Source organism: Haloplanus natans DSM 17983, from assembly GCF_000427685.1.
Taxonomy (GTDB): domain Archaea; phylum Halobacteriota; class Halobacteria; order Halobacteriales; family Haloferacaceae; genus Haloplanus; species Haloplanus natans.
Genome location: NZ_ATYM01000003.1, coordinates 345828 through 403498 on the forward strand (window position 1 = coordinate 345828; position 57671 = coordinate 403498).

Here is a 57671-nt window from a genome sequence, read left to right on the forward strand (position 1 = left end):
GAACGTCATAGCCCAGCGCACACAGCGCCTTCCGGCGCCGGTCGACGATGTCTTGATGATCCTCGATGGGGACGATCAGCTCGGCGTCGGTCCGGGCGGCTAGCTCGTCCAGCGAACGTTCGGCCGTCTGTTCGAGCGCATCCGTATCGAGCCCGTGAACCGACTCGATAGCGGTGACGTCGACGGCGCCGTCGGCTTCAACGAACTCGTTGGTCGCCCAGAGTTCCCCGGAACTGGCTCGTGGCAGCACCGCGATGGCCTGCTCAAGTGCCGTCACGCTGTCGTCTCCACACCAGGCTTCCGGTGAACGCTCGTCGTTTCCGGGAACTGCCTCCGCATCGCCGTCGGTGAGTCCGGCGAACCGGAGTGTGTATTCTTCGGCGATGAGCGCCGGCACGTGGGCGTGGTCGGCTGCTGGAGTGCCGTCGTTCGTCGAGTCGGTGCTCCGTTCGCGTCGCTGCGTGTGCTGGTCAGTAGCCATGTTTGAGTGTGGGCGAAGAGCGTTCGGCACCGCAGGCGACAGCCGGGATGACCACTCGACTGCTCTCGAACGCTTCATGCTCCTGTCGAAGAGAAATTCGAAGGATGGTTGCTCGGCCAACCACCTCTGGATGAGGTCATATCGGTTCTCTCGGTCTGTGTCTCCTGATGGACGACCTTCCGAAGTCGGATCTGCTCCGATTTGTGAACCCACCGTCAAATTGGCTCGCCAGACGGTGGATCGACACACCTCGAAATTTACCTTCATCAACGAGGCCGGACTCGAAATCCTCGGCTATGAGAAGGCGACACTGCTTGGTGAACACATTTCGATCATCATGGACGAGGCAGCCGTCAAGCCGGGCCAGCAGCTGATTGCGTCGCTGCTTGAGAGCAGGGAGACACGGGCGACGTTCGAGATGGAGGTCCAAACCCATGGAGGAGGTCGGATTCTTTGTGAGAACCATCTTGGCTTACTTCCCGAGGACTGCGAGTATAGCGGGACGGCCGGGATCCTTCGTGAGATCACCCCCCGCAGCGAGCGTGAACAGGAACTGGAACGCCAGAATGCACGCTTAGAAGAGTTCACCAGCGTCGTCCCGCATGATCTCCGGAACCCACTGTCGGTCGCACAAGGGCGACTCCACGCCGCACGAGATGACTGTGACAGCCCTCATCTCGATCACGTCGCGGCCGCGCATGATCGGATGGATGCATTGATCGATGACTTGCTGACGTTGGCCCGCGAAGGCGAATCAGTGACTGATATCGAACCCGTCAGCTTAGAGACCGTCGCCACGAATTGTTGTCATGGCTTCGAAGGGGCTGAGGCGACACTCCAGGTACCCACCTCGCGGACGATTCGAGCCGATCGCAGCCGCCTTCAGCAACTCCTAGAGAATCTGTTTGTGAATGCTATCGAACATGGGGGCGAGGGGGTGACCGTGACTGTTGGTGAATTCGAGGATGGCTTTTTTGTTGCGGACGATGGGTTAGGGATCCCCGAATCAGATCGTGAGCAGGTCTTGGAGCCTGGCTACAGCACGTCTGAGGATGGGACCGGCTTCGGGCTGGGAATCGTCAACCAAATCGCCGAAGCGCATGGGTGGACGATAACGGTAACCGAGAGTGACGATGGTGGGGCCCGCATCGAGATTACCGGCGTTGAAGTGATATGAGTGCAATGAGGTTGGACTCCTGTGGAGCGACTCTCTTGGCTATACCGAAACCCTCAATCAGTGATGTGTTTCGGCGGTCTTGCTGAATACAGGGCAATGTGGCACGTAGTACGGGACGTTCCATCTGAAAATAATGGCTTAGCGCAGGCGAACGATCAAACATCAAAGGCTAATTCTCCGGCTGGAAAGTACAACCCGTTCAAAGAGTCTACATCGGAGTGCTTACAACGTTCGTCTATGCAGGAGTACGGTGTTGAGATGACAGACAAAGAGATCGCCGAGTTCCTAACGCGACAGGGGCACGGCGTTCTGTCATTTGGTGGGGACGAACCATACGGTTTGCCGATCTCTTTCGGCTACGACGTGCTAGACAACAGGTGTATCTTCCAGTTAGTATCGGACGCCGACAGCAAGAAAGAGGCGGCACTAACACGGTCAAGTAGCGTGAATCTGGTCGCTTACGAGTGGAACGATGTTGATAATTGGCGAAGCGTCATCATCACGGGACAACTACACCCGATTCCAGAGAATTCACAAGACGCAATCGACGCGGCTGGTATCTTTGCCGAATATGCGTCAGTGGCCAGCCTGACTGTCTTCGATAAGCCACTCTCCGAACTCACAGCTGTCTGGCACAAACTCGACATCGAAGATATGTCCGGCCGCCAAGCCCCAACAATCACCGAACACTGAACCAAGAATATCGATCCAAAACCCGCCTCAGGAAGGTCAGTAAACACCTAAATAGGGAACTCACCACCTTCGGTGAAACAAACGAAGTTGCCGTGCTACACTCAACCTCTGTATTTCACACGCCGAACCTATCAGTTTCTAAGGATTTAAACAGAGCCAGTCCTCAAAGAATGATTAAAAATCGTCCCTAAAGAGATTAGCAACTGTCCCAAGATCGGTTATTCGAAAAGAGCCGCTAATGGTTACTCCGAGGCTTTCTAACGCGGAAAACCGGTCTGTAAGTGCGTTGGATGGAACTATAGCACCCACCATACGCCCCCAAGAATCTTTTTAGGATACTGAGTAGCGTGACACATGTATCGGCGTAATTTCCTCTCTACATTTCAGTCGGGAGTAGCCGTAGGGATCAGTGGCGTGCTCGCAGGCTGCTCGAGTACCGATAACAAAGGTAGCGACCAGACCGGCCCACCGGAAGACCAACAGTTCAGATACTTCTTCGAGGACAAGCCTGGAACACTCGGCGCTGTTGCCGAGCATAACCAACCACCAGCGGACGCCGCAGACTGGCAGGTGATTGAGAACACGCTTACACAGGATGATTGGGAAGAGCTTCGATTGAACGACATCGAATATGCCGAGGCCTACATGGCCGGTGAGACGGTGCAACCAACGGACGGGACCTCCGGAACACCAGAAAAAATCATCAGACGAGTTCAAGAACTGTATGAGAACGCCGAGGCACGTGGCCCAGTCGCATTCACGGAAGCATTGATCGCAGCCGAAGACGAAATCTCAGGGGCTGATTTCCCGGAACAGCTTGTCCCGAACATTGCAAAATATGCCATAGAGGAACTCGGCTACGAGCTTCCCGGATACAGTCTCTCCCCAATTCAGGCGGTACACCCGGTTCCAGGCGACTACGATGGCTTGAAGCCAGAAACTATCCGGGAAACAGGAGTTAGCGCACCAATCGCACCAGAACGGGTCGGGACGTTCGGCGAGATGCGGACAACGCTGTACCTACTGATGTTCGAAACCGACGATGGGGCCCAAGTACGATACGTCAATAGGCCACCGTTCAACCCGTGGTATCTACGCGATACGCTTCGGGAACCAACCGAGAGCGTCTACCGGGAACCGCTGTCCAAGGATTTCTACACAATTGGAGGCACACAAGGACGACCAGTAAAACAGTATCCTGAGCATTTTGTCACATCCCTTGATTACCGGAAAGCAGCGAAAATGCGGGACCAAGATTTACTCAACGATGGAGAACTCCGAAAGGGACTAATCGGCTCCGCGTTATCGGTAGTTGAAAACGGAGAGCAAGACAAAAGCATACCAGCAGGAGCCAGCCTCGGTTGTCACAACAATCGTGGCTACCAGATCGAAAGTGTCGCCCCCGAGTTCGGTGCGTCAGTCGACGACTTCGTCACAAATCCAGCCACCGACCAGAGGAAACAATTCATTGAATTCGGACGGGCGATTTACCTGATATTCGAAACACAGTTCGGTGAAGATTACAAAGGCGATCCAGTATTTGGCTACGAGGAATCACTGGAAGTGCGTAGGACACTAGCTGCCCCCGAACTGTACCATCTCCCGAAGGAGTGCTAGGAGAGCGCTGAGAGGCAGATCCCCGAGTTATCTATGTCCGTCCAATTTTTGTTAGATTGAGAAACGAATTCCAATTATAAATTGAGTCACGTGTAAGAAAATCAACTACACTACGTCTGGAGTAGTGAATAGTATTCGAGACGTTGACGATGTGGAGGCCCATGTGATTGCCCACTTAGACGCCGCTAATTTCACGATTGACTGTATTCGAGATGATATCAAACCGCGGTACTCCGATACGGACCTCGATGAGGCTTACCGATTGATAATGGCGAATCAGGTCTCAAGTGATGACTTCAAAATCCGAGTCGCGCTAGGTTTGGCTTGCTTGAAATTAGGGGACACGATAGAGACTCCCGATGCTCCCACAACTTACCCGTATGGCGACGCAACCGCTCAGTATGCCTCCAGTAGATGCTACTCGGCCGGCTCCTGACGACATCCAAGGTCATCCACCCATCCAGTGTGAGGACTGTGAGTCCGCTCTTCACAGCCACGACGATGACAGTGTCTCATTCCTGCTTTTGGACCAGCTTACCATCCCTATCATCGGTTGTGGCGACCACGTCGACCAGTTCGTTTCTATCTGCGAACTCACGACGACTGGTAGAGCAGACACCATCAAGCATCGACCGGCTGGAGGTATCCGCTGTCCCAGCTGCCAGCTCGCACACTACAATTTACACCAACCAGTAATTCCGATCCAAAGCGGAGCAGTCGCCCTCATGGCCTGCCCACAGCACCAAACAGAAGTCCTCAACCGTTTCCAATCAGGGCTGGAAACGCAGCAACAGCTGACATCCTCCATCGATCGGCACCAATAGATCTCTAGAATAGTCCCCCACAGAGATAGTATGTACAGACACCAGCGGCGGGCCCTATCGCTGCCCGTTCGAGGTTCTCAACTGGCCGAGTCACTCGGTTTCGTCGCGGGTTGTCGTGTCCGTTGGATGGTCTATCCCTTCGGTGACTGAGACCGTGTTTCCGTCCTTGTCGAGAATCACAATTGATTCACCACGGCCCGCCACGGTCGTTGGCGCCTCTTCAAGCGAGTCAATTTCGGCGACCTTGATTGCAAAATCGTCATCTGACGGTGCTTTCTACTCATCCATGCGGACGACGCTGTATTGCTTTTCTTCTGGATGGACATCCTCGTGATCGCTCCAACCGGCTATACAGTGTGATACTAGGAACACGATGCATAAATCATACGCCCGTTAGCTCTTGATGTTCCAGATGAACACCCCAATCTATCGCGTCTGAACTTCATCGCTTGGCCGCCCCCCACGAAGTCTCTGCTTCGAATGCAGCTATCTGCTGGCGATATCACGTTCAACTGGCAAGCCATCAGAATCGTCGTTGGTTTGTCGACTGTTACCCCACAAAATAGAACAGTAGATCCGTACGTGGGGTAACAGCATTCCCGAAGATGATCTGCTGCGCTCCGACAGTGGGTCTGTCGTTGTCGAACCACGGTGTGGCACGACCTGGACGTCCTCCAGCGGGATTGCCTCGTGGCAGTCGCGACGCTCGCGATCGAGCGTGATTTAGCCGCGAAGACCGGGATCGACGGCCGTTCGAAGAGTCCGTGGCTGGTTCAAGAGCATATTGTGGTCAAACCTCTGATTTATACTGAACTTACTGTGACTCCCATCTGATCGGCCCTCGGGAAACGCTACTTCACAATCTTCTCTTCAGAATGGGTTCCTCAAGCCCCTACAGCAATAGTCTGTGCTAGAGCGGACTATATGGGAACTCAAGAGTAGATCCAATTGTCGAACGTATCTGCTACAACCAAGGCGCTGACGAGGGATCAATATCCTCTTCGTCGGGGACGGGCCGCTCGTGGAGTTCGAGCGCGTCGGCTAGATTCGCAAGCGCCTCCGGGTGTGTTTCGCCTTGGCTCGTGATACCCGTCTCTTCATCCCGAGCGACGTACCACCCATCCTCAATGGTGAGCGTCACGTTGTCGACATCATCAGGGTTACGGGTCCAAGTCATAGTTGCATGTCTCCGAAAGTGAGCTGCGTCCTTGCTCTGAGAGGCGATATCGGTGGGGACTATTGCTTGCTTCAAACACTCTCATTAGATAGCCTTGATCGTATAGATGCCACAATCGCCACCCAAGTCTCGCATCGGGATTGACTCCGTTGAAGTCCTCATTTGTGAATTTCTCGTTGACATCTTGGTACATGATACCCTCAATATCGCACTCAAACGGCTCCTTTTCAGTCTGTCCTCTCGCGACAGCTTTCAGTATCCGTCGATCTATGTTGTCCAAGTTCATGGTTGATTTCTCTGTTGGGAGGTGTACGACGACTCATGTCGAAGGATCCACTGAGCGTTAGCATCGACCGTAATCTGATCGTCAGTCTCAACGACAGAACGAATCTGAGGGCAGTTGATGATGGCTGGGATCTCCAACTGTCGTGCATACGTCGGTCCACGACCCGTTAGTCGCTCTTCATCATAGACGACAAATCCGTCGGCATCATCGACTAATCCACACATAGCTGGCAGTAGATCTGGCATTACGACAATATCGCCCGTCTCGACATCTTCGACACCGCTGAAATGATTAATCCGGAGTTGCTCTCCTTGGGGTCGGTCAACCTCAATGCATCGTGCGGACCCCGTTGCCCGGCCGGGACTACCAGCTTCCCCCAAAACGATAGAGGCCCCAGTGTGGTGTATCCCTTTGAGTGTCACCACTGGTACTCTACCTCCTCAACGTCCTCTTCATCAAGGTATATAATCTCCTCTGCCGTTGGGAACAGCCGTTGGGGCGCAGTCAGGTTTCCTGTATCAGATGCAGGGATAGCGACTCGTACCGTGACAAGATCGCCGTTAGCTGTGATATCTCGAACATCGTACCGGACGTGCCGTTGGTTGAGGTCCGCCCGGAGCATCGCTCGCGCAGCTTCCTCAGGGTCTTGAGATGGAGACCCGTTCCAGCGATAGCTCACGCGATAACCGTAGATAGTCGAAAACGAGGGTGGCGTTAGTTCATCCGGATCTACGGGATGGCATGTCTTCAGCCGTGCTCCCGAAAGCAATGGATGAGGACCGTCATTATTGAGTAGTGCGATGTGGACTTGTCGAGTGTTCTTTTCGACGCTCGAAGAACGACCGCCACGCCTCGTCGTTCACGCGCCGTACCGTCTGGACCGTCGCGGCACCGAGGCCGCTCTTATACCGGTCCCCACAGTCCGACCCCTCCCAGACGGGATCACCCGCGAAGAGCCGTTGGCGGCGGTCGTACGTCAACTCGTTCCAGAAGCTCGCTGACGCATCCAGCAACCGTCGGAGACACTCCTCGTCGTCGAGGTCTGGTGCGATCACGAACGTATTCGTGCGTCTCACGATTCAGTCACCTGCACCCTCTTGGATTCGATAAATCGGCGGAACGTCCCTCCGAACGGCGTGTTCACCCCCGTCCCCCGATGTAGAGGCCACTGGTTGGCTCATTCTGAGTCACAGTCGTGATAGACGATACGCTCGGGAAGCCCGACTCGGCCACAGACGGGACACTCGACCAACGGGGTCGGTGGCAGATTCTCCCACTCGCAGAGTGCGGCCCGGATGTGCTCTCGAACGTCGGGTGAATCTGCCCGGGTAAGCGCCTGTGCGAGGTGCATTCGGAGCCGTTCACGGGCCGTCATTCACCCTCCGGACGGCCGTGCTAAGCCGTGATCTGTACGCTTCTGGAAATCGATGGCCCCGTATCGACACTAGATCGGCCTGCTGTGGGACGTCTCGGTACATCGCAGGGCGGTCTGAAGCGACATCGTATTTAAGTGTAGAGTCGGATGCGCCGACTACTGACCAGCATTCATCGCTAAGCATCCGAGAGTCGTCGACGGCGACTTCGAGCCCGAACGTCGGAGCGAGCAGGGCGATTGCCAGCTGGCAGGCGCGGTCGTCATCGGCATCCGGTCCCCAGTCGAATCCGCCCGGCGAGACCGGGTGGACGAACAGGTGTTTATCGAGGATATCGTCGCCGGCGTAGACGAGACAGCCGCCGACGGTTCGCTCGCCGCGATACCTCCGGGCACGATGCGTGGATCGTCGATAGTTGGTTGACATCGTTGTGGGTGTGGTGTCGATCGGGTACGGGCCCCGTCTTGGTTCGAGGCAGTCAGGTCTCAATCCGCGGCGCGAGCATCCGGGTGATGGCACCATCGCCGTCGGCGAGTTCGTAGGAGAGGATCAGTGGGAAGTCCTCGCCGAGGTCGAGCGTTACTGGCGTCCCCGCCGGGATCGTCCGGACGAGCTTCTTACAGTAGTCCAGAGTAAACTACCTCACCCTACTCCCTCGGCGCTCCGCGCCTCGGTTCGTTGAGGGTGGGGCTTTGATGTGGACTCCCGGCAATCAGTCGCCAGCAATAGGCTGGTGACTCTCGCCGCTCAACGTCCCACCATTCAAACGCACGTCTACTCGTGCGTCTCCACTCCCCGACGTAGGCGAGGAACGGAGTCTATGAATCTGCTTTCGAGCGTACCGCACACCGATGTTCTTCGCAGCATTGTAGTCCGCGTTCACTTCGTACCCGCACTTCTGGCACTCGAAGTGTTCTCCGTCGCGGTTGTCTTCGTGCGTGAACCCACAATTCATTCGAGAACAGCGTTGACTCGTGTAGTTCGGCTCAACCTGCTCCACGAAGACACCCTGCTCAGGCGCTTTGTACTCGACGTACTCGAACAAGCGCCGAAACGCCCAGATGTGGTGCCACGTCGCGTGCGGAAGCCGCTCTCGAATATCGGTCAAGTCCTCGAACACGATTACGTCGCAGCCGTAGTCGATGGCCTCCGAGACAAGCTCGTTAGCGACGGTGTGGATGTACTGTTTCCGCCATGCTGCTTCACGCTTACCGAGTCGAAGCAAGGCGTTGTGCCCGGCTTGAGTGGCGCGCTTTTGCATCTCACCACGTCGCTTCTTGAATTCACGACACCAGTGGTCATAGTCGTCTCCTTTCCAGAACGTTCCCGTAGAGGAGACGGCCAACGAATTGACGCCAAGGTCGATACCGAGGACTGTTTGGTCTGAGTGCCCGGTATCTGTCGAAGCCTCTGCGTCTTCGTCGTTTACTCGCCGAGTCGAAACGTGGAGGTAGAACTCGTCGGTGGTCGCGTCGTACCGAAGCGTGCTCTCACGGAACTCGTAGTCCTCAGAAAGGACGTACCGCTCGTAAGGCGTCGGACTGTCTGCCGGGAGGATGAACGAGGGTTCGACTCGGCCTTCGACGGTTGCGAGCGACACGTTGGTACGGTAGAAGGTCGCGCTTCGCGCATCGTAGTCCATCGTCTCAGCGGTGAACGTCGGACAGGAGACGCGCTGTTTCTTCTTCCAGCGCTCGACAACGCTTTTGACGGCTTCAACGGCGCGACGAATCGCGGCTTGGACGAGTTGTGCTGGTAATTCTGTCTCCGCTCGGAGTTCGGCGTAGAGTGCGTCCCGCACTTCTCGCTTGTTGGTTTTGCACTCGGTGTAGGACGTGTTGGACCAGCAATATTCGCTAGTTCGGTTCGCGCAGTACAGGAATTGGTCGCTGGTTCGGTGGAGTGCGTCGCGTGGCTCGTCGGAAATAATGAGTTTTACGACGGCTGTTCGACGCACGTCCATAGTTCAGAGAGGGGGCGACGGTACTTGCAGGTTCGGGAGTCGGTCGGCCGGTGTACGTGGGTTGTGTCGTGTCAGGTTCCTCCCCGACCTACTCACTCGCTTCGCTCGTCCGTGGAGGTCGGGGCTCCACCTCGCATTTGCTGAATCAGTGCTCATAGCAGGTGTGGGGACCAGCCGAACGAGTCCTGACTGACCGAGTTCAGGCGTTCGTTCGATGATCCCTCGCTCATTTGCATTCGCTAAATAGCAATCTCGAAGCTCTCCGCGACCGCGCCACCGCCACCCAGGACTCACTCTCGACGGACGGGCGGGAGCCAGTCGCAGTTCGGACAGAACGCCTCGTACACCCCCAGTATCTCTTCGAGTTCCCAGCTCCCGCTGTCGCGGAACAGGACGCCGGCACGGACGATCGTGTGAACGTTTCCGTGACCGCACGCCGGGCAGGGCGCTCCCGGTCTCCAGCCGGCCCGCTCGAGATCGATAACCTGTTCGGAGCCACCAGCTGTGTCTTCCGCACCCGCTGATGGAGTCACGCGTTCCCCCGCCGAGGCTGGTCGTCTCCACCGTTGAGGATGGTCTGGAGTTCGTTCCACCGCGCACGAACCGTCATCGGGGTGACCTCGGCAGCGTCGGCGAGCGCTGCTTGGGTGACCCGTTCGTCCTGTTCTCGGGCTGCCTGATACACACAGCCAGCCGCGACACCCGCGGGATTGTATCCGTTCGCGACACCGGTGCGCACTGCCTGTTTCGCGAGCGCCGCTGCTCGCTGGCGGGTCCCCGTCGAGAGGTCGAGTGCTGAGGTGACTCTCGGGACGTACTCGAGAGGCTCCATCGGTACCGTCGGAAGTTCGAGCTCCCGGTTGAGCACGCTGTATGCGTTCTGAACGCGCTCGTGGGAGACTGCCGAGGTCACGCTGACTTCCTGGAGCGTTCGGGGCAGCCCGGCACACCGACACGCGGCGTAGACGCTGGCGGCAGCCATCGCCTCGATCGACCGGCCACGGATGAGGTCCTCGCCGGCAGCAGTTCGGTAGAGGCGACAGGCCTGGTCGCGGAGGCTCCGTGGGAGATCGAGTGCGCCGACGATCCGTCGAACCTCTGCGAGGCCATGGGCGAGGTTCTGCTCGGCCTTACTTGACCAGCGGCCGCGCCGATGCTCGCGCCGAAGACGGCCGATCTGACTCCGCTTTCGGCCCGACAGCGTCGTACCGTTGGCGTCGGTCTGGTCGAAGCCAATCTCGCTCGACAGCCCCCGGTCGTGGCGGGTCGGGGTCAGCGCCGGACCGGTCCGCGCGCGTTCGATGCGCTCTGTGTCGTCGAAGGCACACCACTCCGGGCCATGGTCGATTGGACGATCCTCAAGGACGAGCCCGCAGTCGTCACAGACGGTCTCGATGCTGTTCGTGTGGACGAGACCGCCGCACTCGGGACAGCCGCTGCTGGACCGCTCGGCGGCGGGGACGTCCTCGTCGAATGTCCGCTCGTAGACGTTTCTCAGTGACATGGTTTAGACAGGGACCGACACTGTCGGTTGACTCCCCGCATCCCGTTGCAGGTGATAAATCAGCTCGCCGCTGGATCGTACCGGGTCCGCGATGACCTCGGTACGGAACCCTCACGCCACTCTCAGCTTCGTTGCGTATCGATTACTCGTCGGGGTCCGTCCGGTGACCGTCGCGAGCTTCGAAGAATGCGATCGGGTCGTTGTCGCCGCGCCGGGCCATCTCGTTGGCTGTCTCGAGTTGGGAGTCGATCAGCGTGTTTTGCTGGCGCGACCACTCCTCGTCGTCGTGAGTGCGGACATACTCGGCCCAGCGCTTGATGAACGCCCGCCGCTCCTCGGCGTTCTGCCGCTGAGATCGTTCGAACTCGTCAGAGCTCAGTCGTGACCACCCAGTTTACCGACTGGTGGAGGGCAACTCACTTAATCCGATGCGCCGAATATACGAGCAGCGACCGACTGATCGCGGCAAGACCTGGCCGTGAACGCGCGAGAACACAGAGGACAGGATCTGATATGAGCATGGATACCGGCGACCCGACGGCGACCGACATTAGCCTCACGTACGACGATGAGGCCGACCAGTGGCGCGCTCGCGACGAAACCCGCGGCGTCACCGTCCGGGCCAACACCCGGGAGGCAGCGCTCGACGCGCTCGACGAGGCCGTCGCGGACGATGGTGAGACCGATCCCGATGTCGAGGTCGACGCCGACGACCCGTTCTTTACAGCATCGACGTTTTCGAGTGGTCGGTCAGATGTCTCGCGGAACGTCGACGAGTACCTCGCTGAGGACACCTATCGGGACAAACTCGGCTCTGACGAGGGCTCCTGAGTGGCGATGAGTGGAATCGAGCCGACGCCACTGTTCGTCGATACCGGGCCGTTCTACGCCCGCTTCGACCGGGACGATGGTCTCCACGACCGAGCGGTCGAACTCTTCGAGCGGATTCGGACTGCCGACTTGCTCTACCGACCAGTGTACACGTCCCGGTATGTCCTCGCTGAGACGACACGGTTGCTGGTCCAGCGCGTGAGCCACGAGGCAGCGAGCACGGCCCTGTCTGCGATCCGCAACGGAGAGTTGTTCACTATCCTGACCGTCGACGAGGACCGTTTTGAGGCTGCCTGCGAGCGGTTCGGACAGTACGACGACCAGACGATCACGCTCGTCGATCACCTGAGTGGCGTGCTGGCTGAGGCACACGACGCGACGCATATTCTCACGTTCGACCCCGATGACTTCCAGACGCTCGGCCTCACAGCCGTTCCTGACGATACAGGCGACGGGTAAGTATACGGGCTCAAAATCGAGTCCTCGACAATCGCTCGAACACCCGATACGATTGTCACTGTGACCCCGCTGAAAATAGTTACCCCACACGAGCCACAGCTGCTCACTGTGGGGTAACTATACGATCCTCATGACATCAGCGATGAATATGAATGATAGCACCAACTCCGGTGACTTCTGCCCCGTACCTACCGATCATCGGTCCGTACGGGGCTTCCTGTTTCGACGACGCGCTTTGCAGGAACGAGAGTTTCCACAGGGAGCGCAGTCTCCGCAGGCGTTGATTCGGGACAGCCCATCCCTATTCGGGTGAGAGCGCGGTTCAGTATGTTCCGTGCCGCGTTCGCGTCCCGATCGGTTTCGAATCCACAGGCTGGACACGCGTGCTCACGCACCCAGAGGGGCTTGTCGGTCTTTACCCCACACTTCGAGCACTCCGTGGTGGTATCCACCGGGGATACCTCGATGAAGTGTGTTCCCTCCCGCTCGCACTTTTGTTCGAGCATTCGCAGGAAGGTCCCCCACGCCGCGTCCGTTCGGGCGCGACTGGTGGAGGGCAACTCGATGAGACTTCTCGTGTCCAGATCCTCAACCGCCACGAGGTCGTACTCCCGAGCGTAATAGGCCGACAACTTGTGGAGGAAATCGCGGCGCTTTCGCTTCAGGTCGGCCTGTCGGCGAGCCATCGTCGTTCGCTGGGACTCCCAGTTGTTCGACCCGTATTCCTTGCGAGACAGCCTGTGGTGTGCGTGACGCAGTCGCGCTCGCTCGTCGGAGAGATCGAGTGATTCCACGGCTCGACCATCGGTGTCGTGGACGTACTTGAGGATCCCCACGTCGATTCCGACCACCCGAACCGGGCGCTCGGGCTTCGACGGTGGATTATGGGGGGTCTCGATACTGAGGCACGCGTACCAGTTCCCGGTCGGTTCGCGCTTAACCGTGATTTCCTTGATTTCGGTGCTTTCGGGGAGATCTCGGTGGAGGACAATGGGAACGTTACCGATCTTCGAGAGCCACAGTCTTGACCGACCACTCGTGTTCTTGAGTTTGAAGCCGGACTGGCTGTACGTGAATGACCGGTAGTCCCGCGGACTCCTCCATTTGAGCCGGCCAACGCGGTGGCCGTTCTGCTTGAGGCCGTTCAGCCGCGAGAGATTGTGATACAACCGTTGAACGACCCGCTGTAGCACCTTTGAGTGAACTTTCTTCCACTCGGGCCAACACGCTTTCAGGGCCGGCAGGTGAGTGATTTCCGAGTACGCCGAGGTATTACTGGTTCGGTTGAGCCGGTGGAGAAAGTGGTTGTACACCTGCCGGCAGGTATCGAGCGTCCAGGCCAATCGCTTCGCGACATCGTCGGACGGGTTTAATCGATACCTGTAGTTGTATTTCATCGGGTCCCACCAGCTGCGACTGGCTCACTCATCTGCACACCTCTGATGAGTGATAAAGTTCTGTACCCCTGCTCACGGAGTGACCTGTCTCGGCACGGTTTTCGCTCAGCGGATGTGGGGATGGTGTGGGAGATAGCTCGAAATCTGTCGAGTAGAGGCCTGTATCGACGATACACCTAAGCGTCGCTGGTCAGTGTAGAATGTGAGGCTGGATAGAGCCTCACGAACGGAATTGGTAGAATTCCAATGAACAGTAGCAACCAACCTGATAAGAAGTTATCGGGAACTCAAAACGAGACGACAGAACCGAACACGACAGATGCGACCGCTCTCACGCGGCCGACCGACACGCCATCCCCAGCCTTCCGGGCCGACCGGGAGCACAGCGAGCGTGCCGACTCCGTTGACGACCGCTCCGCATTGGTGCGGGCACTCTCGGGATTGCTGCACGCGCTCGTCCAAGACGACACCGAGTCGTCGACGAGCACCGCGACCGACGGGACGGCACCCGATTCGACGGGATACACCGAACGGACCGCCTCGAAAGGCGAGTACGGCTCCCGGACGGAACCCGTCGACGGCGTCTACGGTCACACAGCCGACGGCGACCCGGTGGTTGCCCCGACTGGGCGACTCGCCGCGAGCCGCATCGACGCCAACTGGACGCCCGGCGACACGCTCTACAACCCTGACAGGGCTGGAGATATCGCCGCAGCGACTGGCACGAACGCCAGCTTCCTGTTCGCCGAACAGTCCGGTGAGCAATGCGCAACGTTCGCGATTGAGTACGACCACACGGCGGGCCCGACGCTCGTCGACCCGAGTGGTGAGCGCATGATTGGCGTTGCGAGTGGCCTCGAGCCGACGATGCCCCGAACGGCATCCGCGACGACGCAGGGGCCTGCCCGGAGCCGACTCGCCTCGGTGCTGCCCGCTCGCGCTCGGTCACTGGACAGAGACAGCGGTATCGATCACGAGCTGCTGGAGACGTTGCCGGCCGCCGAACAGGCACGCCTGCGCCGACTCCGCGCACTCGACATCCCGACTGACCCGACGCCCGAAGATGCGACCGAGGGAGTCCCGACGGCCGAGTTGGAGGTGCAGACGCCCGATGGGCGACTCACGCCACTCGGTGAGCTGTTCGCAGAGCCCGAGCAGTTCGCGCGGAGTTCACTCGAATCGATCGAGTATTCCCTTGCCGTCGCCGCCGAGAGACGCCGCGTCACTGACGGAATCCTGACTGCCCGGACCGATCCGGAAATGGAAGCAGGTGACGTCGAACTCGTGGGACACGCGAAGTGGCTGGCCAATCGGTACGACGAGTACGCGGCAGCCAGGCCAGCCAGCGCCGAACTCGCAGCCACGCGAGCAACGCGCCAAGCCGAGCGCTATCGCACGCGGGTTCGACCGCTCACCGAACTCACCGCCGAGCAGCACGACCAGGTCTCCCGAATGGTAGACCGACTGCTGAGCGACGAGTTCGACCGAGTAGTCGAGATACGCAAATCACGGTTGACGCTGGCGATCGCGCTTGCGAACCGCCTCCGTGATGGCGCCGAGCCGACCCAGGCGCTGCTCCGCCAGGCCGATGCCGAAGCAACCGACCCACGGAACGTCCTGACGGTCGGCAACGTCCGGTACACGCCAGTCGACGCAACCCGTGGGCGATTCTCGACCCAGGGGACGATCCTCCGATTGTTCGAGAACACCCATCCTGCGATCAAGCAGGCTGGTCTGCTTCAGGACCACACTGGCGTGATGAAGTTTGCAATCTGGCGAAAGAGCGAGTGGGATGAAACCCGGCCAACGCCCGACCCAACCGATGACGGACGGACGTTGATCAAAGCTCACCGCCACCCAGAGCTGCACGAAGGCGATGTCGTTCGATGTGAGGATGTGATCAAACGCTGGTACAACGGTGATCCGACGTTCGAGACCCGTCGAGACAGTACCCTGACGATCATCGAGCGAGTGAGCGATGCTTCGAACGAGCGTAGAAGTGGTGTTCGGTGAGGTGATGATGACAGAGTTGAAGATCCGTAGCGAACCGTAGTACAGCGAGTCCGTCAGGACTCAGAACTCTAATTTCTTTTCGAATCAGGTCCGAGGGCGGTCTAAGACACCATAGCTCTTAGCACATTCACAGAAAGAATAAGAAATAGACACTTAATTCGATCATCTTGATGAAATGAAGTTTGCGATCTTTGACTCCCACTGCGTTAGAGAGATGCAGATCCCAACGATGAGACGGCCCCACGCCGGCGACTTACGGAAGTGCGAGGAGAAAGCCCCGTGCTTTAGCGCGGGGATGAATCCGACAACCCCGACACCAACCACCGTTCGATGGCACGGCAGGATATTCCACGCTCCAATCCACGCCTTCAAGTAACTATACCTACATAGGTTATGTATGGCGGAACAGGTCGTCACTCGCACCTACACTGCTTCCATCCGGAACCAGCCACAGGTACAAGACGACCTCGACGCCCTCGGGTTCTCAGCGTCAAAACTCTGGAACGTCGGACGGTGGGTCTGTGACCGAGTGTGGTCTGAGATCGGCCACATGCCCGGACACAACGAACTCACCTCGTACCTCAAGTCGCACGAACGCTACGATGACCTGCATTCTCAGTCAAGTCAGCGAGTCCTTCAAGAACTCGCTGAGGCGTTCAACGGCTGGTACGGCAAACGACGCAACAGAGATACACGAGCGAACCCGCCGAAGTACCGCAAACACGGCGACGACCACCCACGAAGTACGGTGACGTTCAAAGCCGCTGGCTTCAAACTCGACACCGAGTACGAGAGAGTCCGACTCTCAAAAGGCTCGAACCTCAAAGACAACCGGTCGGACTTCATCCTCTGCGAGTACCAGACTCGGCCCGACGTTGACCTCTCCACCGTGGAGAGCGTCCAGCAGGCGCGGGCAGTTTGGACGGGAAGCGAGTGGGAACTGCACTTCGTGTGCAAAGTCGAAATCGAAGTGTCAGAGGCACCCGGTCAGAAGACGGTTGGTGTTGATCTCGGCATCAACAACTTCGCTGCCCTCGCCTACGAAGACGGCCACGGTGAGCTGTACCCGCTGAACTGTCTGAAGCAAGACGACTACTTCTTCAGCAAGCGGATTGCTCGCTGTGACAACTCCGATTCCGAGCAAGCCACGCGGTTAAATCAGAAGAAGTCTCGACGGCGCACCCACTACTTCCACACGCTCTCCAAGCACATCGTCCAGCGATGTGTTGAGGAGGGTGTTGGAACGATTGTGGTTGGCGACCTCTCTGGCATCCGTGATGAGGAAGAGAACGGCGAGTCGAAGAACTGGGGCAAGCATGGCAATCTTGACCTGCACTCGTGGGCGTTCGACCGCTTCACCGACCTGCTCGAATACAAGGCCGAGATGGAAAGAATCGCGGTCAATGACGTGTCTGAGTGCGATACATCGAAGTCGTGTTGGTGTTGTGGTCAGAAGCGAAAGGCGAACCGTGTTGAGCGCGGGTTGTACGTCTGTGACGAGTGTGGGACGGTGGCGAACGCAGATGTGAACGGTGCTGAGAACATTCGACAGAAAGTATCTCCGAGTCTTCGTTCAGAGGATAGGAGTAACGGCTGGTTGGCACAGCCATCGACGTTTCTGTTTGACAAGGAAACTGGTGCGTTCGCACCTCAAGAACAGGTCACGTCGTAAACCACAATATCCCAACGCGGGAATCCTCGCCCTTCAGGGCGGGGAGGATGTCAAGCCGTGGCGTCTGTGGTTGAACGCCAGCGATGATTGTCCCACTGGAACCGCACGGGCCGGGCCATCGGCCGTGGTAGCTTCCCTATTTCTCGACTCAGTAGCGTCCGAGCGGCGGTCAGGTCTGCGTGACCCTCATACCCACACCGACACCTGAGACGGTCGCGGTCACGGGTCGTCCCCTCGACTGTTCCACAGTCCGGACACTCCTGTGAGGAGTCGAACTCCTGGACGGTCACCAACTCGATTCCGTGTTCGTCACACAGGTGCCCGAGACGGTCGGTAAAGCGACGATTCGCCCAGAACTCCGTGAGCTTTCGATTTGTACTCTTCCACGGTGTTCGGCGAACAACCCCAGTAAGATCACCGACATAGATCGTTTGGATCCCGTCGTCGATGACTCGCTCGACGAGATCTCGAAGGAGAGCGTCGACACAGTGGTCACGACGGCTACTCCGCCGGCGATAGAGCCGATTGATCCGTTTGCTGGTGTGCTCGCCTTCGGGGAGCTTCGATTGTGCTTGGGCGATCGCGTTGGAGGTTGCCTCGAACTGCTCCCACGGCCGGGTTCCGTCATACAGGAACTGAACGCCTTTGGTCGTTGCACAGGCGACGAGATTGACCGCCCCGACATCTAGCGCGGCTGCCTCGCCACCGTTCGAGCTACGTTCCAGCTTGGGATCGACGGTCACGGACTGGTAGGCTCGGAACCCGTTTGTCAGGTCGTCGTAGACGATCTGGAGCTCGCCCTGTGTTCCCTTCCACTTCGGGTTGCCGTGGATGGGGACACGTGGGCGCTCGTTAGGGGTCAGGCCGTACTCAGGTTTGATCTCTCTCCCGACGGTGAACTCGATTCGGGAGTACTGACCCCACTGGAGCGAATACGCTCGATTTCGGAGAAAGAGTCGGAGGTCCCGACCGTCCTCTTCGTTTCCCCAGTAACCGGGGGGTTGAGCGGACGAATCACGTCCGCGCCTGGAAAAGAATGCACGCCATGCTCGGTCGTTGACACGAGCCATCGTTTCTGCCGTTGCCGACCCGAGTAGCCCTTTGTACTCGTCGTAGAATCGATCTGCTGCCCAGATATCCTCGCCGTCGAAGAACTGCTGTCGGCGGGCGAACGTAAGTTGATTCCAGAGGCTTGCAGCCCCGTCCAGCAGCCGATACAGGAGTTCTCGATCTTGATCGGTCTCCGGCATGACAACGAACTCGTTGGTTCGGATCATCGGCACCGTCGTTTCCACCTGTCTTGGTATTTCAATTCGAACATCCCGCACTCTCTTGAGAGTGATAAAATCGGGCTGTAGCGGAACTCGTAGGGCCGGTCACAGATTAGCCTTCATCACGAGTTTCTGAACAGTAGTGTTCGTGGATCCGTTCAGGAAGCCCGACGCGACCACAGAGGGGACACTCAAACAGTGGCGTCGGCGGGAGCTGGCGACACTCCACCAGTGCTGCTTCTAGATGACGCCGAACGTCGGGGGACTGGGCACGGGTGATCGCCTGTGCGAGGTGCATTTCGAGGCGTTCGCGGGTCGTCGGTCCGTCGGGGGGTGGCTGATCGGACATAGACTGCACCCTATTGGGTCTGATAAACTGCTATTGAGTCTCGGGACAGGATGTCATGAAGCGATGGTACGACGGCAACCCGACGTTCGAGACACGCCGAGACAGTACGCTCACGATTATTGAGCGACCGACCGGTGGCCAGAGCAATCGTATGGACGGTGTTCGGTGATGGTGTCATCGACCCACGACTGAAGTCGTGGGCTTGTCCGTGGACTCCCGGTCTGCCGACGTAGCGTCGTAGGCAGTGTACTCGCCGTTCCCATTCAACGTCCCGGACTTGAGGGCGAGATGACCGTCGCCCAACCCAGAGGGACGTCTGCCCTCTGGTAAAGTTAGCAACTTGAACCCGATGTTCTTGGAAGCGTTGTAGTCGCCATCAACTGAGTAACCACAATTGGTACACTCGAACCATCGGTCCGAGTTACGACTCGTGCTGGACTGATGCCCGCACTTTGAGCAGGTTTGAGAAGTAAACGCAGGCGGAATCTGTTCGACACAAATCCCATATTCGCTTGCCTTGTACGTGAGCATCTCCTGCAACTCGCGGAACGCCCAATTGTGCATTTGACGCTTCACCTGGTCGTTCCTATTGTCCATCCGCTCACGGATGTGAGTCAAGCGTTCGACGGCGATGTACGAACAGTCGTGGGCGTCGGCTTCCTCAACGATGCGTCGAGAAATGGTGTGCAGGCGGTTCAGCACGAAGCGGGTTTCTCGCCCCGACAGTCGCCGGAGTACCTGCTTGGCGGAGCGAGTGCCTTTGTGCTGAAGGCTTCGACGCCCGCGGAAGTAGTGATTCTGACCCCACAACAGTTCGCCACCGTCATAGAACGACCCTGTGCTGGTCACGGCGACGTTCTTCAAGTTCAGGTCCACGCCCAGAACCTTGTCACCGTCGTGTTCTTCGACCTCTCTCTTGATGACGATATGGAGATAGAACGCATCTTCGTTCTCGCGGTAGTGGAGTGTCCCCATCCGCTTTTCGTAGTCGTCATCATCGAGGTAGGACTTCTGGTAGTCCCCGAGAACGTATTCAACGGCGACTCGTCCGTCGATAGTCGAAAGAGTGGCTGACCTATCCTTAATCGTCAATGTCCGCTTGTCGTACACGGCGGACGGTTTGTTGAATTGCGGGAGTGGTCGGCTGTTACCCTTCTTCCAGTCTGTAACGGTGGATCTCATCGCTTCGACGGCTTTGGAGTATGCACGAACACAGAGGTTAGCGGGCAGGCAGGTCTCATCTCGCAAGCCGTGGTACACTTTGTCGTGTATGGTTGACTTGTTGAGGATGAGGTAGCCGTCGTCGTTCTTGCCGTGTTCAACGGTGTAGTTACAGGCGTGGTTGAACTGGTCGATTGTCTGATGGAGGTCGTCCTCTCGGTCGTCTGGAACCGAGAGTTTGACTGGAATAGTGCGTTTGACCTCCATCTGTAATCTCACGTACGACTCGTTGTCTTATAAACTTCACAACTGGCGTTGGAGAGTCGGGGGCCTTCGCTCATGGGTGGTGGAGTGGGTTGTCTGATTCCTCCCACGGCTGAAGCCGTGGGCTTCCTCCTCGCATCTCTGTGACGATGAAGCCGACGACTGGTAGCGACCCGTAGCACGGCGAGTCTCTCTCTGAGACTCAGAACTCTAGACCCCCTTTTCATGACGTGGATCACTCGTCTTGGATGAAACTGATCTGGTAGGGCTGTATTCTAGCCCGTCGACAACCTCAGAAATCCCTCCAGTAAGGAAATCGGATACGGCAGATCCGAAAAATGGCCGTCTCGACTCTAAGGATGACGTTGATACAGCCGCTAATATCTCGTTTCTCTGCGTCGGCACTGTCTGATTTTGTGCAACTACTTATAACTGTCTGACTGGGTAACTGCTATCGAGAAGAGGTGTGGTGTGATTGCTCGAGGGGTTTCAGCAACTTCGTCGGTCGGAGCAACTAGAGGATCGTGTGGGGTAACCCCCCTCGGGTAGAACGCTCGTCTGGATGTGTGAGAGGCAGTTTGGATCTTTTCTCGATCCTCGTTGAAGCACGGATGAACGTCGACCTGCGTGACCGAGCAGTGAGGATCTTGGAGAACTGATTGAAAGAGCGGATTCAGTACGAACGGTACGACGATTCGGAGCATCTCTGGTTGACTTGGTACTGGAATCGATACGGAAGCAAGTCGTTGAATCGCCGGTTTCGAAAGCTACTGGACGATGCCGGAATCGACCGATCGAACCGGAACCTGTCGTGGTACTCGATCCGTCACTGCGTCGGTCGAGAAATGGGTATTGGTGGTGCCACCGCACAGCTTCGCCACAAATCTATGCGGAGCACGCTTCGTTTCGTTCGCCCATCAGCCGAGGAACGGAAGGACGCACTGGACAAAATGGGGTTGCGTCACTACCGTGTTGGCGATTCAAGGAAATATATTATTAAATTGTTATTTGAAAATGATTTGGTCAAGATTCTAATCGTGGACTCAATCTGCAGGCCGAGACAAATCCACTACCGGGGGACATATTCTGCGTGAGAAAAAATACGCCGTCTATATTTTTCTCTCGAAAAATTCGAACCGTTTTTATTCCGCCCTACACAATCCGTCTATCCGTGAGTCCTCTATGGATCCCGAGACTATCGTCGAACGACGCGGGGGCGCAGATACTCCCCCGTCCCGACAACAGATCCTCTATCCGATCTTCGACACCTACAGCGACCAGACGTTCGAGATTGCGCTCGATCTCGCCGACGGGTCGGACGCCGAACTGATACTCCTCGACCTCGTCGATGACGTGAGTGCGGTTCTCGACGAGTCTCAAGCTATCGGATCGGAACTCCTCGACATACATCTCGATCCTGCTCATGACGTCGAGGCAACAGTCCTGCTCGAAGAAAACGAAGCGCCCATTCAGACGGTGACGACGTTCGCCAGATCGCACGACATCGATCTGCTGGTCGTCGACGAGCACGCACCGACCTCCTTCATGGACCTATTCCGAGGCGACGTGTCCGACCGTATTGGAGGCCAGGTCTCCTGTGACTCCGTGACCGTCTCGCACCGTCAAGACGAGCATCGAATCGGATCGATCCTAGTGCCCCTCTCCGAGGGGCCGCATTCCGAATTGGCAGTCGTGATCGCTGGCGCTCTCGCCCGTGGCGCAGATGCCGTCGTGGAACTCTTTCACGTCTCGGAGCAGGTTGACACGGAGACCAAAGCACACGCCGAACGACTGTTTCAGGAGGCTCGAAACCGCCTCCCGGAGGATATCGACGTCGATACCTGGCACTTGGAAGGGTCCGGCGTCGCTACGGCGATCGTCGAGCAGACCCGTTACTACGACGTGACCGTATTGGGGAAGCCCCAGACAGGTCGCCTTCAGAAACTGATCACCGAATCGATTCCCGACGAAGTGAGCGACGATGCTGAGAACATCGTCCTTACCGCCCGCAAGAGCGACAGCCTCGGATTCCAGGTATGACGGCCGATCCAGAGCGACTACTCGGGCACGCGGTCCGATTCGGAGAGGCAGGAACTGTAATCTCGGGGGCCACGCTCGCCGGATACGTGACTATTGGGGCGGCACTGCTCATCAGCGGATACACGATACAGGCGTACCCAGTACTGAGCCTCGCTCACGATCCGATACTGAACGAACGGCTGGCAGCCATCGGGTTCTCGATCACCGTTATGAGTGGCGGCCTCTTCTTCCTCGCCCAACTGACGAGGGGCGACGAGATGGATCGCTCGCTCGTCATTCTGTTCAGTGCGCTTGGTGTCGGGTTCGGTGGTTCGGTAGTTCGGTACACGCTGCCGGTGACGATCAAGTATGTTACGAACTAATGAGATCAGGAGGAGCGGAGTGGTGTATCGCACGGTGGCTACGCACAGTCACGACGACGGAGACATTCACCAGCAACGGAGCATCCGGCGATGAGTGAGCCGTCGAGCGAGAACGGCGGTGGCAGCGGTACAGGCGAGGTCGAAACCGAACTGTCCCGCGACATGAGCCTCTTTGACATCACGTTCATCGGTGTCGGGGCGATGATCGGCGCGGGCGTCTTCGCGCTGACCGGCTTCGCGGCCGGACTGGCCGGCCCGGCCCTCACCATCGCGTTCATACTCAACGGCTTCGTCGCGCTGTTCACCGCGGTGTCCTACGCGGAACTCGGCGCGGCGTTTCCGGAGGCCGGGGGCGGCTATCTCTGGGTCAAGGAAGCGCTCGTCGATCCGAACGGCTTCTACGCCGGCTGGATGAGCTGGTCCGCTCACGCCGTCGCCTGCTCGCTGTACGCAGTGACGTTCGGCGTCTTCCTGACCGAATTCGTCGTCTTCGGAACGAGTCTCACACGCGAATTCGTGTTCTTCGGCTTCCTCGACCGTCTCCTCACCGAGAAGATTCTGGCGACGCTGATGGTGGCGCTGTTCGCCTACATCAACTACCGCGGTGCCGAAGAGACCGGTAAGGCCGGTGTCGTCGTGACCTTCATCAAGGTGGTCATTCTGGGCGTCTTCGTCGCTTTCGGCATCCTCGCGACGCTCAACACCCCGAACTGGCCCTCGAAATTCCTCAATAGCCCGAGTTTCGCACCGAACGGAATCATCGGCGTCGTCGGCGCGGTGGGCTTCACCTACATCGCGTTCGAGGGCTACGAGATCATCGTCCAGTCCGGCGAGGAGGTCGTCAATCCGGGGGAGAACGTCCCGAAGGCCGTCTTCTACTCGCTGGCTATCGTCGTCCCCATCTACGTGCTGGTGGCGTTCGCTGCCCTCGGCGGGATCAGTCCGACGGCCGAACTCATCGAACAGGCCAGTGGCGTCACGGGCACCCCGGCGACGGTGCCGACGTGGGCGTTGCTCGGCGGACTCGGCGAACTCGGCATCATCGAGGCCGCCGGCCAGTTCGTTCCCTACGGGGTTCCTCTACTCCTGATCGCTGGGCTGACGGCGACGATGAGCGCGCTGAACGCGACCGTTTACTCCTCGTCGCGCGTCTCGTTCGCGATGGGTCGCGACCGGGCGCTCCCCGAACTGTTCTCGGCGGTGCACGAGGAGAAACGGACGCCCCACTGGGCGATTCTGCTGTCGGCCGTCATCATCGCCGGCATGGCGGTGACTCTCCCCATCGAATCGGTCGCTGCGTCGGCGGACATCATGTTCATCCTCCTGTTCGTCCAGGTCAACTGGACGGTCATCAAGATGCGCAAGACCCACCCCGACCTGCCCCGCACCTTCGAGGTTCCCTACATGCCGTGGCCGCCGCTGATCGGTATCGTGCTCCAGTTCCTGTTGACGCCGTTCCTGCTGAGCGCCCTCGGGATGGAGGTCGGACTCGGTCCGGATTCGCACGGATTCATCGCGCTCGTGACGACGGCAATCTGGATGGGGCTGGGAATCCTCGTCTACTACGGCTACTCCAAACCCAAGGAAAAGGAGAAACTCGAAGAGGAGACGCCGACGGTCGCAACCGAGGAAACACCTCCCTCCGACCGCGAGCAACGGATCTTGGTGCCGATCGCCAATCCCGAAAGTGTCGAGCAGTTGATGCGTACTGCGTTCGACCTCGCCGAAGATCGGAACGCGGAGATCGAGGTCATGAGCGTCGTGACAGTCCCCCAGCAGACGCCACTCGACGAAGGTCGGAAGTTCGTCTCCGAGGAGCGAGAAGTGTTAGATCGCGCTATCGAATTCTCCGAGAAAGAGCGTCCAGACGTTCCGGTCAGCGGGAAGATTCGCATCGGCCACGACGTCGCCAAGGCGATACTGAACACCATCGAACAGGACGAGGCCGACCTCGTGTTGATGGGCTGGCGCGGTCGTGGTCGTCGACGCGACTACGTTCTCGGGAGCAACGTCGATACGGTCGTGACCGACGCTCACTGCGACGTACTCGTCGAACGAATCGGGGCCGACGGCGAGGTCGGTTCGATCCTCGTCCCGACCGCAGGCGGCCCACACGCCGAATTCGCCGCCGAGACGGCGCGGGCAATCGCCCGCGTGAACGACGCGCACGTGCGAGTCGTCTACGTGGCCGACCCCGCCGAGACGGATTCGACAGACGCCCAGTCGATGCTGGACTCGACGACCGAGCTACTGGAGGGCGTCGACACGTCGACGGACATCATCGAAGACGAACGCGTGGCAGAGGCCATCGTCGACTACACCGACGACTACGACCTCACGGTGATCGGTGCATCGCGGGAAGGACTGCTCCAGCAACTCGTCTTCGGCGCGATCCCCGAAACCGTCGGCCAGCGTGCGTCGGGAACGGTCATCATGGCGAAACGCTACCTGGGGATCACCTCCCGCATAACGCACTGGTTCAGAAATCAGCGGACGTAACGCTGAGAATCGTCGATAACGGATCCGCAGCCGCTGTTACGCGACGGGCTCTTTCGATCCCGAAAACGCGTCCAGGACTGCTGCCGACGCTTCCTCCGGTAAAAAGAGCGTAACGATGTCGCCGGGCAGGATTTCGGTGTCGCCTTTCGGCGTCAGCACTTCGTCGTCGCGTTCGATGCCCACGACGAGACTTTCGCTCGGCAACGTCCCGTCGTCGTCGGCCTCCGAAAGCGTCTTTCCCGCGATAGCCGCGTGTCCGGCGACGGAGACTTCGATCACTTCTGCGCCGCCAGTGAGACTCACGAAATCGGCAATCGACGACCCTGCACTCCCGTTCTCGGGGCCGAACGGTTCGTAGGGCTGGGTCGCTTCCCACTGGAGGATGCTCTCCTCTTCGATTTCGAGGCCGAGATCCGAAATGTCACTCGCAATCCGCGACAGTGACTGCGTGTCGGTGCCCACACCGGTCACGTGCAGGTTCCGCCGACCGGCCATAAGTTGTCGCACGTTCACGACGCCAGTGATGGTCAAGACCTGTTTGGCCAACCGTCCCCGGTCGGCAACCGGTGCGGTACAGATGTAGAGATTCACCAGTCGATCCTCAACACGTTCGTACTCGACGTTGGCGTGGTACCCCGTAATCAGTCCGTGTTCCTCTAACTGGTTGATCCGGTTTCGGATCGTCCCGGCCGTCACGTCCATCTCCTCGGCGATCATGGGTGCCGAGGTGTCCCGTGCGTCTGCGGTGAGGTAGTAGAGAATCCGCTTGTCGATCTCGTCGACGCGGTAGGGCATACTCGTACTAACCGCTCTACTCCTATAATCCGTCCGGAACCTCTTACTCAGTGTATCCGTATACAGCGAACTCAGAGGGTGTGAATGTGACGCCGAGTTAGCCGCGATGGACGATGGCCACGTCGCAGTCGATGTCGTCGAGTTCCTGAAACGTCGGCGGATCGATGAACCGGGAAACTCTGGTTCGTTCGGAACTCGACCCCACGACTGTGAGGTCGTAGTTGGCCGCGTTCGAGGAGAGAAACTCCGTGATCGGGACTTTCGTTACGCGGGTTTCGAACGCTCCTTCGAACGTCTCCGCCAGGTTCGCGACCATCTCCTCGGCGTCGCGCCGCTCCCGTTCACTGTCGATACAGTGACAAACAGCAACACGGCCATCGTCGCTAGCGAGTCGGTCAGCAAAGTCGAGTATCGCGTGAGCGACGTCACCGGGATACTTGACAGGGGCTAAGATGCGCCGCCACTTGTTTCTGCTACCATCGGTGCGAACGGCGACCACGTCCAGCCTCGACGCGAACAGCTCCCGAACGAACCGTGAGAGCCTGCCGCTGTTCGACTCGTAGGGAGCGACGATCAGATCACAGTGCATATCGTGGGCGGTCTGTATGGCCAGTTGGGCGTCGTTCGGCTCGCCCGTGACCACGATTTCACACGGAACATCGAAGCGCTCGGAGAGCTCTCCGGCCCGAGACTGGAGTCGGTCGACCGTCTCCTGTACCGATGCAGGAAGTTCCTCGGGACTCGCCGTCGTCGGTTCCTCTAACCGGACGTTGTTTCCATCTTCTGCCGCCACGACGGTCTCTCCGTCGAGTTCGGTCGCCACCACATCGAGAAGGACGATTTTCCCCGTCTCGTGAGCGGATGCGAGTCGAGCGCCGAACGCGGCGACCGCCTCCGCCGTCTCGCCACGCATCGGTACGAGGACGTTATCGTCGCCGCGGGTGGTCTGATAGAGATAATCGGCCCGTCGCTCGTAGGCCGTGCGCCGCCAGAGCGTGAATACGCCCGCGACGAGCGTCGAGGAAACGAACACGCTCACGACGTAGACCACCTGAGTCACGCCCGGGACGAGTACGAGTAACGCCGTCGAGAACGCCTGTGATTCTTCGAGATCGGCGAGCCACGTCACGGCACTCGTGAGGAGGACGCCGAACGCAGCAGCGCCCGGATGCACGTGGAACGTTTCGGGGGGAACGTGATACCAGTATCTGGCGGCAACTTCGAGCGCGATCCACCCACAGACCGCTCCCGCAGTCATCCCACCGACGAACCGCCGAGGGGACGCGTACTTCGATTCCGGATGGGCGAACAGAGTGTGGGTTCCCGACGCCAACGGTGGGAACAGCAAGAACGGAAGTAGGTCGACGGTGTTCGAAATGTAGGTGACGAGGCCGATCAACAGCGGGATGAACAGAAAGAGCGAGACGTGAATGAAGTTCTGAGTCTCCTCCAGCCATCGGTGAAAGTCCGACACCTCCCGTTGTAAACCTCGATACACACGACCGAGAGTCACGCGTAGCTGCGACGGTATCGACGCCATAGTAATGTGGTATCCAATCAGTGGCTGGTATTACTTTCGACGATTCGTGCGGTCAAGGATATCACATAGATGAGACTGGTCGCTTCGAATGCGTATTCTACCTTCTGGGGACTAATCAAATAACTGATATTATATGGTTGACGCGGCTCGAAGGTTTAGTTCGCGAGTTTTTATAAAGACCGACTAGAATTATGCGAATGCAAGATTACACCCGTTACTTCGGAGGATCACGGGAGAGAAAAGCCAGGATGGCCGGCCACATTTCAGTTCAGGGTCACGAGCTTGGAATAATTTCCTGCGACGGCAATTATCATATCTTTGGAAGTTGTCGCCTCCAAGTTCAGGGTCCGGGTTCAAATCCTGGTCGGCGCAGCCCTCAATCCTTCTATCGGTCGGTTTCTTTGAAATCAGCGAAACAGGGAAAAGACCGATAAAATAGACGGAGAACGTGAATGAGGTCACTAATGGATTCGTCCATCCGTTGTGCCTGTGTACCGCTCGCGTCGAGGACAGAGGCGGAGACTACGTTGTCACGATTCCAAAACAGGAAGTCAAACTCGGAACACTCGATGCCGGTGAAACTTATCGCGTGGGATTGTATCCCTGCCCGGCGACAGTCCCCGGAACTACGCCCGCAGGAACTCCGAAGACGGCGGAGCAAAAGCCCGATCTCGAACGGTCTACGCACAGCGCGCTCGACTCGGAGACATCGCAGTCGGCCGATCCAACGTCGTCGGGAAGTACCGATCCGTCGGTTTCGCCCGAAGAGCGTCCTGATCAACCGCCAGTGGCAGAGGGCGAGGAGCGCCGTCTCCAGATTGAGGATGTCGGAGACAAGGGTGACGGAATCGCCAGAGTCGGCCCCGGTTACGTCGTGTTTGTCTCCGATACCGAGATCAGTCAGCAACCATTGGTTCGAATCACGACGGTTCGCGAGAACTTCGCGTTTGCTGAAGTTCTCAAGCAACAGCGCGCCTGTCCACCGTCGTCGGTCATCGCGGCGTCTGAACGAGTCGGAGGGGAGTATCTGGAAGGAGCGGGCCGAGTTCGCGTTGCCCCACGAGCCCGCTTTTCTCTGGAGAACGTGACTGCACTTCGACGGTGAGGAGCAGACCGACGAGAGCTTCCCCCGAGACGACCGTTGCAACGTCCATCTCGTTCCCACACGCGTTGCAGGGAACGGACTGCATCGAGATATCGGCGTGCCGAATCGGACCATCAACCTCGGCGACGCGCTTGCCGAGTTCGGCGACGGCGATGTTAATTGCGTCTTGTGCAGTAGCAGCCCCGTGAACGATCCACGGGACCGAGAAGGACACTTCGTACCAATCCGTGTTCGATGTGGGAGTCATTGGTGGTATGGGGGGTGAGCGGCTACGCGTCGGCACTGTTCGGAGGATCGACAGAGTGCTATCGTGGGAGCCAAGCGATCTGAATCCCTTGAAGGAGCTCCATAGATCCCTGAACCTACTGGTCGACGACCGTCCCCACGCGACGAGCGAATATGTACTCATCTACGAGGGCAACGAGACACTACCAGTTGCGAAGGTTCTTTCCGAGCGTGACGTACCTGCGTTCCCCCGCTCGTTTGTAACCGCGAAATTAAATGGTGGCCTTCAGACTCTACTGAGGGCCTTAACGAGCCGAACACGAAAGATGCGTTAGACCAATTCCTCTATCGCATTAAGGAATGCTTGGAAATCTTCGGCACCAGCCTGCTCGGCGATACTTTTCAACGTCCCCGTCGCGAGTTCGTCGTGCAGCGGAACCGATACCGTCCGCTTCTCGTTCGTATTCGGATCTTGATAGCGGAGTTTGACGTGGCTCCCGGTTTGATCGACTTTTCGGAAACGCCACTTCCCGAGCGCTTTCACGATCTCCTGTCCGGAGTAGGTTCGCCGCGCCACTGATAGTAAGATTCGGGAGCGGCTGTAAAAATACCCGCTGTTCGGCGCACTAAACAGCTACAACCAAGGCGCAGTCGACGGTTCATCGACATCTTCGTCCTCGGAGACTGGCCGTTCGTGAAGTTCGAGTGCCTCGGCGAGGTTTGCGAGGGCTTCGGCCCGCGTTTTCCCCTGGCTCGCGACGCCCGTTTCCTCGTCGCGAGCGACGTACCACTCGCCCTCAAGGGTGAGAGAAACCGCGCCAGCATCGTCGGGGTTACGGGCCTGGCTCATACTAACTACATTGTGGCTATTGGTGATATGCCTTCGGGATGGTGCCGATGAACCACGCCTCTGCCCGCAGTACGAGACCATCACTCAGACACGATGAGACAATTTGGGAGACGCGGAGGTAACAGCGTTTTCGGTCTACCGGTCCGGTATCCCGAACGCCCACTAGCGCGGGCTACGGGCTCTCAGCATCCATCCCCAGCTCCGTCATCGCATCGGTGAGGGCGTGCTCAATCTGGCCGAGATCATCGCCGTAGTACTCGGTTGCCGCTGCCGCCTGTGCCGCTCCCCGCTCGAACGCCGCCATCCGCGCCGTCGTGTGTTCGACCGCCTCAGCCAACCACGCCTTGCGGGTCGTTTCGTCGACGGTTGCAATCGTTTCGGGTTCGATGGCCACGTTCACGCGGTCACCCGCCTCGTAGGATCGAAGCTTTCCGACCACGGCAACGTACGACGGCGTGACCGCCTGCTGGAGGAACTCCATCGCTTCCGGCTGGTATTGCCCCGCGTAGACGAAGACCGACTCAGAGCCGGCGAACACGCGTCCTCGCCAATACTCGGTACTCGACCCGACATCCTTCGTCTCGGTGAGCGCCCCGACGATCAGCACTCGGTTCACCGCGACGCCAGTCGGTGACAGGCTGAGCACCGGCGCTTGCTCCTCGTCGGATTCCTGAAACATGTGCGTTGAACCGTTGATCTCCTGGGCGAGCATCCGTCGAGCGGGCTGGCGGGCCGTCACCGCGGGGTCAAGCGCCTCGTCACTGAGGTCCTCATCGGTGGATCCTTGGGCCACGTCGTCGACGAGGAAGTACTCGCCCACGACCGGTCCAGTGAGCCGGTAGGGCCGACCGAGCATCCGCTCGACGAGTTCGTTGACGACGACGCTGGTATCGAGTGCATCCATCGCCATCGCTTGGGCGTCTGCCATCGACAGCCCCGAAACCGCGGTCGTCGCCTCGGCGTCGAAGACCGCGTTGATCGACCGGCTGCCGTCGTCGACGATGGCCTTGATTCGGAGATCGAATTCACCCTCAACGTCGCCATGCTCGGCACACCGCTCCCCCGAGAGTACCCGGGTACAGTCGGAGTCGGGACAGCGCTTGATCAGCCCCGAGCCCCCCTGGATAGCTACGATGGTACCACCGATGATGACACCCTCTGCAGCCGTGTTGACTGTCTCCTCGGATGGTTCGACGGCGCTCGCCGAATTGAGGCTCACCGAGTAGCGGCCCTGATACTCGTCGGTGACGGCGTTCTGGAATTGGTACGTCTCCCCCTCGACCAGCTCGGGTAGATTCGCACTCTCCCACTTGACGAACTTGAGCCGGCCGGACTCGTCACCGAGTAGCCCGACCTGTGCGATCTTCTCACTCCGGGGCTCCCAGAGCTCAACGACTTCGGCGACGAGGTCGATCCACTGGTCAGCTTCCGTAACATCTCCGAGCATCGTGCGCTCGAACTGCGAGCCTACCGAGTACCCGGCCAGCGTGGCGAGTTCGGCCGGGAGATCCGATCGCTCGAGTCCGGCGTCGCGCATGACTCCCCGGACAACCGTCCGAACGGCCTCATCCACGGGAACCTGATGGGCGACCAGTTCGTCGAGGTGCTGCTCGATTGCCTGTCGGGTGACCTCTCCCTGGAGTGCCGACCCGTCGCTCGGCGACATCGTAATCGCGTCGAAGTGGGTGGTGATTGTTTCCGCACGGTCCTGTAGCTCGGTCGTGGTAGTTTTCGACATCTCGAAACAGTCCTGAGGACGCTCAGAGCACCGCTCGCGATTCCGACACTGCGTCAGGACCTCGCGCCGTGCTCGGCCTCCTCGCTCTCTTGATACTGATAAAGTTGGGCGGTCGGTGGTACCGAAGAACGTGCCTGCGGCTCTGGGGAGAGCATGTACCACACTCTAATTCGGATCACTCGGACTGCGGCGCCAGCGACGGTCGATCATCCTCCCAAGAGAGCCTACTGAGAACACTCGGCAACTGTTGGAGCCGCTGTTCGAGGGCAGCGAGAGGGTGCGCGTCGAGAAACGCAACCGACTGGCGACTGACCGTCGCCCCGTCGAAGTCAAGTTGGAGGTGACAGCGTCCCAACTCGGGGTGGTCTGCGTCCTGATGAAAGCCGAGCATCAGGTCCCGTTTCGGCTCGACCCAGTTGCACCGATAGTACGTATAGTCGACGCCCTCAGGATACCAGAACCGGACTTCCAGCCGTGCGGTTTCGATATCGTACTGCTCACCCAGAAACGCCGTCGGCTCAACGGCCGCGACGACCGTGCGTGGGCGACGAGACGACGGCTCGTATCGAACAGCGGTACACCCGGCCTGTTTCGACAGTCGATCATGGATCTCTCGGAGTAGTGTACGTTGCGTATAGCGGTCACGACCAGCGAGGAAGAGCATCGATGAATTAACTAGTCGCGCGGTCGGCGGCATCGAGCATCCGCTCGCGAGTGGCTTCGATATCTGAATACAACTCGAGGGCGTGTCTGATCAGACGCCGGTCTTCCTCGGTGGCCTGCCAGTCCTGGACGACATCACGTCGCTCTCGGATATCCGAACTCGACAGGGTGTCATCCGCGAGGGACTGTTCGAGTTCCTCCCAAGTTTCGACATCATAGGCCTCCTGCCAGTCCTCAATCTCCTCAGCGATAGTTGTCAGCTCAGCCTGTAACTCCTCGCGGGTGTGCTCCTCGACAAGCCGTCGAAGCTCGTCAAATAACAGCCGGGTGTAATCAGGCTGGTATAGTGTCGACTCCCCCGCGTCGACCTGACGCAACTGTCCCCGATCGACGAGATCGTCGAGTTCTTGATTCGTGGTACTCCAGGCCGTCTCGGCCTGCTCGCTGATCCAGTTGGTCGATCGGGGTTCACTGAGCGTGAGCGCGACCGAGCGAATCCGCTCTCGAGCGCTCATTGTCTCGGTCCATGACTGGACGCCGCCGATGTGATCGTCTGCCATCAGACTCACCTCGTATCCCACCGTTTGCTCTTACCTCTCATATATGTTTGTGTTATCTTGTATAATCGAGATAAATCGTTCCCTTAGGCAGGTGAGCGACTTCGATGTCGCGGGCGGTGGGCGGGTCGCGCAAGCGGTCGAACGTCTCGGCGCGGGCGGTCACCGCGAGACGGAGCACACGCTCGCCCTCGGCTCATAGCCACCGTCGCCGGAGCCAGTCCCTCAGTCGTGACCTGCCATCGTCCTCGGGTGGCAAGATTTCCGCCTCGTGCTCCGGTGCGGATGACCCGGGCTGTTTCGTGGGCTCGATTACGTCCCGATTATCGCTTCGCTGCTCTTCGATATCGAGATCCCCTTCAGGCGATGGAGCAGGCTCACCTCGTGGATCGATATCGTACGTAGCGCTCTCGTCCTTAGGTGGATCGTCGGAAAGAGACGTATCGCTCGACTGGAGATCGAGCGCAATGCGGTACCATCGAAGGCGTGTTTCGAGGTCTGCGATCTGCTCTTTGTAGGCATCAAGTTGCTCCTGTTGTCGCCTAACCTTGGTTGCTAACCGCTGGGCGTCCTCGACCGCGTCCATATCGAGTGGTGGCACTGTACCGTCAGTCGGCCCCTCAGTGGAACGGTGCGAACCTGCTCCCGGAGTCGACGGGGAGGGAGTGGTTCGTCCAGTCGACCTCTCTGATGTCTTCTGCAGGTCGACCCCATCATCCGCTTCCGAGTCGCTCGCCGACGGGCTGTAGTAGTCGTCGAGTTTGAGGAGGGTTCGAGCGATGCAGACCTCGCCGTACGTGGCCCCGTTCCCGTAGTGACGCCGGTCCCATTTTTCGCGCATCAATCCTGACTCCCGGAACAACCGATCCATCCGCTCGGGGTCGCCAGCGGTCCAGAAGGCTAGATAGAAACACAACCCCATGTCTGCCTCCGACTGCGACGGATAGCGGCTGTCCCGTCCACGCCAAAGCGAATGATCGCCGTCGAGGAGCGCCTGGATAGTATCACCGCTCTTCGAGGCCGTCGCGCGGTTGAGCAGTTCCGCGTCCGGGAGATCCACTCCTGGGCCCGCAACCTCGTCGATGGTTCGGGGCACGGGGTCGGGTATTTCGGCCGGCGACAGGCCGTGCAGTGCCGCTTCGAGGGCCGGGTCGTCCACCGCTGGCGGGTCCCGGCCGAACTTCCGGCGCAGTCCCGAGTGCGGGCCCACCGGGTGAGCCGACGCCCCGTCTTCACTCGCACCCTGTAGGGTACCATTCGAGGCCGCGTGGTCCGTCGCCTCGGTCAGCGTGATCGCCTCGTCGTCACCGGCGGTTTGGACGAACTCGTGATGCACCGCAAGCAGGGCGTCCTGCCGGCGGGCGACCACATCGGGCGTCTCGGGGAGGTGCGCACCAGTCACGGTGAAAAAACGATCCCGGTCGTACATCTCGACGTCGCCCCGGCGGTTCCGTCCCGGCGGGAGTTCCCCCTCGACGAGAACGTGGACACCCGTCCCCGAGGGCGAAACCTCAGTGTAGGAATCGAGGCGGTCGACGATGGCGGCAGCCCACGGCGCCAGTTCCTCGGTGTTTGCGTCGCGACAGTGATCCAAGTCGACGCCGACGATCCGCTCCCCGGGGTCGAATACGAAACCCACGCCGTCGGTCCGGGTGGACGACTCGCAATGATACGTCACCGCCGTCTCGAAGCCTCGCCACGTCCCCGGATCGGTGGCACTTGCGAACACCGTCCCGCTCGTCGGGTAGGGTTTGATCGGGACCTTCGTCGGCTTGCCGTCGCGATCGTCTTCACGCCAGCAAATCCACTGCTCGAGGTCGGCCAACTGCGCAGGGATCGAATCGGTGTCGAGAGTCGGTGTCATAGGAATTCTGAACGTGGTGGCGATCGGTATCGGATGTGTGAGAGATTCGGATCACTGGCTTGCTCGATACGCCGTTCACCCGGTTGATGTCTCAGAAATGTGTCCGGTGCGTACGAGCCCGTCCGACGACCGACGAGCACTCCCCACGACCGACTCTGTCCAGACGGGATCAGACGCGACGTGCGAGCGACTTGTCGGGGTGAGCGAGGTGCGTCGTCTCCACTTCGAGTTGCAGGTCTCCAAACCGTTCGACTGCGCTCCCTTGTGGGTCTCCCGGTGAGCAACGGACCCCACCCTACTAAGCTATGTATTTGCCGAAGACCTGCATGGACAGGCGAGCATCGCGGAGAGATGCTCCTGTGCGATCTGAGGGCGCTAGGAGACCTGCAACACATCACTCGCTCTCCTCGTCCGAGAATGCCTCCACGGCATCGATGAGGTTGGTCGCGCCGAGGATACGCCACTCGGTCAGGTCACCAAACGTCTCTTCGGAGATAGTCTCGTAATTGTGACACTTTTGTATGGGACATCACTCACGCGTCCCGCCTCGTGAAGGGTTCTGACAAGTTCGTGGGCGGTGTCGTAGTTGGGGACGACCCACACCCGCAGAAGACCCTCGGTCCGAGCCATGTCGTCGTAGTGCTTGACGATCCACTCGGGGCGAAGATTCGTGACCACCTCGCCGACGCATCGGAGGCGCTGAGTACCGTCTGGGCGATCGATAAATGCGGCGACGTCATAGATCATCCCGCCACCCATCGGCTCATAGTAAGTCTCGACGACGAAGTCCTGGCGCTCGATGTAGCGTTTGAGGTACTCGACGTACACTTTGTGCTGAACCTTCTCGTGCGGGTCGCCGGTGTTACGACCGCGGTACAGCGTCCGGTCGACGCTCGATCTCGTGAACTTCGAGAACGTCCGCGACGGGGGTGTCGTCGAAACACCGGCCGCGTACGCGATGCTGGTCGAAATCGAGCCGCGGGAGTGGCTCACGCTCTCCGAGGAGCGCCGCTCGGGCGTCTATGTCTCGTTCCTGACGTTCCTCCGTGGGCTCCAGTTCCCGGTACAATTCCTCACGATAACTACGGAGTTCGACGGCGAGCAGTACATCGAGCAGTTCGTCGGGCCCGAATCGCCGGACGCCCCAACCGCGGTGGCGACGCCGGTGATGGGTTCCGATGGAGCAGTCCCCGACGAAGCGGCGTCCGATACGAATGATTCGGTGGAAGAGGTCTCGGCGACTGATGGGGGCATCGCGACCGGTACGGGTACCGACGCAGTCGCCGATTCGGCCGTACTCGAGTACGGCCGAGTAGCTCACGCCGAGTGGCTGAACCGGACGCTACGGATGGCAAACGTCCGTGACCGGCGATTCTTTGTCGCCGTTGCGGTCGAAAAGGGGGAGGATGATAGCGAAGGTGGCAGCCGGTTCGACGGAGTCCGCGACGCCCTGCCACTCCCCGACCGTTCTCGATCCGTCGACGCCGAGGAGTTCTACCTCGACGAGGTGTGGGCCCGCGCCCAGCGCGTCGCATCCCAGTTGCCCCGGACTCGCGTCGAGGCGAACATCCTCGATTCACGCGAAGCTGTTCTCGACGTACTGTACCGCGTGTACCGCGGGCGGGAGCCTCCTCTCGCGTTCAATCAAGGAACGCTCGTCGGAGTCGCAGACGAGGCCCTCACCGATGCCAACGGTGGTCTCCTCGATCTGGAGAGTGTCTTCGAGGACGTCGACCGAGAGGCGACAACCGCCGCTGAAGAGTCCGAACCGGAGGACCGCCCCGAGACAGTCGGTGACCTCCCATACGACGGGCGCGTCCAAGCGGAGTACGTCGAAGCCGTCGACGGGTCGCGCCTTCTCCAGTGGTACGTCCGAAGCGTCGGACCGATCGGCCACGGGGAGAGGTTCCACTCGCCAGCGTCAGTCTACCTCGGCACGGGCACGTTCGTCGCCAGCCTCGTCCTCGCGATCATCGCTCTCGGTGCGTTCCTCGGGAGTGCCCAGCAACTTCCCGTCGACGCCCCACCCCTTCTGGTGCGGGAGGTCTCCTTCGTGCTCGCCGCCGGGAGCCTCCCAACCTTCCTGCTGAGTCTCGTCGTGCTACTCCCCTCACGGCAGATTGCGCAGAGCCTCGCCGTACTCGGGATCGGTGTGACGGCCGCAGCAATCGCGCTATTCGAGGCAGCCTACCCGGCTCAGTGGACCAGCACCCCAACCGGTCAGACGGCGGTGGTGGTGCCGGTGTACGCCGCCGGCCTCTTCGTCCTCGTCGTGGCGGTCGGCTTCGCCGTTCGATCACGCCGAGTTGCCCTCGACCACGTCGACGATGCTCCAACGCAAGAGGCGCCACCCGTGTCCGAGGATACCGGGGCTCGCCCGGAGGCAAGCGATGGCTGAGACCCGTCCTCGGGGACAGCATTGCGCTCGACTACCCCTCGCTACGCCAAGCGCCCCCCTTCAGCCATGATCCAGCGACTCAAACACGCGTTCGGTCTCGACGGGCCTGACGACGGCGTCGAGTCCGTCCCGATCGACGACCTATCCGGCGAGGAAACCCAGCACGCCATCGACTACCTACAGCTCCTCGACCGCGCGACCACCACAGAGAACATCGAGTGGGCCGCCTACCAGTTGCAGGCCGACGAGACCGGACTCGCGAACGCGATGGAGACCCTCGAGGAGCGGGGCGAACTCGACAAGCGGATCGTCGCCCCACTGCTCGTCGAAGATCACCCGCAGTTCCAGATCCGCGACGACACCGTCTCGCAGATCCTGACCGTCACCTCGCTCCCACGGAAAGTGGGCCTCGGGTGGCTCGTGCCGCTCACACTCGCCGACGTCGACCTCCGGCTGACGTTCCACGTCCGGCCACGGGAACCGAAGGACGTCCGCCGGCAACTCCAGAAGCGCTACACGCAGGCGGTTACCTCGCTTGCGTTGAAGCAAAAACGCGGCCGGACCGACACCTATCAAGACCAGCTCGACCGCGAGGACCTCGAACGCCTACTCCAGCGGACCATCCGCGGCACGACCAAGCTGTACGACGTGGCGATCTACCTCGAACTGGTCGCTGACTCCCGTGACGAGTTAGACGGGATGCTCGACCGGGTGGAGGCGATCCTCGCCGAGCAAGACGTCGAACTCAGTCCGGTGAAACACCAGCAACTCGACGCGATGGACGCTGTCGCCCCGGTCGTGACCGACCCCGTGGACAACACTCATCCGATCCAACTCGAAGCGCTCGGGACGTTCTTCAACCTCGTCGAGCCCTCGATCTACGACCCGAACGGCGTGCTCTTGGGCTTCGACGACACCAAGCGCCCCGTCATCCTGAACCGGTATGCTCTCTCTGGGCACTCGATGGCGATCTCGGGGAAGACCGGATCGGGGAAGAGCTACTTCCGCAAGCTGGAGATCTACCGGCGCCTGCTCGCGGATGCGAACGTCCAGTGTATCCTGTTCGATCCCGCCGGCGACGACTACCCGCGATTCGCCCAGTCCCTAGGCGGTGAGGTAATCCGCTTCGGTGGGAATTACACCGTCAACCCGAGGGATATCTCGCCGCCGGCGACGGCCGAGCAAGAAATCGGCGACGACACGTACGCACTCACCATTCGGTCGGTGATCGAGATGCTGCACACCCACTTCGACCAGCGCGACGGGATGTCAGCCGGCGAGGAGGGCGTACTCATCCAGGCGGCACATTACGCCTACATCTCGAAGGGGATCATTCTCGGCGAGTACGAGACCTACGCCCAGGAGTCGCCGACACTCGATGACCTCATTCGCGGTGTCACCGTTATCGCTACCGGCGGGCTTGAGGCGGCACGCGAGGCGGACGTGATCGACGAAGCCGAACTCGATCTGTTCCAGTCCTACGGGGTGACTGAAGTCGGGGAGGACTGTGAGCAACCGACAAGCGAACCCCCGGACAGTAGCGGGATCTCGATCTCGGATACGATCGTCACGCCGACCAATCACCATCAGGAGTTGGCACGGAATCTCCAGCCGAAGTTCGAGTCGTTCAAACCCGGCGGCATCAACCATAATCTGAACGGCCAGACGAATCTCGACCTCTCCTCGCGACTAGTCGTGATGGATATGAGCTCGTTCGCCGACACCGGCGAGATGCCACTCATCCTCCACGCCATGCTCTCGTGGGCTTATCTCGAAGCCAAGCGCTCCCCCTACAAGGTCGATGTCACGTTCGACGAGGCGCACTACCTGCTGGGGCGACCGGCGGCGAGGGACCTGATCAACCTGTACATCCGCCACGCTCGGCACTACGAGGCCGGCCTGACGCTGATGAGTCAGACCTCTCACGAATTCGTCCGGACGAACGAACGCCGCGAAGTCTACGAGAACTGTGACGTGAAGTGCCTGTTCTACGCTGAATCGGTCTCCGAACAGACCCAGCAGTACTACGGTCTGTCGAGTGACGAGATCCGGTTCATCCAGTCAGCCGCTCGTGGGCAAGACTCGGCCTACTCGGAGTGTCTGCTCGCGACCAGCGTCCACGGCCGCCGCCGGCTAGAGGTTCGGAGCGGCCCGTTCGAGCATCACGTCCTCGACGATATGCTTGATCCACGGGAGTGGCTGGCGGAGATAGATAGTGTCGTCCACAGCAACAACCCAGAGGATGACGTTCTCCTGACGGAACTCGAACTGACCGACCTCCCCCACGTGATGAACCGGGACATGGATCTCGAAATGGCGATGCAGGAATCCCACGAAGACGGCATCAGCGCCGATGTCCGAGGGCTGGAGAGTGATGCCGCTGGGGCGAGCAACGGAACAGTTGCTGATGACCACCGACCTGATCGCGGGGAGGATCAGTAATGTGGCCACCGCTCACCGAAAGCCGATTCCTCCCATCGTGTGGCTGGTCGACGTCGCTGTCACCGATACTGGAAGGTGAGTGCCGTGGCTGACCTCTTGGACCTTGGTTGGCTTCCGGATGCGATTGTCCGGGCCATTATCGAGTTCCTCCGCTCGCTCCTAGTTGGGGCGATCAACGTGATGTTCAATTTCGGGCTGAAGCCACTGCTCACGATCAACCCGACTATCCTGACCGACGCCCAGTTTGTCGACGCGTGGGACAGTGTGTTCGAACTCTCGATAGCCCTGCTCCCGATCCTTATTGCAGCGGGGCTCATCGTGATGCCGTTTAGTGAGGACCAGGAGGCGACGCTGTGGAACATGGTCGCCCGGATCGTTGCCGTCATCGTCTTCATTGCTATCTCGAAGCCGCTGTTTGGGTTCCTGATCGAGGCGTCGAATGGCGTGACGGATGCCCTCGCCCCAGCGGCGTTCAAACTCACCTTCGACGCCGATCTCGGCGGGAGTTGGGGGGCAACCCTCGGCACGGGAATTCAACTCGTCGCGCTCGCGGTGGCTGTCCCGTTGATGCTCTTTGCAACCATTCTCTCCTCGGTGTTACTCGTCCTCCGGCAGTTCATCGTACTCACAGTCGCGGTAGGCGCGCCGTTTTTCGCCGTCCTCTGGTATGCGAACTGGGGACCCATGAAGGCGATCAGCAGGTTCGCCTCGACGTGGCTTCGGATGGGCGTGTACGCCCTGTTAGTGGGCCCGATCATCGCGCTCGTGATGCGAGTGTTCGATGTGATTGCGACCGGGGGCGTCGCCAGTTCGGGTGATATTGCCTCGTTCTACACGGCCTCGGCGCTCGCGCTGATCTTCCCGATCATTCTGTTCGTCACAATTTGGAAGACCATCGGCTGGGCCGGCCAGCCCCTCGGTGTCGACGCCGCGTTCATGACGACCGTAGCTGCCGCAATCGCCGCCACGGGAGTCGGCGCACCTGTCGTGGGGGCAGGTGTTGGATCCGGTGCCGTGAGTAGCGCCTCGAAGTCCTCGGCTGAGAGGACGAGCGGAGGCGGTGGGTCGAGTGCCGGAAGTGGCAGCTCTGTTGGGAGTGGGTCGTCAGGTGGGACGGCGACCGACCCTTCAGCAGGAACTGCCAACTCGAGCGTCGGGGGGACGATGCGGAACAGTATCTCTGACGCACTCAGTACGCGTGAACCGCCTGCTGAGGACAGCGTGGATACGGCACCCGGGGCTCTGTCAGTCAATAAGGACGCCATACATCGGAAGGCGGCAGGTTTCCCTGGCGTGAAGGCAGCCAGAACGACGGCAAGTCAGACTAGTTCGACAATGAAAAAATTGGGAGCCAAAGCAAGGGATAGCGGAGTAATCGGTGCTCGGAAAGTAGTCGGTTCTGAGAGTATCGATGCACACCGAAGAACGATTTCTCAGCAGATGGACGCAGCCGCCGAGGAGGATGCAAATCGTGATTTCTTGACCGAAGCGTACCAGAATGGTGAATTTGATGTCGCCGAAGCCGTTGACCGCGGCATCCTGACTGACTCCGAACAACCTGTAGATGGGGTCACCGCGGTCGTTCCCGATGCCCACGGAAGGGTGACGTATCCCTCCACCGAGGGCGGAGAAGCAACAGTCAACATCAACGACAGAGCTCAACGACTTGGTGAACAGGCGCGTGCGTTTAGGGAAGAAGCCTCGAAATCGGCCCGGAGCGTGAAGCGGATCAGGACCGCTCAAGTCGCCGCGAAGGCCCCGGGTCAAGTTGCTGTCTCAACCGGCCGAGCTGGTAAGCGGGTCGGGAAAGCCGGTATTCAGACGGGAAAGGCCAGTGGGATTGTCTTCGCAGGAGCGGTGACGCGGAGTCCTTACGCGGCCCACCAAATCGGCAAGCGTGGCGGGAAACACCTCATTGGCCCGGGAAACAATCCTCAGTCGGATGGCTCAGGAGAAGATGCCGACATCGACTGGTCAACGCAGCGTGATGGCCCTGGGAAGGCTACGGACTCCCCGTGGGACGAGGACACCGGAGAGGAGCCTTCCGAGACAGTGTGAGTTAATCCGCGACGCCACAGGTCAAAGGATATGGGCGAGAAGTTATATTCAATCACCACCATGAAACGACCATAGACCATCGCGAGCACCTCTATCGAGGTCGTTCCCGATGGCTGTATCATCGCGCGGCTCGCATGACCACTCCCCCTAGCGCGGCTCGCCCGTGCCAACCGCCACGCTCGCCCCCTCGCGAACTTTCAGAGGATATCCTTCGGATGATTCGATGAGTTTCCTCGATATTGCGCTCTCAGTCGTCGCTTTCCTCGGATTCTTCGCGATAGTGGAGTACGCGACGTACCGAGTCATGGAGCGTGAGCATCGAAAGCGAGACCTCTATCGACTGTTCTTCATGGTCGCCTGGACGACGCTAGCGTTCGTTCACATGTGGATTATCGCGCCCTTGCTCAATCTACCACCGACCGCTGCTGTCGGGCTAGGGTTCGGTCTTCTATTCATTTTCATCGCAGGCAACCTCGGTGTCCCGGGTCTGAAATCGGTAGGAGGGATAGGGTTGTACCCCTTCGCACAGGTGTACGAATTGTTCGTGGTGCTCTTACTCCTCGCAGAAGGCCTGACGCTGGCTTCCTCCTTCGCCTCGGTGTCGCAGTTGAGTTTCTTGAGTAATGTCACTCCGAATAGTCCACAAATCCAAGCGGCACTCGGACTGGGAATCGCTGCTTCGTTCGTTGCTCTGACGTTCTACGACCCACGAGGGGAGAACGGCTATTACTACGCCACTGGAGAGTACCACCAACCGTCTGTCGATTACGAGAAATTTCGCGAGATTATGGACGATGGACGAACTGAACCCGACAGTTCAGAGCTCCGGGTGACCAACTCAGATTCCTCTGAAAAGATCGCTGACGCGACCACCCCAGAAGCTTCACGAGCCGCGGCAAATGCTATGGATATTCCAGACTACGAGTACAACTGGACTCGTTCGGACATCGGCTTCGACGACATCGGCGGCTACTACGATGTCAAAGAGCGACTCGCCGAGGAGGTCCTCCAGCCAACGCGGGCGAGGGCACGCGGTGACGACCGGTATGTCCGCTTCGGGATCGAGCCCGCACGAGGAATCCTGTTCCATGGTCCGCCAGGGACCGGCAAGACGCTGTTCGCCCGAGCGCTCGCCGGCGAACTCAACGTTCCCTTCGTCGAGTTGGGGCCGGCGGATGTGACCAGCAAGTGGATCAACGAAGGGCCACAGCGAGTGCGCCACTTATTCGAGGAGGCTGCCGCTGTCGGCCCGTGCGTCATCTTCCTCGACGAAGCCGAGCACCTCTTTGGCGGACGGGATGTCGGCGCCGGCGGCGCCCACGCCGAGGATCAAAAAATCACCAGCGAATTGCTCGTCCATCTCACCGCCGAGGATCGAACGGCCATCGTCGTCGGCGCGACCAATCGGCCCGAGGATATTGATCCTGCAATCCTCCGATCAGGGCGGCTCGCGTCGCATATCGAGGTCGGACTACCCGAGGAAGAGAGCCGACATGCGATTCTCCAAGCGAAGCTTACAGACGTACCGCACGACCTCACCGGTGACCAGCTGGCGACGCTAGCGAAACACACTGCCGGCTGCAGTGGGGCCGACATCGAGGAATTGGTCACGGATGCGAAGCGCCGAGCTGCACGGCGGGACGCACGGAAAATCTCCATCGAGGACTTCCACTCTGTGGGGGTTGCCACGGAGGGGACAGATACCGAGATCGAGCCGATCACTGATAGAGATCTGAACGATTCGAATGAGTTCGACCCAGTTCCCGACGACCCGTTCGACGATGACCCGACGGTCGGACTCCGGTAGCGCAGAGGAGGCCTGAAAGTGTGACTCGGATACCACCGAAGTAACGGAAACTATTCTTGAAAGCAAGAACTATATCAGTAGCTCTGCAAATATGGGTATGGCTGGGACAGAATCTCCCGACGACCCGCCATCCTTCGAGGAACCGTTCAGTGGCGACGATGTCGAACAGCGCATCTACGGAACGATCCTCCAGACCCGTGAGCCGACGACGGTGAGTGCCATCGCGGAGCAGGTCGACTGCGATCCGAAGACCGCTCGGAAGTATCTGGGCTGGTTCGACGACCTCGGGATCGTCACCCGTCACGACGGTCATCCAACCACCTACGAGCGAAATGATGCGTACTTCGAGTGGCGACGGATCAATCAACTCGCTGCCGAGCACTCCGTCAAGGAACTACAGGACCGCGTTCGTGAACTCACGACGCGCATTGCCGAGTACGAGGAAACGTACGATGCCGCGTCACCGGCCGCAGTCGATGCCGTCGCCTTCGCAGAGAGCAGCGACGAGCGAACCATCGACGAGGTGTACAGCGACCTCGCTGACTGGGCGACCGCCCGCGAGGACCGCGAGCGTCACGAACGCGCCCGCCAGCAACGCACGGGTGGCGAGCGAGAGCAAGCCTCCGGGTAGTCCGCTCGATGGCACCACCGACAGGCGATGGTGGGAGTCCCGCCCCCATCGACCGCCCCATCCTCGAGTTCATCCAGACACGGCTTCAGGCCACGAGGCAAGTCTCTCAAGCGACCATCACGGAGACAAGCGGTCACCTCGAGCTCACTGTCATCTTTGCACCGGCCTACTATCCGGCGAGCGTCGACGACGCGCGACTGTCAGTTCGCTGGTACACGAACGACGATTTCAAGCTCCACTATCGAGAGGAACACGCAGACCACGCTTGGGAGTGCCGGTGGGACCGGCACCCGAATCCCCACAATACGCGCGACCACTTCCACCCACCACCCACAGCCGCGACGCCCGGCGAGGACACCACGTGGTCGGTCGACCATCGTGACGTAGTGGCATTCGTGCTCAACGAGATCGAAGACCGGATCGCGACCCTCTGGGGTGAATAGCCACGATCCGGGCGACGGACACCAAGGTCGAGACACCAAAACCCGGCACGTCGTTCGACATCGAGAACTGACCGCCGACATTCTTGTCGCTCCACGGTCATCGTCGACTCGCGATGGCCCTCATGCCTTCCAGACGTGCCCTCCTCGCCAGTGTGGGTACCAGTGTCGTCACCGCGCTCGCTGGCTGTAACGCCTCCGAGACGGACAGCGCAACACCCGACGGCGGGACGCTCGTCACCGACTATACCGTCACGATGAGGCGCTCGACCGGCGAGCACCCACCCATCGTCGCGCCACGCGAGGATACCGGTGACGCGGGGAATGCAGAGGAGACATCGTCGACGCCCGAACCACTCTCCATTCACACGATCGAGAGCGAGAGCGGTGCTGCGGGGTTCGAGTTCGCGGACGACGCGACGAACGTCGCGGCCGTCCGCCGACTCGTCTCGGAGACGGCGTACGCGAGCGAATCAGTGCTCGTCTACCAGACGCGGATCGGCGAGTGCTACCGGCTAAAGCTGAATTACGTCACCAGAGATGCCGACGGCGACCCGGATATCGACTTCTGTCAAGTGATCCGCGACGCCCATACCGCCTGCGAGCGCCGCGCCCGTGACCACGTCGCCGCGTTCGTTCGCCTTCCGTTCCCCGGCAGCGAGTACGGCGGCTTCTCCCTCGGGAGCGGCGGTAGCTGCGATCCAATTCCCGAACGCTACCGCAACGGGAGTGAGTCGGCGTGAGTCGACACACCCGTCGCTCGCTGCTCGCCGCCACCGGCACTGCAGTCATGGGCACGCTCGCGGGCTGTAGTGCGCTGAATCTCCTGTCGAGTGAGGAGACCGTCGAGTACGACGACTCGGCGCTCGCGACACTCCCCAGTGATCTACCGCGAGTGCCCGCCGCCATCCCCGTCCAGCCAACGTCGGCGCACCTCACGGCCGCCCACGAGCGCGTCCGTTCGCTTCTCGACGACACGGATACGGCGATCTCAGCGGTTCCGAACGGAGTCGTCCGCCATCGACTCGCCAGCGAGAGTGAGTCTGCACGCGCCGCTCTTGTCCAGAACGACGATGAATCCACGCGCACCGATGCACTCGCCGGTCTGACATATCCGCGGTCGGAGGCGATGTTCGTCCACGCCGGTCTCGCCGCGTTCGACGGCGACCTCACCGCGACGGATGTCGCCGCACGTCGCGACCGCCACCATCGCGAGGCCGAGGCGTTCCTCGACGACTACCGATACGTTGGCCCGTCCGACGACCCAGTAGGCGCGCTCACCGAACACGCTCGCATCGTGGGGTGGGGTCGCACCGGTATCCGACTCACCGAGACGAACCGACGCTACGAGTACGAGAACACCGTCCTGCATGTCGCCGAACTCGCACAAGACATCGAATGGGGTCGCGCGTACGCCGTGGACGCCCGCCAGCTCCGGGAGCACTACGTGTCGACGCTCGACGACCCGCGCGACTACGGAAATCGCTTCTCGCGCGTCGCGGACGACCTCGTCGCGGATATCGATCCGTACGTGGACGCCCCCGACCTCGAGGCGCTGACGAGCGGGTTCGAACATGATATCGAGAACACCGCAGCCGCGAAACTGCTCGAAGAACTCGCGCGTAGCCGATGGAGTGGCGCGAAAATGGCTGTCGAGGACTACGACGACGGCCGTTACACAATCGCCATCGTCTCCGCGATGCGGGCACTCGCCGCGGATCGTGCCCTCGCTGACGCGAGAGAGGCCGTCTCGGATGGTGCGTACAGTGTTCCCGAGTCGGTCAATCCGATCGAGGCGGAACGTACCGCCGCCGTGGAGGGGCTCCGCGCCCTTCTCGACACAGCACCTGCGCTTCTTGCACGCCGCCTCGCCGTCTACGCTCGCAATCCGATTCGGAACGCCGATAGGGACATCCGCGAGGACACCGTCTCGTCGCCCGGACGCTATCTCTACGCGCAGTACGCCGTTGCGAACCGCTTCGCGGCCGCCGCGCCTGCCATCGTTCGACGAGTCGAGGACGCGCTCATCCCCTGAATCGTCCACCTCGACGGTTTTCGTCCGATTCGCTCAGGTGGTCGCAGTACCGATTCTTAGGCAGATCTCGATCCGACCACCCCGCCGTTCTCGACTGATATCAAAGTGCATTGGGCAATCGCCACATCCGGCGCAGGATCTGCTTTAATCCACCTATCAAAAAGTGGGAGTGGGCTTTCGCCTCGCTACCGCGCCAACAAAACCACTCCTACTGAGACGAATCTCACCGTCGGCCAGAGACGATGAAGTGACCGCTGCAAACGAGAGAGGAGGAGCCTCTACCGACACACGCGAGTGAGCTCACATTGTACACACGACAAGCGCTAAGTAAGCTAGCTCACAATGTACACATCATGAGCAGCGATAAGAAACGCGTCCAGTTTCGGGCGCCGCACCGACTTATCGATCGAACCGACGCCCTCGCGGAGGTCCTCGGCGAGGATCGAACCGATATCCTCGTGACTGCACTCCGGGAGTATCTCCAAGAGGCAGCCCACGACGACGCGCTCACGCAGGAAATCGCCGCCGCTTACTATGACGACGAGATCTCGTTCGAGCAACTCAAGGCACTCGTCGGAGCCGAAGAGGCGACCAACATTCGGGTGTTGAAACAGCAATTGGACGGGGACTTCATCGACGCGGCTGCCGACCTATAAATGTCGAGACTCGTCGCAGACGCGTCTGCACTCGTCAGTCTCGGGATCGTCGCTGGTACAGAGCCCGACCCACTCTCGATGGGTCTGACTCGATACGAAGTCGTCGTGCCAGAAGCGGTCATCGATGAACTCGAAGAAATTGCCTCGTACGATGACGCGCACGGTCATGCCGCAGCCACCGTACTCGACCGAACTGAGGTACTCGATGTTCGGTCGGTCATGCTTGACGCCGAATTTCCACTCGATGACGGGGAGAACGCCGCGGTAACCCTCGCGAACGACCTCGATGCTGCGCTCTTCCTTTGCGACGAATTCAACCAGCTTGGCTTAATCCACGCCTCGCTCGCTGATACGCGACTCGTCACGACGCCCACCCTGCTCTCGATCCTCGTTCGAGCTGAGAAGTTGTCAGCGACCGATGCAGGGCTGCTCCTGGACGAAATCAGCGATGCCCGAAGTTGGAGCGCGAACAGTTACGTGCAACGGGCGCGCTCGTTGCTTGAAGAGTCCTAACACCGAGACTGTCCCCTTCCGTTCTCAGTTACTACTAGATCCCCCAGTACCCGACACGATTCGGTTACCGTATGTAGCGGTCTCATCGTTCCACTATCTTCAACAGTCAGGCATCCCTCGGGACGACTATGGACTGCCCCGCGTGCGGATCCTCTGTCACCATCGAAGTTGGACCGGAGCGGCCGCTTTCGACATCGCTCCGCGACGCAGTCCTCGGGGCGGACGAAGAGGAACGCATCGAGGTCACACAGGACTGCTGGAACTGTGGCTGGCACGAGACGCGGGAACTTTGCGTCGCATCGATCGACACGACCGCGGGCGACGCGGCCGTCATTGAGCGAGCCGCGCTCGTCGACGAGATTACCGACGAGGTCGCCGCAATCGACAGTGTGGAAACGCTCGAGGAGACCTTAGCTGCGATCCGCCGGCAGCGAGGAACCGACTCGGCGATGTCAGATACGGACGACGACGCCACGGAATGACTCGTAATGCCTGCGTGTAAACTACCCCACCCTACTCGCTCACGGCTTCGCCGTTCGTGGTTCGAGACGGCTCCGCCGTCTCGTCATCACGAGAGACGCTTCGCGTCTCTCGAACGACTTCGTTGAGGGTGTCGTCAGAAGCGGAGCTTCTGACTGCTAACCAGAACCTTTGGTTCTGGTGATGGGGCTTTCGCGTGGACTCCCGCTCTGGCCTTCACAGGCAGGCTCGTACTCGCCGTTCACGTTCAGCGTCCCGCGATTCAAGCGCACGTTTACGGGTGCGCCTCCGCCCGACGACTTTTGCGCCGAGCGGAGATGCTTTAGACCGATGTTCTTCGCCGCGTTGTAGTCGGCGTTCACTTCATAGCCGCACTTCTGGCAACAGAATCGCTCTTGTGTCTGGCGGTTTTCGCGGAGCGTCGTCCCACACTTGGAACACCGCTGGCTCGTGTACGCAGGACTCACCTGGTCGACCGAGATACCGAACATCTCGGCTTTGTACTCGACGTACTCGAACAAGCGTCGGAACGCCCATGCGTGGAATTTCTTTGCGTTCGGCATCCGCTCACGAATCCCCGTCAGGTTCTCGAATGCGATCACGTCACAGCCGTTCTCGACGGCTTCCGCGACGAGTTCCTTCGAGACGGTTTGTAAGAAGTGGTCGTAGCGACCCGTTTCGGTGCGTCCGACCGACTGGATGGTTTCGTGAGCGGCCCGCGTTCCACACTGTTGGAGCGACCCGCGTCGTTTCTCGAACTCGCGGTGCCAGTGGTTCAACTCCGAGCCGTTCCAGAACGAACCTGTCGAAGTGACGGCGACGTTCTCGATGCCGAGGTCAACGCCGAGGACTGTGCTGTGCTCGTCGCTGCCGTCGTCGGCAGTCTCGAACTCCACGTCCGCCTTTGTTCGGACGTGAAGGTAGAACTCACCGTCGCGGTAGTGGAGTTCTCCGCCCGTCACTTCGTGGTCATTATTGAACAGGTACTCCGAGTGGGGCGTCTCGCGGTTCTCGTCGGGGAGGACGTACTCGGCGGTGATGCGTCCGTCGACGGTCGAGAGCGTCGCGTGGTCGTCGTTGAACGTCGCACACCGCTTGTCGTAGACGAGCGTCGGGGCAGTGAAGTGCGGCTTCCCTGCGTCGTCACCCTGCCTCCACCGAGCGACGACGCTCTGTACGGCGTCGGCGGCCTTGTTACGAGCGTTCTGGACGAGGTTCGCTTGGAGTCTCGTTTCGGCCCGCACGTCGTCGTATGTTTCCCGTTGGAGTTCGGCTTTGCTTGTGGTCTTGTACTCGCCTCTCCACGCGTGGTCGACGACGTAGTTGGCGGCCCACAGGAATTCGGAGATGGTATCGTGGAGGAGGTCGGCGTCGCTGTCGGCCACGTCGAGCTTGACGGGGACGGTGCGACGTACCTCCATCCGTGGTTCAGATGTAGGCCGGCGTTTTTATATTAGTAACGACTCGGTGGGGAGTCGGCCTTCCATCGAGCGTGGTTGGTGTAGTACCGTGTCGGTTTCCTCTCCGACCTACTCGCTCGCTACGCTCGCTCCTTGAGGTCGGAGGCTCCACCTTGCATTACGCTGAACCCCTCTATAACGTTCGTGAGCGAACCGGGAATCCCGACCACGCATCAGTCGATGATGTGGTCAATCTCGTGGTAGAACGGGCGCAGAATCCTCGAGACGATCACGAGGATGCGCATTTCGATACGGCAATGGCGACCATTACCGATATCTACGGGACCGATCCCGTTCGCACAGTCCTCCACCGCGTCCTCGTCAACAACGAACCGTTCCGGACCGCGACGAATGACCTCGAATTGCGTAACGTCGACGGTGTTCGGATCGGAACGGCAGCCAGTTGGTTTCTCGACGAACTGAACGACGGCTGAGACTGGCGTGAGTGAGTCCTGTTCCAAGTGCTCTGATGTGCAAGCTCTGTGCAGTCGCCGAAACCGTTATGCACCTATGTGCAGAATTTGCACATAGAATGAGTGCGAGCGACGATCCGCGACGGGTACACTTCCAGTCGCCGGAGTACCTCGTCGACCGGTTGGATGCGATCGCGGAGCTCTTCGACAAGGATCGGACGGATTTGCTTGTCGAGGCAATTCGCGAGTACATCGAAGATACCGCCGATAGTGAGACGTTCCAAGAACTCGTCGCGACCAAGTACTACGACGACCAGCTCGAGTTCGAGACGGTCAAGCAGTTGGTCGGCGCCGAGACCGCCCAGCGGCTCCGGCTTCTCAAATCTGACCTCGAGGACGAGCCACTCGATCTCGCTTCCCCAGAGGATGTCGACATCTACGATGGCGACGCGACGGCAATCGACATCGCTGACGACGATCGATGAGCGGCCAGCGACTGCGAACGGTCGTCGCCGACACCAGTGCACTCGTCAGTCTCGCCGTGCCTCGGGCCGACGCGGCCGTCGATACCGGCACCCCAGACCCGTTCCAGTATCTCCTCACCTCGTGTGACGTGTTCGTCCCACCGGAAGTCGTGACCGAACTCCGCGACATCACGCAGTATCAGGATATCCACGGCGCAGCCGCGAACAACGTCCTCGCAGCCCACAGCCACTACACGGTCGAGGATCCATACGAGCGCGACGAGACGCCAGACTCCCGGCCGACCTTCGGCCTCGACGACGGCGAAACCGATGGCATCGTCCTCGCGAATGCACTCGCCGTGGACGGGTTTCTCACCGACGAGTTCGGCGGGACGAACTTCCCGCTGATTCACGCTGTGCTGCAGGGCCCGCGGATCGTCCCGACACCGCGGCTGATCGTCGACTACGCCCGGAACGGGTATCTGACCACGGAAGAAGCGAACACACTGATTACGACGATCAGCCCGCATCGTAGTTGGGAGAATAGTCCCTACGTCACGCAATTGCTCCAACGCCTCGACGCGTGACCATTCCACGAGAGGCCGTCGTCCACGAACTGTTCCGGCCGCTTCGGCGGCGACCGATTCGCGTTCGAGCCGTATATCGAATTCACCGAGAGCGTACTCAGCCTCGGTGAAAACTTCGCGAGATCCTCGCCGACGGAATCACTGTGTACAGCAGTGAACACTTCGACTCGCTGCGAAAGAGGGTCGTTGCAGATGGATAGTACGCGAATCGAGCAACTCATCAAATGGAGTGACCGGTCCCGGTAGTTTACTCTAGAGTAAATTACTTTGCTACGTTCAGTCTAACAGATAGCTATGGACGCCAGTTTGGGCGATGATGACGACACGACACCACGCGAACTCGTCCACTTCATTACACAGCAGACCCGGTTTTCACTTCTCAACGATATTCTCGCCCATCCCCAACAACTCCCATCGATGTACGAACTCGAAGAACTCAACCCTAGTGTGAGCGATGCCACCGTCTACAAGCACATCCAGAAGCTCATCAACGCCGGCATCGTTAACGAAGTCGCCCTAGACGATGACCAGCGCCGACAGGACTATCCCTGGAAGTTCTACGGCCTGACCGACGAGGGTCGGAAATTCCTGAAGGCGCACAACCTGCTCGCCGCCGAGGAGACGCTCCAGCAGATCTACGACACCGTCTCCGACAAACCCGAGAAGATGGTCAAGTACGAGAATGCGCCCCGTCCGGATTAGAAGAGATTGTCAGAGAATAGGGAGCGATAGTCTGTCATTAGTCCCGGAGATCACCACGGACTGACCGACTTCACGGACGGAGTCGCTCCGCTCCAGATCGATTTTTTCGGCGAGTTGACATTCTCCTCCGCGTGAACGCGGAGGAATCCCACGGCACCGCGCCGCTGGATTGGGATATTAGGGTTTGCAGTCTACCACTTGTTCCCTCGGTTGGAATCCGCTGGACAAGTCGTGAAGGTAGACTCCGGGCTGTGCCAACCAGCCGGTACTCCTATCCCCACCCAAATTGGGTGCAGACTCAGAGTTACTTTCATCGTTGATGTCGAGACGGATGTTCTCCGCCCCGTTCACGTCAGCGTTGAACGCCGCATCACACGTCTCGCAGACGTATAGACCACGCTCAACACGCTGACTGTCGTCTTTCCTACCGCAAACACAACACGTCTTGCTCGTGTCGCTCTCGGATACTTCCACGACTTCGATGCTCTTGACTTTCGCCTTATATTCGAGGATGTTCGAGAACCGGTCGAATGCCCACCCGTGCAAGTCGAGGTTGCCGTGCTTCCCCCAGTTCTTTGACTCGCCGTTCTCGTCTTCTCGAACACCAGCAAGTTCCCCGAAGTTGATTCGACCCACTTCTTGCTCGACACATCGTTCAACGATGTGTTTGGCTAAGGAGTGGAAGAAGTGGGTTCGACGCTCCGACCACTTCGAGTGCAATCGAGTGGCTTCTTGGCCGTCTGAATCGTCACACTTTGCGATTTCTTTCGGGAAGTAGTACCCGTCCTGTTTCAGACGGTTGCCGGGGTACAAGTCGGCTTCCTCGGTACTGTACGCGACAGCGGCGAAGTTGCGGATACCAAGGTCGATACCCGCCGTCTCGTCACCGGGAGAGTCGGGCGTCTCCACTTCGTGCTTACACACTAAGTGCAGTTCCCAGCGCCCTTTCGCCTTGTCGTAGACGGCCCTGACTTGTTGCAGGTTCTCGACGGTAACTCCGGGGCGCGTTTCGTATTCAACAAGGATGTATTCCCATGCTCGGGGGTGGTCCTTGTGATTCGCTCCTTTAGAGAGGCGCACTCGCCCGTTGTTGGTATCGTGACGAATGCCTTTCTGCTTCCACGTCACCGTGCTACGCGGGTGTTCTTCGTGGACACGGCGGCCTTCTGAGTCGTAGTAGTTTTTCTTGCGGTAGCCGGGCGGATTTGCACGATCATCAGACTTCCTCGTTTCGTACCACGAGTTGAAGGCTTCAGCGAGTTCCTCCAGAACGCGCTGACTGGACTGACTGTGCAGTCCTTTGTACTTGTTGTGAGTCTTCAACTCGCTCTTCAAGTCCGAATCGTCGGGGATCTCGCCCGTCTCATCCCACACTTGGCGGGAATGATAGTTTGCAACGTTCCAGAGTTTCGACACACTCCACCCGTGCCGGTCGAGCGAGTCCTCTACCTGCTGGTGGTTGAGGATTTTCGCTCGGTAGGTGCGGTGGATGTGCATCGTGAAACGCTTCCATAACTGGTTATGTGGTGTTTTGTCGTTAAAGTTTGGATTCGGCGTGGAATATCCAGTCGGGCTATCGACGGTGGATTGTGGAGGGGTTGTCGGATTCATCCCGCGCCTAAAGGCGCGGGTATTCTCCTTGCTCTTTATAATCGACGGTCTCCTTCAGATCCATATGTCGTCGACTCACCCATGGAGTATACTCGTGGTGTAGCGTTACCGGTCAGTTGATTCAGCTCGCTGGTACGTATTGAGCCGACCGCTACGATCGACGGTGATCTGTCCTTCCTCTTCGAGTTTCCGGAGCTTGTTGTAGATCTGGTGATCGGGGAAATCCAGCTCTTCTCGGAGATCTTCGATGGTTTTCGGGGCATCAAGCGAGACGAGCAACGCGTTCTCGAGACAGTACGAGACGAGCCGGTCCGTGATTGGGGAGACAATATTGTGTCGCTCGTCGAGGACATCGAGCGTATCGAGCACAGCAAACGAGAATAATTGGCCAGTACGATCTTCCTGGGTCTTGATCTCCTGGAAGATGCTCTCCCAGTCGAGGTCGGCTTGTCTGGCGATCAGTGCGGCATCTTCGAGATCGCCTTCGCGTTCCGTAATCGATTTGAACACGAAGATGTCGGTCAGCGAGAGCAGATGTACGTGAAGATTGCCGTACTCGAATGATTGGTCGCACCGCTCGATCATCGCCGGCGTCAACTGGAGCTGGCCGGCGACCGCCTCCACGAAAATATCCCAGCGTGGAAACCCTTCCTTCTCCACCACAATACTGGGATCAAGCTGGTTGTATGCCGCTTCCAAGTCACTACGCTCCTCGTATCCCAGGTCCTGGAGCGATTCGGCGATTGCAAAGAACGTCCGTCCGTCCTCAACGACGATGTCGACATCTTTCGTCGAATCTTTCAACCCACGCAGAATGAGGTTGCCGCCTCCGAGAAGATACACGTCGACAGGCGTCTCCAGGTGGTCGCCAAGCTCTTCGAGCCCCCGTCGAAGGCTATCTTCCGGATGTTGGCCGCGCGGATAGACCCCATAGTCGTTCGCGAGATCCATGAATTCCTCCCACGGGAGAAAGAGCTCATCGTGGTGGACCTCCCGCTGGTCGATGTATGCAAAGAGATCTGCCCATTTCTCGACGCACTCCCACCTGTTTGCGAGCCGCCAGAGGTCGCTGGCGTCAAGGGTCGCGCGGTGCGTCAGATAGAACACGCCAGCCATCGCCATCTGTTTCTTGTTCTCAGCGACGGTCACCGCATGGATCAGAATCTCTTCGAGATCCAGCGACCGATCACCTTGATAGACGTAGGTCTTCGCTGGGTGATAGTCAACACCGTAGCGAGTGAACGCCGAGAACGCAGTCGGCGTGCCGTCGACGTCATCTTTGCTCGTCGCCACGAGTCGGTCGCCGTTCGCGCGGTACTCGGTTTCGAAGGGCGTGGTTCGGGTTCTGGCTTCGAGGAAGGACCGAAGCGTGTCGTCACTGATGGCATAGCCGTCATCCGTCTGTGAGATCGCTCCGGTTTCCTGGATTTCGTTCAGGTGCTGGTAGAGCGTCGATTTCGCGAAGCCCTGCTTTTGTAACCCAGCGATCGTTTTAGGGCCCGGAAGGAGCGCAACGAGAATATCCTCTTTCGTCCCTGTCAGGACTTTTTCGAGTGCATATCGCTCGAGGAGCTCGGCAAGCAGTGTCGCTTCGTACGTGTTGGCCAGCCGCACCCCGTCATTTCGTTCCACGAGGTGTTCGTCCTCAAGATCACTGACGACCTCCGACGTCCAACTTTGACTCTTGTCGATCGCATCGGCTAACTCGCCAACGGCGTAGGAGCGGTCACGTAAACAGTCGACAACTCGTAATGCCGCTTCCCTCATGAATTCCGATTCTACCGATGTAGTTAAAAATATATCGGTGAGATTGGAATCAGTATGTGCTCTGCTTCGCTATGCCTGTGATTACCACACCCTGACCAATTTTAATACAATTGCCACGATATCCCGTATTGACGTCCGAAACAACCCACGTAAACGGAGAGTTCCCCAGCATGGTCAATACTCGCCTCAGACCGCGGCGTGCTCGTTCTCGCTTAGCCGCGGGTCGCGTGTTTGGCGAGTACCTACACGACCAGCGCGCGGAGAGACTGGTCGGCATTCGCTGGGACTGCGTCGACCTCAATTACGAGAGTTCGACGCAATCCGGCGATCGCCGGATCCCCTCACCCGCATAACCCGACCCCCACGCGGACTACCCGTCAGGGGCTGGGGAACACGGGAGTGTCGCCTGTCTTCATCCAGTAGCTCATCCGCTTCCCAGCGTCAAGCGAGTGAACTGGACGAGGCTCGCGGCAGTTTGGTCTGCGTTCGTTCCTGACAATAGGACGAACGGACGGTTCCGTGCGCGCCGAGCGCATCAGGAGCTGCTGGTACGCATCCCCCGCAGCGTGAGCTGCGGCTACGTCGAGCCCCGGAGTCTCCGCTGGCGAGGGACGCCGGACTTTGAATCCGGAGGCCGCCGGTTCGATTCCGGCCGGGGCGACTGCAGGCCGACGTGTTGTAATTCGGCGATCATACGGTCCTGTCACGGCCGTGATCCGGGTTCAAATCCCGGCGTCGGCGTGGACGCGTGGTGTAGCCACGTGGGGATACTCATCGAGGTAGGCACACTCCGCTGGGTCGATCTTCCCGGATCGGTCCGGCGGTGACGGGCCCAGCAGGGTCTGCAACCTACATGGCCCGGTGTGGTATTCCCGGGGTTCCCCGAAGTACGCTCCCGTGATGAGACGTGCAATCGCGACTGCTCGGTCGCGGTTGCGCAGTCGGAACCAGTCGTACAGATAGACAACCAACTGCCGAACGCTCGGCAGTCCTCGTGAGCCGATAGTCCAGCGGACGACGATCTGTGCTTTGGGCGCACAGGACCGAGGTTCGAATCCTCGTCGGCTCAGTGTGCCGTGTCTGGGGAGTGGTGACCCCACTGGCTTGCTACGCCAGCCCCGACGACGGGCTCTCGGTTCGACTCCGGGACACGGCGTGGTGAGACATGCGGATAGGCGACCGCGCTCGGTGTGAAACCGAGAGCCGCGAGGCTTCGGAGTTCGACTCTCCGTCTCACCGTTGGCGGGGTTTCCCTAGGTTGGTCAAGGGACTGCGTTGGAACCGTAGCGTCCGCAAGGACACGAGTGTTCGAATCACTCTCCCGCCGCTGCGTGCCGAAGTGATTCGCAGAGTCGCCGGCGATTCTCGGATTGCGCCGCCATGCCAGAGTGGTCGAACGGACACGGTCGAGACCCGTGTGGTTAGTCCTTCCCAGGTTCGAATCCTGGTGGCGGCATCCGGCCGTCGTGCCGGGAGACAATCCTCGCTTCACCGTTCCGTCGCCGTACTCAAGTGGTCAACGAGAAGCGGCTCAGACCCGCTGGCGTAGGTCCTTCCGAGGTTCGAATCCTCGCGGCGACATTTTCTCCCTGTGGTCTAACGGCTACGATGCCTCCCTGTAGAGGAGGAGACGCACGTTCGAGTCGTGCTGGGGAGACTGCGGGACGGTGGAAGAGCCTGGCATTCACACACTCTCGCCGAGTTTTCACCGGAGACCCGGTGCGACGGTGAGAGTTCCTTCATCTCACTTGTAACGAGAACGCGCAGGTTCGAATCCTGCCCGTCCCACTAGCCGACGACCCGTTCCAGACGAGGCCAACCCGCTCCAGTGGAGTAGCGGCCAAACTCACGGCCCTCTCACGGCCGAGCCCCCGGTTCGAATCCGGGCTGGAGCATTCTCCAACAGTCCGAGACCTCTCACTTCCAGCCGACGAAACTGAGGGACGGACAGCTGTGGAGAACTGAGAGATGCCCATGAGTGAGTTCCGAATTGTGTGCTGCGGGATGGGATAATGGCAGTCCACGGGGCTCATATCCCCGAGATCCAGGTTCGACTCCTGGTCCCGCAATGGAGGACAACAATGGGGCTATTCGATACAGTCGAACTCTACGACGACGTCCACCTACCGGAGTACCCCGACGGGCTTGCTCCTGCCGAGGACGTCGACTGGCAGACGAAAGGCATCGATCGACCGACCATGACCACATTTCGGATTACGGCGGACGGTCGGCTCCTCGAAGAGGAGTGGCACACCGAAGCGGTCCCGCCGGAAGACAGACCATACGCGAGCCGTGACGACGTCGACGAGGACGATTTTCGCTACATGGCCGGCTGTCGGAACCGAGTCCACGACGGCTGGATCGAACGAGACGACTACCACGGCCGTTTCAAGCTCAAACACTCCTTCGAGGATCTCGATACACTCGTCACGTATCAAGTGACGTTCACGCACGGGC

The 57671-nt window shown here is 59.5% G+C and carries 52 protein-coding genes, 9 tRNA genes and 1 pseudogene (2 of these 62 cut by a window edge); 36 read left to right on the forward strand and 26 right to left on the reverse strand.

Going from position 1 to position 57671, the window contains the following annotated elements:
• On the reverse strand, positions 1-481 hold the start of the coding sequence (locus HALNA_RS01425; RefSeq protein ID WP_245575974.1) for a hypothetical protein. The gene continues 1016 nt to the left of window position 1, outside the view; only the first 481 of its 1497 coding nucleotides appear in the window; the start codon lies at positions 479-481; the stop codon falls past the left edge of the window.
• 235 nt (positions 482-716) lie between these two features.
• Between HALNA_RS01425 and HALNA_RS01430 the strand changes: the two genes are divergently transcribed.
• The 3 genes from HALNA_RS01430 (at position 717) to HALNA_RS01440 (ending at position 3968) form a co-directional block, all read left to right on the forward strand.
• Positions 717-1658 (forward strand): sensor histidine kinase, encoded by a 942-nt coding sequence (locus HALNA_RS01430; protein WP_049934456.1) that lies wholly within the window; start codon positions 717-719, stop codon positions 1656-1658.
• A gap of 237 nt (positions 1659-1895) precedes the next feature.
• Positions 1896-2351, forward strand: a complete 456-nt coding sequence (locus tag HALNA_RS01435; RefSeq protein WP_049934457.1) for a pyridoxamine 5'-phosphate oxidase family protein — start codon at positions 1896-1898, stop codon at positions 2349-2351.
• Positions 2352-2705: 354 nt separating this feature from the next.
• On the forward strand, positions 2706-3968 hold the full coding sequence (locus HALNA_RS01440) for a hypothetical protein (RefSeq protein ID WP_049934459.1): 1263 nt from the start codon (positions 2706-2708) through the stop codon (positions 3966-3968).
• 1788 nt (positions 3969-5756) lie between these two features.
• Here the strand turns inward: HALNA_RS01440 and HALNA_RS01450 are convergent.
• From HALNA_RS01450 to HALNA_RS01470, 8 genes are all read right to left on the reverse strand, one after another.
• Positions 5757-5969, reverse strand: coding sequence for a type II toxin-antitoxin system HicB family antitoxin (locus HALNA_RS01450; RefSeq protein ID WP_049934461.1), 213 nt, complete (start codon positions 5967-5969; stop codon positions 5757-5759).
• A 282-nt stretch (positions 5970-6251) separates the two neighbouring features.
• Complete coding sequence (locus HALNA_RS21530) at positions 6252-6680, reverse strand: PEP-utilizing enzyme (RefSeq protein ID WP_157573388.1); 429 nt, start codon at positions 6678-6680, stop codon at positions 6252-6254.
• Positions 6674-6877, reverse strand: coding sequence for a hypothetical protein (locus HALNA_RS01455; RefSeq protein ID WP_049934463.1), 204 nt, complete (start codon positions 6875-6877; stop codon positions 6674-6676). Before HALNA_RS01455 ends, HALNA_RS21530 begins: the two co-directional genes overlap by 7 nt.
• Before the next feature lie 163 nt (positions 6878-7040).
• Positions 7041-7331, reverse strand: coding sequence for a hypothetical protein (locus tag HALNA_RS01460; protein ID WP_049934464.1), 291 nt, complete (start codon positions 7329-7331; stop codon positions 7041-7043).
• 285 nt (positions 7332-7616) lie between these two features.
• Positions 7617-7961 (reverse strand): hypothetical protein, encoded by a 345-nt coding sequence (locus HALNA_RS21535; RefSeq protein ID WP_394324584.1) that lies wholly within the window; start codon positions 7959-7961, stop codon positions 7617-7619.
• 379 nt (positions 7962-8340) lie between these two features.
• Positions 8341-9591, reverse strand: a complete 1251-nt coding sequence (locus HALNA_RS01465) for an RNA-guided endonuclease InsQ/TnpB family protein (protein WP_049934466.1) — start codon at positions 9589-9591, stop codon at positions 8341-8343.
• Between the two features lie 290 nt (positions 9592-9881).
• The gene (locus tag HALNA_RS19650; protein WP_157573390.1) at positions 9882-10124 is read right to left on the reverse strand and encodes a hypothetical protein; all 243 of its coding nucleotides are present in this window, start codon (positions 10122-10124) and stop codon (positions 9882-9884) included.
• On the reverse strand, positions 10121-11095 hold the full coding sequence (locus tag HALNA_RS01470; protein WP_049934467.1) for a transcription initiation factor IIB: 975 nt from the start codon (positions 11093-11095) through the stop codon (positions 10121-10123). The genes HALNA_RS19650 and HALNA_RS01470 overlap by 4 nt, the downstream gene beginning before the upstream one ends.
• 513 nt (positions 11096-11608) lie before the next feature.
• Between HALNA_RS01470 and HALNA_RS01480 the strand changes: the two genes are divergently transcribed.
• On the forward strand, positions 11609-11926 hold the full coding sequence (locus HALNA_RS01480; protein ID WP_049934470.1) for a hypothetical protein: 318 nt from the start codon (positions 11609-11611) through the stop codon (positions 11924-11926).
• Positions 11927-11932: 6 nt separating this feature from the next.
• Positions 11933-12385: a type II toxin-antitoxin system VapC family toxin gene (locus HALNA_RS01485; RefSeq protein ID WP_049934603.1), complete on the forward strand. Its 453-nt coding sequence runs from the start codon at positions 11933-11935 to the stop codon at positions 12383-12385.
• A gap of 188 nt (positions 12386-12573) precedes the next feature.
• On the opposite strand, the gene HALNA_RS01490 is transcribed toward HALNA_RS01485, so the two are convergent.
• Entirely contained in the window at positions 12574-13782 is a 1209-nt protein-coding gene (locus tag HALNA_RS01490; RefSeq protein ID WP_049934471.1) for an RNA-guided endonuclease InsQ/TnpB family protein, read from the reverse strand.
• A 246-nt stretch (positions 13783-14028) separates the two neighbouring features.
• Between HALNA_RS01490 and HALNA_RS01495 the strand changes: the two genes are divergently transcribed.
• Positions 14029-15795: a hypothetical protein gene (locus HALNA_RS01495; protein ID WP_157573391.1), complete on the forward strand. Its 1767-nt coding sequence runs from the start codon at positions 14029-14031 to the stop codon at positions 15793-15795.
• Positions 15796-16192: 397 nt separating this feature from the next.
• The gene (locus tag HALNA_RS01500) at positions 16193-17467 is read left to right on the forward strand and encodes an RNA-guided endonuclease InsQ/TnpB family protein (RefSeq protein WP_049934160.1); all 1275 of its coding nucleotides are present in this window, start codon (positions 16193-16195) and stop codon (positions 17465-17467) included.
• Between the two features lie 50 nt (positions 17468-17517).
• Here HALNA_RS01500 and HALNA_RS01505 read toward each other — a convergent pair whose 3' ends face one another.
• The 3 genes from HALNA_RS01505 to HALNA_RS01510 all read right to left on the reverse strand — a co-directional run bounded on the left by HALNA_RS01505 (position 17518) and on the right by HALNA_RS01510 (position 20515).
• A complete protein-coding gene (locus tag HALNA_RS01505) occupies positions 17518-18744 on the reverse strand; it encodes an RNA-guided endonuclease InsQ/TnpB family protein (protein WP_049934605.1) in 1227 nt (408 codons plus the stop codon).
• Positions 18745-18850: 106 nt separating this feature from the next.
• Entirely contained in the window at positions 18851-19087 is a 237-nt protein-coding gene (locus tag HALNA_RS19155) for a hypothetical protein (RefSeq protein ID WP_084509849.1), read from the reverse strand.
• Positions 19088-19261: 174 nt separating this feature from the next.
• The gene (locus tag HALNA_RS01510) at positions 19262-20515 is read right to left on the reverse strand and encodes an RNA-guided endonuclease InsQ/TnpB family protein (RefSeq protein WP_049934474.1); all 1254 of its coding nucleotides are present in this window, start codon (positions 20513-20515) and stop codon (positions 19262-19264) included.
• Positions 20516-21694: 1179 nt separating this feature from the next.
• Between HALNA_RS01510 and HALNA_RS01515 the strand changes: the two genes are divergently transcribed.
• The 3 genes from HALNA_RS01515 to HALNA_RS01525 all read left to right on the forward strand — a co-directional run bounded on the left by HALNA_RS01515 (position 21695) and on the right by HALNA_RS01525 (position 25413).
• Complete coding sequence (locus tag HALNA_RS01515; protein ID WP_049934475.1) at positions 21695-22552, forward strand: universal stress protein; 858 nt, start codon at positions 21695-21697, stop codon at positions 22550-22552.
• Positions 22549-22914 carry a hypothetical protein gene (locus HALNA_RS01520; RefSeq protein WP_049934476.1) on the forward strand — a complete coding sequence of 122 codons (366 nt, stop codon included), beginning with the start codon at positions 22549-22551 and terminating at the stop codon, positions 22912-22914. The genes HALNA_RS01515 and HALNA_RS01520 overlap by 4 nt, the downstream gene beginning before the upstream one ends.
• 90 nt (positions 22915-23004) lie before the next feature.
• A complete protein-coding gene (locus HALNA_RS01525) occupies positions 23005-25413 on the forward strand; it encodes an amino acid permease (protein WP_049934477.1) in 2409 nt (802 codons plus the stop codon).
• A 36-nt stretch (positions 25414-25449) separates the two neighbouring features.
• Here HALNA_RS01525 and HALNA_RS01530 read toward each other — a convergent pair whose 3' ends face one another.
• Together HALNA_RS01530 and HALNA_RS01535 are read right to left on the reverse strand one after the other, a co-directional pair.
• Positions 25450-26208 carry an Lrp/AsnC family transcriptional regulator gene (locus HALNA_RS01530; protein WP_049934478.1) on the reverse strand — a complete coding sequence of 253 codons (759 nt, stop codon included), beginning with the start codon at positions 26206-26208 and terminating at the stop codon, positions 25450-25452.
• A 97-nt stretch (positions 26209-26305) separates the two neighbouring features.
• Positions 26306-27682 carry an HPP family protein gene (locus HALNA_RS01535; RefSeq protein ID WP_049934479.1) on the reverse strand — a complete coding sequence of 459 codons (1377 nt, stop codon included), beginning with the start codon at positions 27680-27682 and terminating at the stop codon, positions 26306-26308.
• An 853-nt stretch (positions 27683-28535) separates the two neighbouring features.
• On the opposite strand from HALNA_RS01535, the gene HALNA_RS21540 reads away from it, so the two are divergent.
• Positions 28536-28853 (forward strand): TRAM domain-containing protein, encoded by a 318-nt coding sequence (locus HALNA_RS21540; protein ID WP_169718995.1) that lies wholly within the window; start codon positions 28536-28538, stop codon positions 28851-28853.
• Here HALNA_RS21540 and HALNA_RS19655 read toward each other — a convergent pair.
• The 8 genes and pseudogenes from HALNA_RS19655 to HALNA_RS01575 all read right to left on the reverse strand — a co-directional run bounded on the left by HALNA_RS19655 (position 28741) and on the right by HALNA_RS01575 (position 35578).
• On the reverse strand, positions 28741-29100 hold the full coding sequence (locus HALNA_RS19655) for a DUF555 domain-containing protein (RefSeq protein WP_049934480.1): 360 nt from the start codon (positions 29098-29100) through the stop codon (positions 28741-28743). The genes HALNA_RS21540 and HALNA_RS19655 overlap by 113 nt on opposite strands.
• Positions 29101-29409: 309 nt before the next feature.
• A complete protein-coding gene (locus HALNA_RS01545; RefSeq protein WP_049934482.1) occupies positions 29410-29655 on the reverse strand; it encodes a type II toxin-antitoxin system HicA family toxin in 246 nt (81 codons plus the stop codon).
• Between the two features lie 57 nt (positions 29656-29712).
• Positions 29713-29928 (reverse strand): type II toxin-antitoxin system HicB family antitoxin, encoded by a 216-nt coding sequence (locus HALNA_RS01550; protein ID WP_049934483.1) that lies wholly within the window; start codon positions 29926-29928, stop codon positions 29713-29715.
• A gap of 784 nt (positions 29929-30712) precedes the next feature.
• Positions 30713-31594 (reverse strand): annotated as a pseudogene (locus HALNA_RS21750) (replication factor A); the annotation flags it as partial.
• Between the two features lie 247 nt (positions 31595-31841).
• Positions 31842-32330, reverse strand: a complete 489-nt coding sequence (locus HALNA_RS01560; protein WP_049934484.1) for a hypothetical protein — start codon at positions 32328-32330, stop codon at positions 31842-31844.
• Positions 32331-32337: 7 nt separating this feature from the next.
• Positions 32338-32889, reverse strand: coding sequence for a DUF7342 family protein (locus HALNA_RS01565; protein WP_049934607.1), 552 nt, complete (start codon positions 32887-32889; stop codon positions 32338-32340).
• Positions 32890-33082: 193 nt separating this feature from the next.
• Complete coding sequence (locus tag HALNA_RS01570; protein WP_049934486.1) at positions 33083-34750, reverse strand: phage NrS-1 polymerase family protein; 1668 nt, start codon at positions 34748-34750, stop codon at positions 33083-33085.
• A 468-nt stretch (positions 34751-35218) separates the two neighbouring features.
• Positions 35219-35578: a hypothetical protein gene (locus HALNA_RS01575; protein WP_049934487.1), complete on the reverse strand. Its 360-nt coding sequence runs from the start codon at positions 35576-35578 to the stop codon at positions 35219-35221.
• Positions 35579-35609: 31 nt separating this feature from the next.
• On the opposite strand from HALNA_RS01575, the gene HALNA_RS01580 reads away from it, so the two are divergent.
• The 11 genes from HALNA_RS01580 to HALNA_RS01630 all read left to right on the forward strand — a co-directional run bounded on the left by HALNA_RS01580 (position 35610) and on the right by HALNA_RS01630 (position 48212).
• Positions 35610-37148 (forward strand): DUF7139 domain-containing protein, encoded by a 1539-nt coding sequence (locus tag HALNA_RS01580; RefSeq protein WP_049934488.1) that lies wholly within the window; start codon positions 35610-35612, stop codon positions 37146-37148.
• A 66-nt stretch (positions 37149-37214) separates the two neighbouring features.
• Positions 37215-39590, forward strand: coding sequence for a VirB4 family type IV secretion system protein (locus HALNA_RS01585; RefSeq protein WP_084509852.1), 2376 nt, complete (start codon positions 37215-37217; stop codon positions 39588-39590).
• Between the two features lie 84 nt (positions 39591-39674).
• Complete coding sequence (locus HALNA_RS01590) at positions 39675-41648, forward strand: spermidine synthase family protein (RefSeq protein ID WP_157573393.1); 1974 nt, start codon at positions 39675-39677, stop codon at positions 41646-41648.
• Between the two features lie 223 nt (positions 41649-41871).
• The gene (locus HALNA_RS01595) at positions 41872-43455 is read left to right on the forward strand and encodes an ATP-binding protein (RefSeq protein ID WP_049934492.1); all 1584 of its coding nucleotides are present in this window, start codon (positions 41872-41874) and stop codon (positions 43453-43455) included.
• 97 nt (positions 43456-43552) lie between these two features.
• Positions 43553-44086, forward strand: coding sequence for a DUF7342 family protein (locus tag HALNA_RS01600; RefSeq protein ID WP_049934493.1), 534 nt, complete (start codon positions 43553-43555; stop codon positions 44084-44086).
• A gap of 8 nt (positions 44087-44094) precedes the next feature.
• Positions 44095-44529, forward strand: coding sequence for a hypothetical protein (locus HALNA_RS01605; protein ID WP_049934494.1), 435 nt, complete (start codon positions 44095-44097; stop codon positions 44527-44529).
• A 113-nt stretch (positions 44530-44642) separates the two neighbouring features.
• Positions 44643-45269 (forward strand): hypothetical protein, encoded by a 627-nt coding sequence (locus HALNA_RS01610; protein WP_049934495.1) that lies wholly within the window; start codon positions 44643-44645, stop codon positions 45267-45269.
• Entirely contained in the window at positions 45266-46561 is a 1296-nt protein-coding gene (locus HALNA_RS01615; protein ID WP_157573394.1) for a hypothetical protein, read from the forward strand. Before HALNA_RS01610 ends, HALNA_RS01615 begins: the two co-directional genes overlap by 4 nt.
• Before the next feature lie 353 nt (positions 46562-46914).
• Entirely contained in the window at positions 46915-47217 is a 303-nt protein-coding gene (locus tag HALNA_RS01620) for a hypothetical protein (RefSeq protein WP_049934497.1), read from the forward strand.
• Positions 47218-47730, forward strand: coding sequence for a hypothetical protein (locus HALNA_RS01625; RefSeq protein WP_049934499.1), 513 nt, complete (start codon positions 47218-47220; stop codon positions 47728-47730). It abuts the gene before it with no gap.
• 128 nt (positions 47731-47858) lie between these two features.
• Positions 47859-48212: a hypothetical protein gene (locus HALNA_RS01630; protein WP_049934500.1), complete on the forward strand. Its 354-nt coding sequence runs from the start codon at positions 47859-47861 to the stop codon at positions 48210-48212.
• A 156-nt stretch (positions 48213-48368) separates the two neighbouring features.
• Here HALNA_RS01630 and HALNA_RS01635 read toward each other — a convergent pair whose 3' ends face one another.
• Positions 48369-49631 carry an RNA-guided endonuclease InsQ/TnpB family protein gene (locus HALNA_RS01635; protein ID WP_049934501.1) on the reverse strand — a complete coding sequence of 421 codons (1263 nt, stop codon included), beginning with the start codon at positions 49629-49631 and terminating at the stop codon, positions 48369-48371.
• 152 nt (positions 49632-49783) lie between these two features.
• Here HALNA_RS01635 and HALNA_RS01640 point away from each other — a divergent pair, with 152 nt between their 5' ends.
• From HALNA_RS01640 to HALNA_RS01655, 4 genes are all read left to right on the forward strand, one after another.
• Complete coding sequence (locus HALNA_RS01640; RefSeq protein ID WP_049934502.1) at positions 49784-50104, forward strand: hypothetical protein; 321 nt, start codon at positions 49784-49786, stop codon at positions 50102-50104.
• A gap of 98 nt (positions 50105-50202) precedes the next feature.
• Positions 50203-50568: a ribbon-helix-helix domain-containing protein gene (locus HALNA_RS01645; RefSeq protein WP_049934504.1), complete on the forward strand. Its 366-nt coding sequence runs from the start codon at positions 50203-50205 to the stop codon at positions 50566-50568.
• The gene (locus tag HALNA_RS01650) at positions 50565-51134 is read left to right on the forward strand and encodes a hypothetical protein (RefSeq protein ID WP_049934507.1); all 570 of its coding nucleotides are present in this window, start codon (positions 50565-50567) and stop codon (positions 51132-51134) included. Before HALNA_RS01645 ends, HALNA_RS01650 begins: the two co-directional genes overlap by 4 nt.
• Before the next feature lie 294 nt (positions 51135-51428).
• Positions 51429-51836 (forward strand): MarR family transcriptional regulator, encoded by a 408-nt coding sequence (locus tag HALNA_RS01655; protein ID WP_049934509.1) that lies wholly within the window; start codon positions 51429-51431, stop codon positions 51834-51836.
• A gap of 177 nt (positions 51837-52013) precedes the next feature.
• Here HALNA_RS01655 and HALNA_RS01660 read toward each other — a convergent pair whose 3' ends face one another.
• Together HALNA_RS01660 and HALNA_RS01665 are read right to left on the reverse strand one after the other, a co-directional pair.
• Positions 52014-53333 carry an RNA-guided endonuclease InsQ/TnpB family protein gene (locus HALNA_RS01660; protein WP_049934510.1) on the reverse strand — a complete coding sequence of 440 codons (1320 nt, stop codon included), beginning with the start codon at positions 53331-53333 and terminating at the stop codon, positions 52014-52016.
• A gap of 219 nt (positions 53334-53552) precedes the next feature.
• Positions 53553-55214 carry an ArsR family transcriptional regulator gene (locus HALNA_RS01665; RefSeq protein ID WP_049934513.1) on the reverse strand — a complete coding sequence of 554 codons (1662 nt, stop codon included), beginning with the start codon at positions 55212-55214 and terminating at the stop codon, positions 53553-53555.
• A gap of 585 nt (positions 55215-55799) precedes the next feature.
• On the opposite strand from HALNA_RS01665, the gene HALNA_RS01670 reads away from it, so the two are divergent.
• The 10 genes from HALNA_RS01670 to HALNA_RS01715 form a co-directional block, all read left to right on the forward strand.
• Positions 55800-55875, forward strand: a tRNA-Gln gene (locus tag HALNA_RS01670).
• A gap of 6 nt (positions 55876-55881) precedes the next feature.
• Positions 55882-55955: transfer RNA gene (locus HALNA_RS01675), tRNA-Asp, on the forward strand.
• A gap of 255 nt (positions 55956-56210) precedes the next feature.
• A tRNA-Pro gene (locus tag HALNA_RS01680) sits at positions 56211-56283 on the forward strand.
• 172 nt (positions 56284-56455) lie between these two features.
• Positions 56456-56541 (forward strand) — tRNA-Ser (locus HALNA_RS19660).
• Positions 56542-56588: 47 nt separating this feature from the next.
• Positions 56589-56670: transfer RNA gene (locus HALNA_RS01685), tRNA-Leu, on the forward strand.
• A 42-nt stretch (positions 56671-56712) separates the two neighbouring features.
• Positions 56713-56795, forward strand: a tRNA-Leu gene (locus HALNA_RS01690).
• An 80-nt stretch (positions 56796-56875) separates the two neighbouring features.
• Positions 56876-57002, forward strand: a tRNA-Thr gene (locus HALNA_RS19665).
• 34 nt (positions 57003-57036) lie between these two features.
• Positions 57037-57109 (forward strand) — tRNA-Glu (locus tag HALNA_RS01705).
• Between the two features lie 103 nt (positions 57110-57212).
• Positions 57213-57283: transfer RNA gene (locus HALNA_RS01710), tRNA-Met, on the forward strand.
• A gap of 12 nt (positions 57284-57295) precedes the next feature.
• Positions 57296-57671 carry the 5' portion of a hypothetical protein gene (locus tag HALNA_RS01715; RefSeq protein ID WP_049934515.1) on the forward strand. It continues 29 nt past the right edge of the window, so 376 of the gene's 405 nt are visible here — the first part of the coding sequence; it begins with the start codon at positions 57296-57298; the stop codon falls past the right edge of the window.

Excerpts from the sequence above, each read along its gene's own strand:
- HALNA_RS01435 (WP_049934457.1), top strand. The coding sequence starts at position 1,896 with ATGCAGGAGTACGGTGTTGAGATGACAGACAAAGAGATCGCCGAGTTC.
- HALNA_RS01440 (WP_049934459.1), top strand. The coding sequence starts at position 2,706 with ATGTATCGGCGTAATTTCCTCTCTACATTTCAGTCGGGAGTAGCCGTA.
- HALNA_RS01450 (WP_049934461.1), bottom strand. The coding sequence starts at position 5,969 with ATGACTTGGACCCGTAACCCTGATGATGTCGACAACGTGACGCTCACC.
- HALNA_RS01455 (WP_049934463.1), bottom strand. The coding sequence starts at position 6,877 with ATGCTCCGGGCGGACCTCAACCAACGGCACGTCCGGTACGATGTTCGA.
- HALNA_RS01465 (WP_049934466.1), bottom strand. The coding sequence starts at position 9,591 with ATGGACGTGCGTCGAACAGCCGTCGTAAAACTCATTATTTCCGACGAG.
- HALNA_RS01470 (WP_049934467.1), bottom strand. The coding sequence starts at position 11,095 with ATGTCACTGAGAAACGTCTACGAGCGGACATTCGACGAGGACGTCCCC.
- HALNA_RS01480 (WP_049934470.1), top strand. The coding sequence starts at position 11,609 with ATGAGCATGGATACCGGCGACCCGACGGCGACCGACATTAGCCTCACG.
- HALNA_RS01485 (WP_049934603.1), top strand. The coding sequence starts at position 11,933 with ATGAGTGGAATCGAGCCGACGCCACTGTTCGTCGATACCGGGCCGTTC.
- HALNA_RS01490 (WP_049934471.1), bottom strand. The coding sequence starts at position 13,782 with ATGAAATACAACTACAGGTATCGATTAAACCCGTCCGACGATGTCGCG.
- HALNA_RS01495 (WP_157573391.1), top strand. The coding sequence starts at position 14,029 with ATGAACAGTAGCAACCAACCTGATAAGAAGTTATCGGGAACTCAAAAC.
- HALNA_RS01500 (WP_049934160.1), top strand. The coding sequence starts at position 16,193 with ATGGCGGAACAGGTCGTCACTCGCACCTACACTGCTTCCATCCGGAAC.
- HALNA_RS01505 (WP_049934605.1), bottom strand. The coding sequence starts at position 18,744 with ATGATCCGAACCAACGAGTTCGTTGTCATGCCGGAGACCGATCAAGAT.
- HALNA_RS19155 (WP_084509849.1), bottom strand. The coding sequence starts at position 19,087 with ATGTCCGATCAGCCACCCCCCGACGGACCGACGACCCGCGAACGCCTC.
- HALNA_RS01510 (WP_049934474.1), bottom strand. The coding sequence starts at position 20,515 with ATGGAGGTCAAACGCACTATTCCAGTCAAACTCTCGGTTCCAGACGAC.
- HALNA_RS01515 (WP_049934475.1), top strand. The coding sequence starts at position 21,695 with ATGGATCCCGAGACTATCGTCGAACGACGCGGGGGCGCAGATACTCCC.
- HALNA_RS01520 (WP_049934476.1), top strand. The coding sequence starts at position 22,549 with ATGACGGCCGATCCAGAGCGACTACTCGGGCACGCGGTCCGATTCGGA.
- HALNA_RS01525 (WP_049934477.1), top strand. The coding sequence starts at position 23,005 with ATGAGTGAGCCGTCGAGCGAGAACGGCGGTGGCAGCGGTACAGGCGAG.
- HALNA_RS01530 (WP_049934478.1), bottom strand. The coding sequence starts at position 26,208 with ATGCCCTACCGCGTCGACGAGATCGACAAGCGGATTCTCTACTACCTC.
- HALNA_RS19655 (WP_049934480.1), bottom strand. The coding sequence starts at position 29,100 with ATGACTCCCACATCGAACACGGATTGGTACGAAGTGTCCTTCTCGGTC.
- HALNA_RS01550 (WP_049934483.1), bottom strand. The coding sequence starts at position 29,928 with ATGAGCCAGGCCCGTAACCCCGACGATGCTGGCGCGGTTTCTCTCACC.
- HALNA_RS01560 (WP_049934484.1), bottom strand. The coding sequence starts at position 32,330 with ATGCTCTTCCTCGCTGGTCGTGACCGCTATACGCAACGTACACTACTC.
- HALNA_RS01565 (WP_049934607.1), bottom strand. The coding sequence starts at position 32,889 with ATGGCAGACGATCACATCGGCGGCGTCCAGTCATGGACCGAGACAATG.
- HALNA_RS01570 (WP_049934486.1), bottom strand. The coding sequence starts at position 34,750 with ATGACACCGACTCTCGACACCGATTCGATCCCTGCGCAGTTGGCCGAC.
- HALNA_RS01585 (WP_084509852.1), top strand. The coding sequence starts at position 37,215 with ATGATCCAGCGACTCAAACACGCGTTCGGTCTCGACGGGCCTGACGAC.
- HALNA_RS01595 (WP_049934492.1), top strand. The coding sequence starts at position 41,872 with ATGAGTTTCCTCGATATTGCGCTCTCAGTCGTCGCTTTCCTCGGATTC.
- HALNA_RS01600 (WP_049934493.1), top strand. The coding sequence starts at position 43,553 with ATGGCTGGGACAGAATCTCCCGACGACCCGCCATCCTTCGAGGAACCG.
- HALNA_RS01605 (WP_049934494.1), top strand. The coding sequence starts at position 44,095 with ATGGCACCACCGACAGGCGATGGTGGGAGTCCCGCCCCCATCGACCGC.
- HALNA_RS01610 (WP_049934495.1), top strand. The coding sequence starts at position 44,643 with ATGGCCCTCATGCCTTCCAGACGTGCCCTCCTCGCCAGTGTGGGTACC.
- HALNA_RS01620 (WP_049934497.1), top strand. The coding sequence starts at position 46,915 with ATGAGCAGCGATAAGAAACGCGTCCAGTTTCGGGCGCCGCACCGACTT.
- HALNA_RS01625 (WP_049934499.1), top strand. The coding sequence starts at position 47,218 with ATGTCGAGACTCGTCGCAGACGCGTCTGCACTCGTCAGTCTCGGGATC.
- HALNA_RS01630 (WP_049934500.1), top strand. The coding sequence starts at position 47,859 with ATGGACTGCCCCGCGTGCGGATCCTCTGTCACCATCGAAGTTGGACCG.
- HALNA_RS01635 (WP_049934501.1), bottom strand. The coding sequence starts at position 49,631 with ATGGAGGTACGTCGCACCGTCCCCGTCAAGCTCGACGTGGCCGACAGC.
- HALNA_RS01645 (WP_049934504.1), top strand. The coding sequence starts at position 50,203 with ATGAGTGCGAGCGACGATCCGCGACGGGTACACTTCCAGTCGCCGGAG.
- HALNA_RS01650 (WP_049934507.1), top strand. The coding sequence starts at position 50,565 with ATGAGCGGCCAGCGACTGCGAACGGTCGTCGCCGACACCAGTGCACTC.
- HALNA_RS01655 (WP_049934509.1), top strand. The coding sequence starts at position 51,429 with ATGGACGCCAGTTTGGGCGATGATGACGACACGACACCACGCGAACTC.
- HALNA_RS01660 (WP_049934510.1), bottom strand. The coding sequence starts at position 53,333 with ATGCACATCCACCGCACCTACCGAGCGAAAATCCTCAACCACCAGCAG.
- HALNA_RS01665 (WP_049934513.1), bottom strand. The coding sequence starts at position 55,214 with ATGAGGGAAGCGGCATTACGAGTTGTCGACTGTTTACGTGACCGCTCC.